The following is a 57671-nucleotide window of genomic DNA, read 5'->3' as shown; positions in this document are numbered from 1 at the left end:
GGTCGCCGGCGAGCAGGTCGACGTGCGGGGCGATGGCGCCCGACCAGTCCGCGACGCCCACGTTCGGATGGGCGTCGGCGAAGGCCTGCAGGTCGGCGTTCACGCCGGGGATCCAGTCGCGCGGCGCGTAGGCGTTGACCAGCACCAGGTCGCGGTCGGGCCCGACGACGGCAGCCATCCGGTCGAGCGACTCGCGGTTGACAGGACCGTTCGTGCCGAGGGCGACGACGACATGCGGTCGCAGCCGCCCGGCCTGGGCGAGGGACTCGAGCATGCCGGGTCCCGCCCAGATCGACCGCGACACCTCGGCGTCGACCTCGATCCCGGGGAGCCGCTCGAGCAGCCCGGGTGCCGAAGCGAGCATGACCGAGTCGCCTACCGCCGTGATCTGGTCGCCCGGCACGTGGATCGGCGGGGGAGGCGCGGCATCCGTCGTCAGCGCCGGAGGCGGAGAGGGAACCGGCTCGGCCGGCACGGGCGTCGGGGACGGCGACGCGCCGGCACTGCGCTCGGCCTCGTCGAGCGCGGCGCGCCCGTCGGCGACGACCGAGGCTCCGCTGGACTCCTCGGGGGCGGCGGCGAGGGCCGCGCCGGTGCCCGCCAGCACCAGCACGCCGGCCACGGCTGCGCCGACCGCGCGCAGGCGTGCCGGCGGGCTCCCCTTCATCCGCCGGAAGAAGGCGCGGGCCGCGGCGCGGAAGCCGAGACGGCGCACCGGCATCTCGAGGAAGCGATACGACAACGCGGATGCCGCGACCGTCGCCGCCAGGACGCACAGGCCGATCCACACCGGCACACCCGCGATCGGCGCGGTGCCCTGGGCGGCGGCGACGGCGAGCACGAGGAGCGGCCAATGCCAGAGGTAGATCGCGTACGAACGGTCGCCCACCCAGCGCAGCGGCGCGACGTCGATCCCGCGCCCGAACCATGATCCCGGCCAGACCCCCGCCACGATCGCCACCGCGGTGAGCAGGCTCGCCCCGAGCAGGGCACCGGGGAACGTCGCGACGTCGTCGGCGGGCCGGAGCGAGGCGAGTGCGACGATCCAGACGACCGCGAGCACCCCCGCGGCGCCGGTCACGTGGCGCGCCATCGGGGTGTCGACCCAGCGCGGCCGCGTGGCCTCGGGCCGGGGCGCCGACGGCGGCAGCACGATGTGCCAGCCCGGTGCGAGGTCTATTCCGCCCGGGACATGCACCATCGCCGGCACGTCGGCGGCCGCGGGGCGCGAGAGCAGCGGCGCGAGCAGGAACGCCAGCGCGACGCCGAGCAGCAGCCCGAAGGCGTGCGTGTCGGTGCCGAAGTAGGCGCGCGTGAGATCGTCGCCGCGCGAGATCAGTGTGCCCATCCACAGCGCCGAGACCGCGGCGAGCACCGCGGCCGCGGCGACCCGCAGCCACCGGCGCGGGAGGAAGAGGAACACCGGCAGCACGAGCGGCCACAGCACGTAGAACTGCTCTTCGACCGCGAGCGACCAGAAGTTGCGGAACAGCTCCGGCGTGGCCGCGGCGAAGTACCCGCCGCCACCCGCGATCGACAGCCAGTTGTAGCTGAAGGTCGCGACGCCGGCGATCTGCGCGCCGAGCCGCACCAGCACGTCGCCGCCCACGAGCCACGCGAGCGTCGAGCACACCGCCACGACCGCGACGAGGGCGGGCAGGAGCCGGCGTGCTCGCCGGATCCAGAACCGGCCGAGCCGGATCCGGCCCCGGTCGTCGTGCTCGCGCAGCAGGAGGCTCGTGATGAGGAACCCGCTGATGACGAAGAAGACGTCGACGCCGATGAATCCGCCGGGCAGCAGCGCCGGAGGGAACAGGTGGTAGACGACCACGAGCGCCACCGCGATCGCGCGCAGGCCGTCCAGCCCGTGGAGGCGGGCCGCGGGGCGGTTCGAGGGCGCAGTCGACGTCATGAGTTCACAGGTGGGGGGAGCTCGCAATTGTACGCGGCGGTGTCTGGGTATCACCGGGGACGCGCGCACCTCTATCGGGGAGAGGGTCCCGGCGCTACTGTAGGGCCAGCCTCGGCGGAGCCGGGGTGGACGGGGATGCTTCCTGCGCCGCGACGGCGCACGAAGGGGGACGACGTGTCGGCACGGTCGACGCGGGGCGCTGCGCCCGCGCATTGGGTCGGGACCCCGCACGCCCGCACGCGGGCGGGACTCTCGATCTACTCGATCCTGCTCATCATGCTCCTGTCGGTGAGCGTGCTCTCGAGCATCGTCGTCGGCATCATCGGATACGTCAACGGCACCGAGGCGCTGCGTGCGATCGCCTACGAGAAGCTCGTCGAGATCCGCGAGAATCGGAGCCGCGAGGTGGGGCAGCTCTTCGCTTCGATCGAGAACGCGGTCCGGCTGAGCGCGCTCAACGACACCAGCAAGGCCGCCGCGCGCGCCTTCGCCGACGGGTTCACGCAGCTGCAGGACGAGGAGCTCGACGCCGAGGCATCCGTCGCGCTCGACGAGTACTATCGCGACGTCTTCGCCGCACAGCTCGCGGACGCCACGGGCGAAGACGTCGACGGTGCGGCGTTCGCGCCGCGCGGCGCCGCCGAGCGCTACCTCCAGGTGCACTACGTGACGCCGTTCGAGACGTGGGAGGAGGCGATCCTCAGCGACGGCGCCGGCGACGGCAGCGCGTGGACCGAGGCTCACCGCCGCTACCACCCGTACTACCGCGCGATGACGAAGCTGCAGGACTTCGAAGACGTCCTGATGATCGACACCCAGGGCAACGTCGTCTACACCGCCTTCAAGGGCGTCGACCTCGGAACGAACCTCTTCGACGGCCCCTACCGCCTTTCGAACCTCGCCCAGGCGTACCGCGAGGCGATGGACCGCAACATCATCGGCGACGTCGTGATCGCCGACTTCGCCGCGTACGGTCCGAGCCTCGGCACCCCGGCGGGGTGGGCGGTGACCCCGATCTCCGACGGCGGCGAGGTGCTCGGCGCGCTCGCGGTCGAGCTGCCGATCGATCGCATCAACGGCGTCATGACCGTCGCCGGAGAGTGGCAGGTCAACGGCCTCGGAGAGACGGGCGAGACGTACCTCGTCGGCGAGGACGGCTACATGCGCTCGGTCTCGCGGATGCTGCAGGACGATCCGGCGTCGTACGCGAGCGCCGCGACGGCAGCGGGCCTCGCGCCGGCGGCCGCGGCGCTCAGCGTGCACAACGGCAACACCCTGCTGCACCAGGAGATCACGGGAGGCGCCGTGACCCGCGCGCTCGCCGGCGAGAGCGGCACGATCCTCGAGCGCGACTACCTGGGCCGCGAGGCCCTCACCGCGTACGCTCCCCTCGACATCGACGGGCTCGGCTGGGTCATCGTGGCGCAGGAGACCGCCGAAGAGGCGATGGTGCCGGTCGAGGACTTCACGCGCAACCTCATCCTCTCGACGGCCGGCATGATCATCTTCGTCTGCCTCCTCTCGCTCGTGCTCGCGCAGGTGTTCGTGCGGCCGCTGCGGCGCCTCAAGACCGCGGCGCAGCGCATCGCGGCCGGCGACGAAGGCGTGCAGGTCGACGCCGGCTCGAGCGACGAGCTCGCCGACGTCGCGAACGCGTTCAACGACATGAGCCGCAGCCTGCAGGTCAAGTCGCACCTCATCGCGCAGCAGGAGAAGGCGAACGAGGAGCTCATCCTCTCGTTCATGCCGCAGGACATGGCCAGCCGCTACCGGCACGGCGACGAGGCGATCACGCAGGACAGCGACGACGTCACCGTCGTGTACGCCGACATCGTCGGGTTCGAAGAGCTCGCGCTGGCGCTGTCGAGCGAGGAGGCGGTCGCGCGCCTCAACGATCTCATCCGCGCCTTCGACGAGGCTGCCGAACGGCACGGCGTCGAGCGGGTGCGGACGACGCGGCAGAGCTACCTCGCCAGCTGCGGGCTCGCGACGCCCCGCGTCGACAACGCCCGCCGGGCGGTGGAGTTCGCCCTCGAGCTCGACTCGATCCTGGAACGGTACTCCGCGCAGCAGGGCGTGTCGCTGACGCTGCGCGCCGGCCTCGACTCGGGCCGGGTCACGAGCGGCCTGATCGGGCGTGCCCGCGTCGTGTACGACATGTGGGGGGATGCCGTGAACCTGGCGTACCGCGTGCAGGGCGGCACCGACGAACCCGGCATCTACATCACGCAGCGCGTCGCCGACCGGCTGCCCGACTCGATCCCGGTGCAGCCTGCCGGAGAGATCGAGACGCAGAGCGGCGGGCAGCGCGTGTGGAAGGTCGATGCCCCCAGCATCGTCGTGAGCGAGGGGTGAGGCATCCGTGGCCGACATCGTCTCGCAGCCCTGGTTCTGGCCCGCCGTCATCGTCTCGGTGGGGCTGCCGCTCGCGCTCATCGGACTGACCGAGTTCCACAACGCCCTCGCCCGCCGCGGAAGCCGCGCCGCCCCGATCGTGCTGATGGTGCGCAACTACCTCGTCCCGGTCGCCGGCGTGCTCGTGCTGCTGAGCCAGCCCGGCGCGTGGGAGGGCACCGGCACGTGGCCGAAGGTCGTGTGGACGATCTTCGGGCTGCTGGTGATCGTGGTGACGATCAACGCCATCGACCATCTCGTCTTCCACCGTGCCGAGAAGGGGTCGTGGCGCGACAGGTTCCCGACGATCTTCAGCGACCTCATCCGGTTCGTCTTCATCGTGCTCGGCATCGCCGCGGTGTTCTGGTGGGTGTGGGACGCCGACGTCGCCGGCGTGTTCGCCGCGCTCGGGATCACCTCGATCGTGGTGGGCCTCGCCCTGCAGAACGCGGTGGGGTCGATCGTGTCGGGCCTGTTCCTCGTGTTCGAGTCGCCGTTCGAGCTGGGCGACTGGATCGAGACGGGCGGCACACGCGGGCAGATCGTGCAGGTGAACTGGCGGGCGGTGCACCTCGAGACCGGCAACGGCACGGTCGTGATGCCGACGGCCGAGCTCGCGGGCGGCTCGTTCGTGAACCTCTCGCGCAACCCCGAGCCGTATGCCGCCACGACCGAGGTCGCGTTCGGCAGCGACGACCCGCCCGGCCGCGTGCGGGAGCTCCTGGTGGCGGTCGCGCGCGACATCCCGCTGCTCGCGCCGGGACATGAGCCCACCGCGACGACGCTCACCGGAGGGCGCTATTCGATCGCGATCCCGCTGGAGACACCGGGCGATCGGGACGCCGCGCTCGACGTGTTCGCGACGCGGCTGTGGTACGCGGCCCGGCGCGCCGACCTGCACCTCGACGGCGACCTGAGCGACGACTGGCGCACGACCACGCGTCTGCAGGACGCGCTGCGGCAGATCGCCGCGACGCTGAGCCTCAAGGCGGGCGAGGCCGACGCGCTCGCCGCCCACGCGTGGCTCGAGCGGTACTGCGCGGGGGAGTCGCTGCTGCGCCCGGGCGCGGTCCCGGCGGCGACGCGATTCATCCTGTCGGGCACCGTGGAGCTGGGCATCCCGACCGACGACGCGGGGTTCGTGCAGGTCGCCACGCTCGGCAGGGACGATGCCGTCGGCCTCACGGCGCTCTCGCGCACGGCGACGATCTCCCGCGCGCTCGCGATGAGCGAGGTCGACGTCATCGCGCTGCCCGTCGAGGTGCTCGACGACATCGTGCGCGCGCACCCGGTCGTGGCGCGCGAGATCGTGCGCGAGAGCGAGAACCGCGTGCGCCGCGCCCGCGAGGCGCTGCAGGCCGTGGGCGAGCAGCTTCCGCACGGCCGCCGCGTGCTCGGCTGACGTGCGCACTCGAATAGGGTGGGGGCGTGCGGATCCGGCTCGACATCGCGTATGACGGCACGCACTTCCGGGGGTGGGCCTGCCAGCCGGGGCTGCGCACGGTGCAGGAGACCCTCGAATCGGCGCTCGCCCGCGTGCTCGGCCGTGAGCCGCGACTGGTCGTCGCCGGGCGCACCGATGCGGGTGTGCACGCCAGCGGGCAGGTGGCGCACGTCGACCTCGACGATGGGCAGCGCGAGCGCCTGCTTTCGCGTCGCGGGCGGGGCGGGGATGCCGTCGCCGACCGCGTGGCCGCTCTCGCCGCACGCCTGACCGGCGTCGTCGGCGCCTACTCCGATGTCGCGGTCACGCGAACGCGCGAGGCCCCCGAGGGGTTCGACGCGCGGTTCTCGGCGGTGTGGCGGCGCTACGAGTACCGCATCGCCGACCAGACGGCCGGGTACGACCCTCTCGAGCGCCATCGCACCACCACGGTCCGCGCGACGCTCGACGAGGGGGCGATGGATGCCGCGGCCCGCGCCCTCGTCGGACTGCACGACTTCGCCGCCTACTGCAAGCCGCGGGAGGAGGCGACCACGATCCGCACGCTGCTCGAGTTCGACTGGCGCCGTGACGGCGCCGGCGTGCTCGTGGCCAACGTCAAGGCCGACGCGTTCTGCCACAGCATGGTGCGGGCACTCGTGGGGGCGTGCGTCGCCGTCGGCGAGGGCCGGCTGGACGCCGACGACGTCGTCGACATCCGGGACGCGCGCGAGCGCGTCCCCGAGGTGAAGGTGCTGGCGGCACGCGGGCTCACGCTGACCGAGGTCGGCTACCCCGCGGACGACCTGCTGGCGCTGCGCGCCGAGCAGACCCGCGCACGGCGCGACCGCGTCTGACCGGGCCTGGCTAGACTGACCGGACGTGCCGGCAGGGGTCGATTCGGGGGTACTCATGCGCAGATTCGAACGGTTCGCGGGCATCGCCGTGCTCGGGGCGGTCGCGGTCGCCGCGCTCGCCGGGTGCGGCCCCGCCCCGTGGGAGATGGACGCCGGTGCCTCGGAGTCGGCGGCGCCGACCGCCTCGGTACCCACACCGGTCCCCAACGACCTGTCCAGCGGCGCGACCCAGCGCGAGTTGACGGCCGGGGCCGTGAGCGCCACCGTCGACTACTGGTCGACGCTCGCGATGGACCGGTGGACGGCCGAGGCGATCAAGCCCGTCAGCATCTCGATGACCACGACCGTCGTGCCCGACGACGGGCAGAAGGTGTATCTGCAGCGCGCGACGATGACGGCGGTGCCGTCGTCGCCGACGGGGACCCTCGCCGCGCTCGAGCCGCAGGTGGACGCGGCCACCGTGAGCCCGGGCTACCTCGTACTGAACCCCTACAGCTACTCGCAGACGTTCCACGTCGGGCCGGTGCCCGCCGAGGCGACGTCGGTCACGCTGCAGTTCACCTACGACTACCTCGTGCAGACCACGCCGACCTCGAGCGAGTACGCGAAGCAGACGGCGAGCGACACGCTCACTGTAGCTCTGACCGGCTGATCAGGCGTTCGACGGTGGTGGCGCCCACGCGCTCCCACCGGTCGCCGCCCTTCTCACTCGCGAAGCGCGCCGCCTCACGGCCCGTGTAGACCAGTGCGTCCAGGTCGTAGCCGAGCACCGAGGCCGGCGCCCAGCCGGCGCTGGCCGTCGGCCGGATCGGCAGGGCGCCGTCCACGTCGAGGCGCGTCACGCGTTCGAGGAGGGTGCGCAGCAGATCGCGGACGGCCGCGTCCTGTCGCGGCACCAGCACCACCACCGAACCGGCCCCCGGCGAGCCGACCTCGGACCCGGCCGGGAAGACCGCTCGCGCCTCCTGCTCGAGCCTCTCCGAGAGGTTCGCGAAGGCCGGGGCGCCGGCCGTCTGGCGGATGTCGAGGGCGTCGTCGAGTTGCAGGTAGACGATCGACCACGGCTCGCTGGTGCCCGCTGCCCGCAGCAGGCGGTCGGCGGCCGTGCGCTCGAACTGCTGCCAGGCGGTGGAGACGGTCGCCCTGCGGCCCAGGCCGCTGTCGTGCGCCGCGGTGCCGACCACCGCGAGCAGCGCGCACGCCACGTACACCAGCATCCCGGCCGACGAGACCAGTCGCACGAGCACGAAGTCGTCACCGCCGGACGGGGGGAAGAACAGACCCGAGACGAGGGTGGCCGTGCCGGTGACGAAGAACGCGATCGACACGATCGCCAGCGGCAGCACGAGCCGGTCGTTCCGTCGTGAGGCCGACCGCGCCCAGTCCACCACGAACAGGCCGGCGAAGACGGATGCCGCGAAGAAGACCCAGCGGTAGGTCACGGTGAACCACGCCATGTCGGGCGCGGTCGCCAGCGCGAGCGCCGACGCGGCGGCCAGGAGCGCACCCGCCCAGACGTGCGGACGCAGCCCCCACGCGGCGCGGAAGCCCGACCACAGGAACGCGGGAGCGCCCATCAGTGCGCCGAGCGACGCGCGCCGGACCGTCTCCATCTCGTTCACCCCGCCCGCGACCACGCCGAACGTCGCGAGCATCGCCAACGTGAACGCGAAGCTCCAGTACAGGGTCGGCAGCCCCGGCCTGACCAGGAACGCGATGCCGATGGCGAGCATCGTCGCGATCGTCGCGATGACGGCCTGTGCGATCCCCAGCTCGACGACCGAGCCGGCCAGGAGGTCAGTCATGGGCGTCCTCGATCCCGGAGCGCGTGCGTGCACCCTCCGCGTGGCCGTCGGCCACGGGGAACCTCACGGTGACGGTGGTGCCGACGCCGGCCTCGCTGTCGATCGACAGCGTGCCGCCGTGCGCCTTCACGATGTCGTTGCTGATGCCGAGGCCGAGGCCGGTGCCGCCGCTCTTCTCCTTCGCCGCAGCGGTGCGGTAGTACGGCGTGAGGATGAGGGGCAGGTCGTCGCCGTCGATCCCGATGCCGGTGTCGGCGACGGTGAGGACCACCGTGTCGCGCTCGAGCGTGCCGACGACGCTCACCCTGCCGTCCTGCGGCGTGTACTTGATCGCGTTGCTCACGATGTTGTCGACGACCTGACGCAGCCGGAAGCCGTCGGCGGTGATGGGCATCGTCCGGTCGGCGCTCAGCTCGATCGTGACGCCGCCGGCCGCCGCCGTGGAACGGAACGAGGCGACCGAATCGTGGGCGATCTGACGCAGGTCGATGTCGTCGACCTCGTCTCGTCCGGAGAAGCCTCGGCGCGAGGTCGACACCAGACCCTCGGTCATGGTGAGCATGCGCTCGCTCGCGCGGATGATCGTCTCGAAGCGCTCGCGGGTGCGGGGCGTCAGCTCGTCGAGCTCGAGCGCCAGCTCGGCGTTGCCGATCATGACCGTGAGCGGGTGCTTCAGCTCGTGCGACGCCATCGCCGTGAACCGCTCCCGCTCGCGCTGGGCGTAGGTCAGGGCCGTCACGTCGTGCACGAGGAGGAGGATGCTGGACTCCTCGTCGCCTCGCGCCGGGAGGCGCTTCGCGGTGACCGACAGCGCCCGCCACTCGCCTTCTGCCGTGAACAGCCACACCGAGGCATCCGTGAACGTCTCGCCGCGCGCGGCGCGCGTGAAGGGCCGTTCGCTCGAAGGCACCGGCATGCCGCGCAGTCCGGTGTACTCGACCGACCGCGCGGGCAGCGTCGGGTCGAGCGGGTCCAGCCCGTAGAGGCGGGAGTACGCATGGTTCACGGCGAGGAGCGCGCCCTCCTCCGAGAGGCGCGCGATGCCCGTGTCGATGCCGTTGAGGATCTCCATGGTCCGCCGTTCCTGATCGGAGCGGCGCGTGAAGGTGGCCGTGAGTCGGTTCGCCTGACGCCGCAGGAGTCGTCGCAGCGAGCGCGTCCGGCGCAGCGCGAGGTGCGCCGTGATGCCGATGAAGGTCAGCGACAGCAGCACGACGAACACGCGGAGGGCGGCGATGGTGCCCGACGTGAGGGCCGAGTCGATGAGCAGGATGAGCCCGATCATCACGAGCAGCGCGGCGAGGGCGGTGGCCCGGAAGTGCATGGCCACCCACATCACGGGGATGCCCCATAGGAACCCGATGCGCAGCTGGGTGTCGGTGGACATCAGGCCGATCGCGATCGCGTCGGCGAAGGGGATCGCCAGCACCGCCGCCGCGGGCAGGCCGGGCCACGGCAGGGCGAGGGTGGCGAGGGTCACCACGACGACCGCCAGCGTGCCGATGAGGAAGTTCCAGCGGCCGAAGATGTCGGGCTCCACCACCATCACGAGCACCGTGGTGATGAGCACACTGGCGGCGAGCACCAGCTGCGTGAGCCAGATCGACCGAGTGCGCGCGTCGGGGGACCCGACGGCGAACGTGGGTCGAACCGCCCCGGTAGCCATGGGGCGATTCTATTGACCTCACCACCGGGCGTTTCAGCCGCCGGGCCGGGATGGGCAGACGCTCTCTTGCGGATGCCTTGCGCAAACCTTGCTCCAGCCCTCGCAGTCTCTCGAAGGCGCGTTGCGGTCGGCGCGACAAGCTGGACCTGCTCCGGAGAACCCGGCACCTGAACGAAAGCGAAGAACGTGACAGATCTGGTCCTCACCCGCCGCCCGCGGACGATGCAGCGCAGCGAGGCGACCGCCCCGCTCGACGACATCGCAGCGGTCCCGGCGCAGGGCTACGCCGACGACTTCGAGGCCGTGCTCGACGACACCTCGGTGCACCGCTCGACCATCGGCTGCGTCATCCCGGCGTACAACGAGGAGGAGTCGATCGCCCAGGTGATCGAGTCGCTGCTCGGCCAGACACGCGTTCCCGACGCGATCCACGTGGTCGTCAACAACACGTCCGACCGCACCGTCAGCATCGCGTCCGGTTACGCCGGCCCGCACGAGATCGTCACCGAGCTCGGCGAGCAGTTCACCGAGGTGTTCGTCCACGACATCGGAAAGAACCCCGACAAGAAGGTCGGGGCCCTCAACTACGGCTACACGCTCGTCGAGGGCTACGACTACCTCCTCGGCGTCGACGGCGACACGGTCGCCGATGCCAAGGCCGTCGAGTACCTCGAGGGCGAGGCGACCTCCGACACCCGCATCGGCGGCATCTCGGCGATCTACTCGATCGACGACAAGCCGATCAAAGGCAGCATCGCGAAGTTCCTCATCACCGGCCAGCGCGCCCAGTTCGCCGCGTTCAACCTGCACAACCTGCTGCGCGGACGCAACATGGCGGTGCTGGGCGGCCAGTTCTCGATCTTCTCGACGCACGCGCTGCGCGAGGTCATGAAGGAGAACCACCAGTCGACGCCGTGGGTCAAGGACTCCGAGGTCGAGGACTCGCTGCTGTCGCTGCAGATCAAGAGCGCCGGCTACCTAACGAAGATCAGCCCGTTCGCCCGCGCCGACGTCGGCGGCATGACCACCCTTCGCGCGCTGGACGCCCAGCAGGTGAAGTGGACGTACGGCGCGATCGAGCTGATGTGGCCCGGACAGCGCGGCGACACCAAGGGCCAGCCGCTCCACCCGAACCTGCGGGTGCGCTGGCTCGAGAACTTCGGCATGCTCACCAACCTGTTCGTGCGGGTGGCGTTCATGGTGCTGCTGGCCGGCTCGCTTTCGATCGGGGCGTTCGTCTTCTCGCCGTGGTGGCTGCTGCCGCCGGTCGTCGCGATCCTGCTGAACACGCGCATGGCGCTCACGATGAAGAACCGCGACGTGCGCGACGTGCTGTTCGCCGTGACTCTCGTGCCCGCCGAGATGTACATGTGGCTGCGCCTCAGCTACTTCGCCCGGTCGTGGACGCGCTTCCTGTCGCGCAAGAAGGTCGACAACTGGGCGATGCAGGCCAAGGCCGAGCGCGGTGCCGGACTCGGCCACTGGACGCCGCTCGTCGTCGTCGTGGCCACCATCATCGCGATGGCGGTGATCTGGTCGATGCTCGGCCCGATGGTGCAGTCGACCATCCTGTGGATCGGCTGGCCGATCGTCGGAGCCGTCACCGTGCTCCAGACGCTGTCCATGTTCTTCAAGCTCATCCGTCGTCAGCACGGATACAAGGTCTGACGCGAACCCGAATCGCGTCAGAACTGGGGAGGAAGCGCCGCTGCGGGAAAGCACGGCGTGGGGGAGGAGGTGCAGGGGGCCCGCTCGGGGGAGGAGCGGGCGCCCTCACCGAAAGCCCGCGGCGGAGGCCGCCGCTCGTCTGGGGCGAGCGGATGCCTCCGCCGCGGCTTTCCGCGCGTCAGACGACTTCGGAGGTCAGCCTGTAGCCGACGCCGCGCACCGTCTCGATGTAGCGCGGATTGGCTGCGCTGTCGCCCAGCTTGCGGCGCAGATTCGTCATGTGCGCCTCGACCGCCCGCTTGTCGGCATCCCCGACGAAGTAGCTGGTGACGTAGGACTCGCCGCGGAGCACGAGCGTCAGATCCGCCTTGCTGCGCACGCGCCGCTTCGACTCCAGCAGGGTGGCGAGCAGATCGAACTCGGTGCGCGTGAGATCGAGCTCGTCGCCGCCGATCAGGACGATCCGGTTCTCGGGGTGAAGACGCAGGTCGCGATGCTCGAGCCACTCGCCGTCGACGCCGTCCGTGGCCGGGGCGGGGAGGGATGCCTCGTCCGCCGGCAGCACGACGGCCGGCGGCGGGGTCGGGCCCGCGGAGTCGGCGAGGTCGGGGGCCGGCGCGGTCGGGATGCTCGAGGTCGCGGGACGGACGGCGGGGAAGGACGGACCCACACTGCCCTGCGACGGGGCGGGTGGCGCGGTCGCCGGCGCCTCGCCGCCCGCGCGCGCTCGGCGCAGGAGCGCTTCGACGCGCGCTCGCAGCTCGCGCGGGCGGAACGGCTTCAGGAGATAGTCGTCGGCGCCCGCCCCGAGCCCCGCGATGACGTCGGCCTCGTCGCTCAGGCCGGTGAGCATGATGATGAACGTGTCGGACTGCGCGCGGATGCGCTTGGCCGCCTCGATGCCGTCGATCCCCGGCATGTTCACGTCGATCGTGGTCAGCAGCGGCTTGTAGGTCAGCACCGCCCGCACGCCGTCGATGCCGTTGCCGACCGAGACGGTCGAGAAACCGGACGATTCGAGCACTTCGGCCAGCACGTGCCGGATCTCGGCGTCGTCCTCGATGATGACGGCTGTCTTCAGCTCGTCGGAAGGGGTGCTCAAGCGTGCGTTCTCTTTCAGGACGGTGTGACCGGACCTGCGCCGAATACCGACCCCAGCTGCGGCCCCCGACGCATGCGCAAAGTACTCCCGATGCTACACAACAGACCGAATCCCTGGTCGGGCATCAATCCGGCCGCACGTCCCGCGTCAGCTCGACGGCCGCCTGCGGCCACCACGTCCCCGCCGCCGGGCCGCCGTTGCAGGTGCCGTCGCTCTCGCCCGGCGGCTTGATCCAGAGGTTCGTGTCGACGACGTCGTCGCCGATCGTGCCGCCCGGCTCGCCCACGAGCGCCTCGGGCGGGTTGCACCACTCGCCGTCCGAGCCGGCGCCGTTGCGTGACGTGTCGATCAGGGCGTGGAGCCCGTCCAGCCGCGCGGCGAGCTCATGAGCGTACGCGACCTCGTCCGAGGTCTCGTTGTAGTTCGAGACGTTGGTGGCGAAGCCCCGCACGTCGCCGCCTCCCGCCACGGCCGAGATCAGCTCGGCGACCTCGTCGACGGGCAGCCACCGCGAGTGCCCGGCGTCCAGGTAGATCCAGGTGCGCTCCCCGCTCAGCGCGTCGACGGCGGCGCGCAGCTGGCGCACGCGCTCGTCGACGTTGCCGCACTCCGGGGCGAGCGCGAGGCTGTCGGGTTCGAGCACGACGATCGGCGACACGTCGGCCGCCTGGCGCAGCGCGGCGCCGATCTCGGTCACCCACTCGGCATACGCCTCCTCGCCGAGGCCTCCCGCCGAGTGGCCGCCGCAGTCGCGGCCGGGAAGTCCGTACACCACGACCGCCACCCGCGCGGACTGCTCGCGCGCCTCGCGCGCCAGATGCGCCACGCGCTCCTCCACCTCGCCCGGCGGCGTGGCCTCGGGGGTCAGCCAATACGCTGTCGGCTGGTCGCTCAGATACTCCGCCGCCGACTGCGCGGGGGTTCCGGTGATGCCTCGGGCTGCGGCATCCGTCGCCCGCGACAGATCCGATGCCACGATCACCGTGCCCGGTCCCGGCGGATGGGGCGCCTGCGCGCCGGCGACGAGGACGACGACGACGACCACGGCGATCGCGGCGGCGACGATCGCCCCGATCGCCGCCCACACGGCGATCCTGCGACGGGAGGTGGCCACGAACGGACTCTAGCGGGGCGTGCGTGCGACCCGGGCCGGCACGTCGTGATGAGGATGCTGTGAGAGATCGGAGGATCCACCTGGCGTCCACCCGCGCGAAACCCGGCGGGCCTAGGCTGTCCTCGACATGAAGGTCATCTCGTACAACCTGCGCAAGCATCGCGCCGCGGGGGAGCTCATCCACCTGGTCGAACGTCACGGTGCGGATGTGCTCTGTCTGCAGGAAGCCGACACGACGGACATCCCCGCCGAGATCTCGGGGCTGCGGCTGGCGGACTCGACCCAGCGCAACCGTCTCGGCCTCGCGGTGTACTACCGCGAGAACACGTACCGGGCGGTGGACGTGCGGGCGCTCGCCCTGAAGAAGTCGCTCCACGATCGCGTGCTCAAACCCGCCGAGGAACGACTGCTGGGTGTCCGGCTGCACGACATCGACGAGAACATCGACGTCATCGTCGCCTCGTTCCATGCCGCACCGCTCACCGCGCTGAACTCGCTGCGGCGCCACCAGATCCGCACCGCGCTCGCCGAGCTGCAGCAGCTGGGTGAGGGGCTCCCCGCCCTCATGGTCGGCGACTACAACTACCCCGTGTTCAAGGAGCACCTCGGACAGCACGTGCGCGAGCAGGGGTACGAGCTCAACCTCAGCGACTCGCGCACCTACACGCGCTATCGCTTCTTCCGCGGCCACTACGACTTCGCGACCTCGGTCGGGTTCGAGATCGACCGGGTGCGCACGCTCCCGCAGGGGCGCAGCGACCACCTTCCGATCCTCGTCACGGCGCACCCCGCGGCGGGTGTGCGCCGCGAGGTCGAGGTCGCCGAGATCGACGTCGCCTGACCGTCGTCAGGCGACGATCGCCGGGTCGGGGTCGGCCCACTTCTCGACGCCCTGCACCACCCAGAAGGCGAAGAAGAGGCTGAGCGCCACCGCTTCGACGATGAGCACGATCGGGATGCCGGAGCCGTCGGCCTGCGGCAGCAGCACGACGTAGGCGACGAGAAGCACGGCCAGGCCGATCGCGATCGCGGTGTAGAGCACGCGGAACACCGTCGGCGGGGGCGCGCCGCGCCGAGGGAACGCGTTGCGGACGGCGACGGCGGCGAACAGGGCGAAGAAGACGGTCGTCGCGACGAAGTGCGCCTGCTGCAGGAAGGCGTCGCGCGCGAGGCTCCACGTCAGGCCGACGACCAGCAGGACCGCGACCGTCAGGGCGAGCGAGAAGCGCACCGCCGCCAGCGAGACCTGGCGCAGCGCGGCGAGCAGCAGGGCGACGGCGACCGCGAGCGCGCCGACGACGAGGTACGTGAGGACGCCGTTCGCGGCATCCGCCTCGTACGCGGGAGGGAAGCAGCGACCGGTGCATGTCACGTCGACGCCGGGGATGGAGCCGGCGGCGACCGTCGTCGGCACGAGTGCGATGAGCGGCGCGAACAGCGCGGCCGCGTCGAGCAGGGCCCGCTCGGCGCCGCGACCCGACAGCGCGAGAAGTGCGAGCGACACCGCGATGAGGGCGCCGACGAACGGATCGCGCGCGGACGTGTAGAAGTAGTCGCTCACCGACGTCAGCCAGCCGACGGATGCCGCCGCCACCCCGGCCGAGACGAAGATGACGACCACCGACCCGGCCACGCCGATCCGGAGGTAGCGGTAGGTGCGCTCGAGCGAGGTCGAGACCGCGGGCGACGACATGCCGCTCACGATAGCGGGGCACGGCGACGTCGCCGCGACCGCACGGCGCGGTGACGCGTCAGCGCGAGTCGCGGGAGCGCCGCACCGCCGCGACGACGGCGAGCGCCGCGCCGGCCAGCACGAGCGCGCCGCCGCCGATCCACAGGGCGACCGTCAGGCCCTGGTCGAGGCCGGTCACCGGCAGACCGTCCGCGCCGGTGATGGTCACCGCGGCGGTCCCGCCGGCGGACGACGGCGAGACGGCTGCGATGTTGTAGGTACCCGACGCGTTCGAGGGCACGCCGATGGTGACGGCCTCGAGTGAGCCGTCGGGCGCCGATGTCGCGGTGCCGCTCGCGGTGGTGATCGCCAGGCGCACCATGCCGATCCGGGCACCTGCTCCGTCCTCGCCGGTGACGGTGACCGAGATCTTCTCGTCGGGCGAGAAGGTCTCGGGGGCGCACTCGAACGTGAGGCTGCCACCGGGCTGCACGGTTGCCGCGCTCGTGGTGCACGACCCCGTCGGCGGGTAGATCGTCGATGCGCCCGCCGCGGAGGGCGCGGCGACCAGCGCTCCAAGCGCGAGCGTGGCACCCAGGAGGGCACGAGAGACGGGTCGCGCAGTGAGGAGGGGCATCGCGAGCAGTCTAGGCAGCCCCGCACACCGCGGCAATCGCGGCGGGTGCCGTGAGCGTGGGAGTCAGGGCGGCGTCGATGGTGGCGGCGACGGGAGCGACGGCGCGCGCGGTGACCGTCGCCGTCGCGGTCTCACCCGGTGCCAGGTCGACCGTGAAGCTCAGCACGCGCCGGCCCTCGTGCGTGCCGCCGCCGAATCCCGAGCCGTCCGACATGGTCGCGTCGATCAGGTCGAAGCCCTCGGGGAGGTAGACGTATCCGACGGTCCGGGTGACGCCCGCCGGCACGCCGAACCCGCTGCCCCCGGTGATGTACGGGGGCAGACTCTCCGCGTCGGCGGGTGCCGAGTTCTCGATCGTCACGTCCAGCACGGCGTCTCCGGTCGCCATCCCCGCAGCGTCGAGCGCGCAGTCGTCCCACGACAGCGCCGCGCTCGCACTCTGGTAGAAGTCCATCTTCGAGCCCGTGCCGTCGTTGACGTAGACACCGAAGCGGGCCACGTCGTCGTCCGAGACCGGGAGGCCGCCGGCGAGCGTCGTGCCGGCCAGCACCGACTGCTCCTCCTCGTGCGCGCTCCACAGCAGCAGGCGATTCTCGTCGCCGGCACGCGTGAGCCCTGCCACGAGGGCGGCCGGGTCGACGTCGCCGCTCGTGAGCTTCGCGAAGACGGATGCCGCGGCCATCGCGAAGAAGTCGTCCTGGTCGGCCGGGTTCGGGTAGCGGGTGTACACGCCGTTGAGCAGCAGCGGCACCGCGGTGTCGGCGCTGAGCACATCGCCGGTCGGCAGCGTGATCGGCCCGGTCGCCTCGAGCAGGTAGGAGAGGGCGACGGGGTCGATCGTGAGGACGCCGTCGACCTGCTGGCCGCCGTGCTGCCGCGCCCACATCTCGCGGGCGAGCGCCGCGCTCACCGCGAAGTCGGGGACCTGCGTGACGTTCTGGATCCACCGGCCCGGCCGGTCTCCGTAGATCGCCAGGACCTCGTCGTCCAGCGGCAGGACCGACTCGTCGTAGCGGGAGTAGTCGCTCGAGGACTCCTGCGCGGCCAGGCTCAGCGAGCCGCCGTCGGTGTGGATGAGCGCCATGGCGCCGGGGATCCCGCCCAGCGAACGCCACTCGGCGTTGTTCTGGAAGAGCACGAGGTAGTCGCGCGGGCCCCCGGCACCGAGCATCGAGGGGATGAGCTCGGTGGCGCGAGCGAGCGCGCCGGTCGCGGCGCCCGCCTCGCTGAGCAGGTCGTCGACCTCGTCGACGGCGTCTCGGACGGGGCCCACGAGGGCACGGCGATCGACGGCGGAGACGGGCGCCGCCGCCGCCCCGACGCCGTCCGCGGCGGTCTGTGCGGCGGCGCCGATCTGCTGCAGCGGCGCGAGATCGAGATGACCTCCCTGCGGGCGGAGCGCGTCGACCCGGAACGAGGCGGCGACCTCCGACAGCGGGCGCAGGGCGGTGCCGGCGACCCCGTCGAGGGATTCGGCGACCGTCGCGACCGCGGCGAGCTGGGGACCGACCCACGGCACCCCCTCGGCGAGGGTCCACAGGGTCGGAGGTGAGCGCGTGGGCCGCGCCGGTGTCGACCGCGAGCGCGGCGATCGCGTCGCCGGCCGCGGCGGGGTCGGCGAGGCTGTCGCGGACGGCGACGGCCGTCTGCTGCGCGTCGCGCAGATGGCCGTACGCCAGGGTGGCGCGGATGCCGACCCACGCGGCACCCAGGACGGCGAGGAGGAGGACGCCGGCGAGCACCCACGCGAACACGACACCGCCGACGCGCGCGGCGCGGGGCAGCGGCGACTCGGTCATCGATCCACCATACGGCGAGTGCTGCGGCATCCGCTGGAGCGGGTTCGCCCGACGCGGGCTACGGTCGTCCCATGCCGTGGTAGCTCCAGCCGGCGGCGCGCCAGGCCGCGGCATCCCACCCGTTGCGTCCGTCGACGGCGACGCGCCCCGAGGTGAGGGTGGACGCATGCTGGGGGGTGAGGTCGCGGCGGTACTCGTCCCACTCGGTGACGAGCACGATCGCGTCGGCGTCGTGGAGGGCCTCGTCGCGGTCGGCGACGTAGTTCAGCTGGGGGTGCCGGCGCCGCGCATTCTCGAGCGCGGCGGGGTCGGTGACCGTGACCCGTGCCCCGAGGCCGTGGAGGCGAACGGCCACGTCGAGCGCCGGCGAGTCACGGATGTCGTCGCTGTGCGGCTTGAACGCCGCGCCGAGCACGGTGACGCTCTTCCGGAACACCGATCCGCCGAGGGCATCGATGACGAGGTCGACCGCGCGCTCGCGGCGACGGAGGTTGATCGCGTCGACCTCGCGCAGGAAGGCGACGGATTCTCCGCGGCCCAGCTCCTCGGCGCGGGCGGAGAAGGCGCGGATGTCCTTGGGGAGACAACCCCCGCCGAACCCGATCCCGGCACCGAGGAAGCGGCGGCCGATGCGCACATCGTGGCCGATGGCGTCGGCCAGCTGCGTGACGTCTGCCCCCGTGACCTCGGCGATCTCGGCCATCGCGTTGATGAACGAGATCTTCGTGGCGAGGAACGCGTTGGCCGCGACCTTGACGAGCTCGGCGGTGGCGCGGTCCGTGACGATGAACGGCGTCTCTTTCGCGATCGCGGGATGGTAGACCTCGCGCAGGACGCCGGCGGCCCGCTCGCCGTCGACGCCGGAGCCGACACCCACCACGAGCCGGTCCGGATCGATCGTGTCTTTGACGGCCCACCCCTCACGCAGGAACTCGGGATTCCACACGAGGACGGCGCCGGTCGCCTCGACGCGAGGTGCGAGCTCTGCCGCGGTCCCGACCGGCACCGTCGACTTGCCCGCGACGACGTCGCCCGGCGCGAGGAACGGCAGCAGCCCATCGACCGCCGCGTTCACGTAAGTGAGGTCGGCGGCGTCGCCGTCCTTCTGCTGAGGGGTCCCCACGCCGATGAAGTGCACCTTCGCGCCGGATGCCGCCGCCATGTCGGTCGTGAACTCCAGGCGGCCCGATCGCACCCCCGCAGTGAGCAGCTCCTGGAGGTCGGGCTCGAAGAACGGCGCCTCCCCCCTCGAGAGTGCATCGACCTTCTCCTGATCGACGTCGATCCCCACGACGTCGTGACCGATCGAGGCCATCGCCGCCGCATGCACTGCTCCGAGATACCCGCAGCCGATGACAGACAGACGCATGGTTCTCCGATCCGGTGGGCGAGACGCGACACGACACTTCCTATCAGAGACGGATGTCGCGCATATTGCGGCCGGCGACGATCGCATCGGTTCGTCCTCTGCGTCCCCGCACCGCCGTCCGGGTCGAGGCGGTACTGTGCTGGAAGGACCGACGGCGCGCCTGGGTGGCACGAGTCGGCCGCCCGTCGGAGTCAGGGCCGCGCACCTGGCGCCCCTGCGCAGGATTCGATACGAACCACGACGGAGACCGGATGTTCGCACAACCTACGCCGCCCGTGACCGTCTCCGTCGTGATTCCGACGACCGGCCGTCCGGAACTGTCCCGCGCGGTCCGCAGCGCACGGGACCAGCGAGGCGAGGTCGAGGTCGAGGTGGTCGTCGTCAACGACAGCCCCGACGACTCTGCGACGGCGGGCGTCGATGCCGACGTCGTGGTGTGGACGGGAGGTCGCCGAGGCGGCGGCCATGCCCGCAACCGAGGAGTGGAGGCCGCTGGTGGCCGGTACGTCGCCTTCCTGGACGACGATGACGAGTGGACGCCGACGAAGCTCGACCATCAGCTCCAGGTGGTCGAGGCCGCTCCCCGGCCCCACCGGACCGTCGTCAGCGGAAGACACGTCCATGTGGCGCCGGGTGCCGTCGAGGGATCGGAGCCGGGGCCGACCACCCTCATCGCCCCGTCGGAGTCGGTGGGGGAGTACCTCTTCCGGCGGCGCCGGCCCTCCATCGGCCGGTCCGCGATGTACACGTCGACCCTGCTGTGCCACCAGGATCTCGCCCGCGCCGTGCGCTGGCGGGAAGACCTCCGTCGCCATCAGGACTGGGACTGGCTGATCCGTCTGGGCAAGGAGGACGGCGTCGCCTTCGTTCACTGCCCCTCCGTGGTCGCACGGATCCAGACCGGCACGTCGAATTCGATCTCCGCGGGGAGCGACTGGCAGAGCTCGCTCGCGTGGGCCGACGAGACCCTCGATGACGACGCCGTCTACGTCGACTTCGTGGTGGGTCAGACCCTGCGCTACGCCCTCACTGCGCGTTCGCGGCGGGGAGTGTCGGCAGTCCTCGGTCGCGTCGCGCAGCGCCGACGGGTCCCGTCGCTCGGGCCGAGCGTCCTGGGGCTCGCCGGGATCGTGCCCCGACGCCGGCTGGAGAGTCTCATGACCCGCGACGTCACGTCGGCGAGCGGCGCATGAGGGAGCACGAGCGGAGGCGTCGATGATCGCTCTCGCCGTCGTCGGTGCCGCCGCGCTCGCGTTCCTCGTCGTCTGGCACTTCAAGGGCGGCGCGGTGGCCACCGTCCTCGCGGTGCTCGCAGCCTGCGCGCTCACCACGACGGACCTGCTGTCGCTGGGTGACGGCGGTGTGCTGACGGCGACGGCCACCCCCGCGATCACCGTCGTCAGCTACCACCTGGCGCTGATCGGGGGACTTCTCGCACTCCCTCGGCTCACCCTGCGCAACATCTCGCCGTGGTTCTGGCTGTTCCTCCTCTCGCTGCTGGTGCTCATGCTGGCGAGAGGATTGACGTCCCCTCACGTGGTGAGCGGATTCCTGCAGTGGGCCACGGCCGTCCTGGCCTGGGGAGTAGGCGGCGCGGTCGCCGTCTCGTCGATACGCGCCGGCGCGCCACGAGAGCGACTGATCGCCGTCGCGATCGGGATCATCGTCGCGTGGCATGCTTCGGCCGTCGCGCTCCAGCTGCTCGGTCTGCGTGCCGTGAGCAGCGTCGATGCCGGGGAGGTCGACATCACGCGGGCCAGCGGCATCGCGGGGCATTCGGGCAACCTCGGAAAGGTCATGTTCGTCCTGATCATGATCCTGCTGCCCATCACGCGTTCGGCGGACCGGGTCGCGAGGCGCTGGGCGATCGCTTCCATCACCGTCGGCGTGGCGATCACCGGGCTCAGCTTCAGCCGCGCGAACACGGCGGCGGTCGTGGTCCTCGTGCTGCTCTGGCTGCTGCTCGGTCCCGGCATCAGCCTGGCCAAGCGATTCCTGATACCGATCGCCGGACTGGTGGTCGCCCTCCCCGTCATCGATGTGCTCATCCTCCGCAACGAGTACGACCCGGACGGGGGCTCGCGCCCGCTGCTGATGGCCACCGCGTGGCGCCAGATCTCCGAGTCGCTGTGGCTCGGAGTCGGGCCGAACAACTATCTGAACATCGTCGGGCGCCACGATCCGCTGGCGGCGGGCGGGCTTCCTGTGCATTCCGCGTTCGTCCTCGCGCTCGCCGAGCTGGGCCTGGTGTCAGCCATCCTGCTGTGCATTCCGCTCGTCGCGGCAGTCGTCGCGAGCGTGCGCCGGCTGGGGCGACGGAATCCAGCTCGTCTGTATGCGGTCGCACTCGTCGCCGCCGTGCCGGGAGTCGTCGTCATCGCGTCGACGGGATGGGGGTTGCTGCGCGAGCAGTACCTCGTCCTGCTGTTCTTCGCGATCGGGTATCTCCTGGCCGCCCAGCGAGCGGCGACGGAAGCGGCGGCCACCGTCGACCACCCACCACGCGAGGAGAAGGATGCGCTCCCACCGGACGAACCTGCGAGTACTCGAAGCCGTCAACCCGCCCGACGGCACCACGCGCTACATCGACCAGGTCATCGCCTTCGCTGACGAGGACGTGCAGTTCTCGTATATCTCACCGCGCAAGCTGCTCTCCCGCGACTACGACGTCGTGCACTTCCACTGGCCCGAGATGGTGCTTCGCCACCGCTGGCGCCTGATCGAATCGGCGAAGTGCGCGGCCTTCGACGTGTGGATCCGCGCCCTCAAACGCAGGCGCACGGCGATCATCCGCACGCTGCACAATCCGCGCCCGCACGAGGACACTCGCCCCGTCGTGGCGCGATCGCTGCGGCGACTCGATGCCGCCACGGATCTGTTCGTCGCGATCAACTCCACCGATGAGGCTCCTGAAGCGAGTGCGTACATCCCGCACGGCCACTATCGAGACCGGTTCGCGGACCACGCGAAGGACGCGTCGACGCGAGGCCGGATCCTGTACGCCGGCCTGATCCGGCCCTACAAAGGGGTCGAGCAGCTGATCGCGGCGTTCACGGATCACGACGATGACGAGCTGACACTGCGCATCGTCGGCAAGCCGACCCCGGAATTGCGGGAGGCCATCGTGCACGCCGGCGAGACCGATCCGAGGATCACGTCCCGCCTGGACTTCGTCCCCGACGACGAGTTCGTCACCGAGATCACCCGGGCTGAGCTCGTGTGCCTCCCGTACCGCGACCTGCACAACTCGGGAATCCTGCTGGTCGCGCTCTCGCTGGATCGCCCCGTGCTGGTGCCCGACACGCCCTCGACGCGGGCGCTTGCGGACGAAGTGGGGCCGGGATGGGTGACGACCTTCACCGGCGAGATCGATGCCGACGATCTCGCTCGCGCGATCTCGGTCGCGCGCACGGGCGACCGCTCCTCGCGGCCCGCGCTCGCCGACCGCGACTGGCAACTGGTGGGGGAGCGGTACTCACGCGCCTTCAGAGAGGCGCGGGTCCGCGCTCAGCGCTGACGGCGTCGGCGCCGCGCGTCGTCACGCCGCGTCCGTCACGGAGCCGTTCGAGTTCCTCGCCGACGCGCGCCAGCGACGAGCGGGCGCCGCTGACGGACCGCCGGAGGTCCCGTGCCATCTCCTGCTCCGCCGGGGGATGGATCCGGGGGAGGTCGGTGGCGGGGACGCCTTCGAGGAGGCCGGCAGACGTCAGTCCGACGGCCTCGAAATGGCGTCGGATCTTGCCGCGCGACGACTCCACCCAGCCGAGCGGGATGGCTCCCTCCGTCGCGCCGATGATGAGGCCGTGCAGCCGATCGCCGATGACGAAGAGGCTGCGTCGATACACCTCGCGCACGGCGCGCTCCTGCTCGTCGTGGGCCGACGCCGCCGGCCAGTCGATCACGTCCCCTCCGAGTTCGGCGGCGACCGCCGCGGCGCGGGCCGCATCCTGACGGACCTGGATCACGACGACCGGCCGCAGCCCGTGGTCGGCGCACAGCGTGCGCGCCCAGTCGAACCACGCCTGCGTGGGGTCGGATCGGTCGCCCCGGAGGACGAACGCCGCCAACCGTCGCTCGGACGACGACCAGGACCCGACCGGCGTCCCTTCGGCGAACGCCCAATCCGGCACGACCGGGCGCGACACCGTGGATCGAGGCGACTCGGTGTCGCGCCACCGCACGTCGTCGAGATGCCGTCCGGCCCAGCGGACGGGCGAGCGCATCAGCCTGCCGCCGGAAGGTGGGACCGAGACGCCGATCCACACCGTCGCGCCCCTGCGCAGCCGGACGACGAGCGCCGCGGCCACGAGCGCGAGAAGCAGTCCCACGCGCGAGGGATGGACACGGAACTCCCCGGCATTGAGCACGAGGATCGTCCGTCTGCGCAGCGCGGTCCGGAGCAGCCGCGGATACCAGCGCGCGAAGCGCGGCGTCAGCGTGTCTTCCGGGGCCGGATCGAGCCCACGGAGGAAGTCGGGGGTGCTGCGGTTGATCCACAGATCGACCGGCCCCACCCGACGCAGTGCCGCGAGGTAGGGGCGCCGCAGGAGCGAGTCTCCGACGTTCGTGCGTTCGCCGGTGATCCACGCGAAGACCGGCGTCCCCTCGCCCGCGGGCGGTGTCGCCCGGCGGTTCATCGGCTGTGCCACAGGTCGTCGGGGAAGGCGTCCAGCAGGGTGGAGTGATTCCACCCGCTGATGGGCGGTGCTCCCGGAGTGTCGAGACCCTCCTCCCAGCTCTCCGCGGCACGGGGCGCTTCCCGGCCCGTGCCCTCGTAGTAGTCGATGTACTTGAAGGGCTTCTCTTTGGCGGAGGCGACGAGCACAGCCGGCACCCCGTACGCCTCTGCGATGGCGATCGCATGCAAGGAGCTGGCGACGACGCGCTCGGCCGATGCCAGGAGCCTGACGCGTTCGATGGGATCACCGCGGGGATCGATCGCGCCCGACGGCCACGTCCTCAGGTCGTTGTAGTTGGGCATCAGCACGGTGCCGGACGTACGGCGGCGGATGCCGAGCTCCGCGTCCGTCCACAGGTGGGGAATCAGCAGCGCGGGGTCGCCGAAGACATCGGGAACCTCGTTTCCGAACGACCGCAGCACGGCGGCAGTGCGAGGTCCGCGCACCGCGCGGACATCGACGACCGGGAACTGTGCGATGTCGACGGTCTTTCCGTTGATCCCGGCTCCCCAGACCACGTCCCCGGTCGCCGCCAGACGCATGATCGATCCCACGGCGAGCAGCCGCGGAGTGCGTCCCCGTGCTCTGCCGAGCGCGCGCCGCTCGTGGATGCGGCGGACGATCATCGGGCCGAGCAGGTCGCCGAAGTTGTCGAAACCCTTTCTCGCAGGGATCCAGCGGGACACGGGTCCGCGCCCCAGGCGTCCCCAGCGTTTCGGGTTCCAGTGCACGATCTCAGGCACGGCTCTCTCCTCGTCTCTTGAACAGTTGCAAGGCTTGGATGCGCACGGCTCGTCGATTCCCCGGGTCGGCGATCAGATAGCAGGCCGCGAGACTGCTCGCCATGCCGAGCGCGCCGAGGGGCACCGCGAAGGCCCAGAAGGCCGCGTCCACGGAGGCCCACGGCGTCGACTGCAGGATCGCGATCGCCACGACCGCCGGAAGGACGGCGATGACGCACTTCAGCACCTGCCACACATAGCTCCACACGCGAAGCCGGATGCAGCGGTGAAGGGCGTACAGGCGGATCGGCCATGTGATCACGCGTGCGAAGCGCGAGAAGGCGACTCCGAGCACCCCGAACGGAGCGAACGCGAACACCAGTGCGATCGAGATCACGTTCTGGATGAGAGCGAGCCACAGTGCGGCGTCGGCGTGGTTGGTGCCGACCAGAGCCGAACGGTCGAACATCGCGACCGCGGCGAAGGCCCAGCCGCCGGCCATGATCCAGATGAGGGGAATCGCCGCGTCCCATCCGGGCCCGAAGAGGAACGGCACGATCTGGGGAGCCAGCACGGCCACCAGGCCGAACACGGGGAAGCTGAGGGCGGCCGTCGCGAACGTCAGCTGCCGGAAGATGCGGTTCACTCGCTGAAGGTCGTCCTGTGTCCGCGAGAACGTCGTCAGGGAGACGCGTGTGATCACGGAGCTGACGAGTTCCTGGATCATGAGCCCCAGCCGTTGCGCCAGCGAGTAGATGCCCAGCTCCGACACCGAGAACAGCGCCCCGACGACGAGCTTGTCCACCTGGGACTGCAGGGCATCGAGCAGCTCGATGCCGAGGAGACTCGTCCCCGTCTTCCACAGCGACCTCAGCGAAGCCGTGGAGAAGGCGAACGTCGGACGCCACGTGGTCGAAGACCACAGCACGATCACCGCCATCGCACTTTCCGCGAGGGCCTGGGCGACCAGCGACCACACGCCGAACCCGGTCAGGGCCATCGGCAGCGCGATTCCGGCGCCGATCAGCGTCGACAGCATCGTCCGCACCGAGAGCGTACGGAATGCGAACTCGCGTGCCAGCAGGGCGGCGGGCACGCGTGAGAGGGCCGCGAGTGGAATGGTCGCGCCGAGCACGACCAGCACCGACTGCAGCTCCGGCTGGCCGAAGAGCTGTGCGAGCAGCGGCGACGACAGGACGAGCAGTCCGTACACGACGGCAGCGAGTCCGAGCGAGGTCCAGAACGCGGTCGTCGCGTCCTTCGGCTCGAGCACCCGTTTCTGGATGAGCGCCTTCGAGAAGCCCGAGTTCACGAAGACCTGCAGGATCGCGATGACCGATGTCGCCAGCGCGACCAGGCCGAAGTCGGCGGGTGTGAGCAGGCGGGCGAGGACGGCGAACAGGAGGAGCGAGACGATCTTCGTCGACCACTGCTCGACGAGCACCCACCCTGCCGAACCCAGGAACTTCCGCCCGAGCCCGTCGTCCGTCGGCACGCCTGTCACCTCCAGACGACGTGTTCCGGCACGTGCGCGATCCCGAACGCGAGGTCGTTCACCCCGTAGCTCAGAACGAAGCCGGAGTGCGTGCGCGCGAGGCCCGCGAAGTACGTGGCCGACAAGAGGCCCGGATTGTGCCGCTTGCGCTGCGGCAGCGCGGCACGCCAGGAGTGGAGAAGGCCCCGGCGGCTGAGTCTGTCCAGACGCCCTGTCCGGAGATCGAACTCCGCGAGCCGCCCGAAGTACACCTTTCGCGGCAGACCCGGGATCGGGCGCTGCTGGTTGGCGGCGACGAGCGCCGTCGTCCCTCCCACGATCACGGGCTGCGATCCGATGTGCAGCCGCGGGAACCGGTGAGGAAGCTCCGCCTCCTCGATGCGCGGCGTGAACACCAGCTCCTCGTCCTCCCCGAGGGTTCCGGCCGCAAGTTCGAGCACCTTCGCGGGCGCCAGCGAGTAGAGCACGCCCACCGAGCCATCCGGGGAGGTGAAGAATCCCCAGTTCTTCTCGACCGGTCGCCGAGCCGCGAGCACGCAGCGCTGAGCCGGTCCCGGTGCCGGCGCCACCCGCTGAAGGTAGATGTCGTTCTCGCCGACATGGACGTTCCCGGTGTTGTAGGTGACGTAGAGCGCGTCGCCGAGTTCGACGAGCTTCGGGTCCGCGGTCTTCACGCCGTGGCCGGCATCCTCACTCGTCATGTCGAGCAGAGCGGCCTCACGTCCGTCGACGTACTCGGCCACATACGCCCGGAACGGGCGCTCGCCGGGAAAGCTCTCGGCACGGAACGCGATGAAGGTCGAGCCGCCGAAGACGGCCAGACTCGCATTGAACACGTTGGTCAGCTCGTGCTCGCGCGCCGTCGTCTCGAGCGCGTCGATGTCGCTTCGCCGAGCGAATCGTTCGAGAGTGATGATGTCCATGTCGCGCTCCCGGGATGTCGATGGCTGTGCGGTCGAGGGGTGAGACCCGTCGGGCGGACCGGATGGTGCGACCCTCGCGTGCCTCGGAGGTGGGGGATCATCAGCGGGCGGAGTCGCCGGGCACCATCACCGCCTTGACGGTCTTGAGCAGGATCGCCATGTCACTGAGGAACGACCAGTTCTCGACGTAGTAGAGATCCAGTCGCACCGCATCGTCCCAATCGAGCGCTGACCGCCCGCTGACCTGCCACAGGCCGGTCATGCCGGGCTTGGCCAGCAGACGACGCCGGGCGGCGTCGGTGTAGAGGCTCACCTCGGCACTGATCTGCGGGCGAGGACCCACGATGCTCATCGAGCCGCCGAGCACGTTGAACAGCTGGGGCAGTTCGTCGAGGGAGTACCTGCGGATGAATCGGCCGACGCGGGTGATCCGGGGGTCGTCGGCGACTTTGAAGAGCGGAGTGTCGCTGGTTCCCTGAGCTGCCAGCAGGGTTGCGAGTTCGGCATCGGCGCCCTGCCGCATCGAGCGGAACTTCAGCATGCGGAACGGACGGCCCCGCAGGCCGATCCGCTCGTGCGCGAACAGGATCGGGCCCGGGCTGGTGGTGCGAACCGCGATGGCGACCGCGAGCAGCAGTGGTGAGAGGACCACGAGAAGTCCGAGGCTCGACGAGATGTCGAAAGCCCGCTTGCCCACCCGCTGGCCGACGGTGAATCGCGGAGTCTCGACGTGGATGAGCGGAAGTCCGGACACCGGGCGCGTATGGATGCGCGGCCCGGCGATGTCGACGATGTTCGGGGCGAGGACGAGGTGCTGCACGCCGGGCTCCATCGCCCAGGAGATCCGCTTGACCCTGGCAGGGGGAAGGTCGTCCGTGCTGGTGATGGCGACGGTGTCCGCGCCGGTCGCGGCCAGGGCGGATTCGACCGCGTCGACGTTCCCGACGACGGGGATCGTCGTGCCGGCGACGACCTGCCCGGCCACTCCCGCAGGAATGCAGGCGGCGACCACCGCGTAGCCGGCGCTGGGCGCGCGGCGCAGCTCGCGGGCGATCTGTGCGACGGACTCCTCCGAGCCGACCAGAAGCACCCGTGCGGAGTATTCGCCGACGGCGCGGTACGCGATGAGCCACTGGCGCCAGAGCCAGCGCTCGGCGAGCAGCATCGTGATGCCGAGGGGCAAGGCGATGAGGAGGTAGCCGCGAGCGACGTCGACCCGGAGCAGGAATGCGAGGATCGCGATCGCGCCGAAGAGGCCGAGGCTCGCCCGGGCGATGCGGACGTACTCGGCATTCCCCGATCCGATCACCCGGTGGTCCCTCGAGTCGACGAGCGTGAGCGCCCACATCCACGCGATCACCAGCCCCGCCGAGAAGGCCCAGTACGAGACCTCGCTCAGCCGGGAGTCCTCGCGGATCGCCACCTGGGCGTTGCCGAACCCGAACCAGAGCAGCTGCGTGCCGTAGACGGCCCAGACCAGGATGAACAGATCGCTCGCCCACAGGCGGCGGGCGTAGAGGCGCCGCCAGGACGCGCGCGCCCCGGCGTGCGCGGGACGGTTCGCCGCGGGGACGGTCTCGCCGGAGGGCGAGCCGGGTTGCGACGTCGGTGTCGCGTCGAGCTGGGAGTTCGACGTCACAATGGTCCTTTTCTGGCCGCTCCGCTTCGGTCGGAAATTCAAGCTACCAACCGAATGTTGCGAGGGCGTGTCAGGATTCGTCATATTGTCGCGGAACGAGCTCTTGCGAGTTCGAGCGCGGGCTCATTCAACCACAGAGACCGCGGTGCAATTATGGCGCGGCCGACCATCTCAAACCAGTCGCGGCCCCACGCGCACGCCGGACGTATTTCCGTCGGGCGCGCGGAGCGGGCGGAGTAGATATCGCCGAGCCGGGGCGGTGCCCGAGGCGCTGAAGGGCGGCCTCTCGGCGCGGGGCGTCGACCGTCGTTGCAATTACGGTCGTGAATTCATGCGGTCGAGGATTCCGCGCTCGACAGGGCGCGCGGGCGTCAGCTCGGCGAGTCGCTGCGATTCTGCGAACGTCGCGCGGCACCCGCCTGCCGCAGGGAATCGTCGATCGAGAGCCCGCCGCTCGCGTCGCCGCCCACGGCGGTGCCGCCTGCAGCGGGAGCCGAGCCTGACGATGCGGCAAGGCCTTCTCCGCCCGTCTCCGCGCGCGGGCCGGGAACCGGCGCAGCGGCGCTCGAGCGCGATCCGAACCCCCAACGGCGCGGCTGGGGAGCGGACTCCTCGTACCGATAGCCGTACCCGTAGCCGTATGCGTACGAATCCGGCCCACGCGTCGGCACCATGGTCATGGCCAGGCCCGCGACGTGCGCGCCGACGGTGTCGAGCGCGTCGAGCGCGCCGGCGAGCTGCTGCCGGTTGGTCCGGCCCGCCGCCACGATCACGATCGCACCGCTGGTCGCCTTCGCCAAGATCGCGGCATCCGTCACCGGCAGCAGCGGGGGAGCGTCGCACAGCACGATGTCGAAGTCGCGCTCGAAGACGTCGAGCAGGGCGTGCATCCGGTCCGAGCCGAGCAGCTCGCTCGGATTCGGCGGAACCTTGCCGGCGGGGAGGACGTACAGCTGGCGGTTGCCCCACGGCAGCATGACGTCGGCAAGTGCTGCGCGACCGATGAGCACGTCGGTGAGACCCGCTCCGCCCTCGATCCCGAGGTATTCCGCGACCTTGGGCTTGCGCAGATCGGTGTCGAGCAGCGCGACGCGCTTGCCCGCATCGGCGAGTGCGATCGCGAGGTTGATGGTGGTCGTCGACTTGCCCTCGGTGGGCACGCTCGACGTGACGACGAAGGACGCCTTCTGCCCCATGTCGAGGAACTGCAGGTTCGTGCGCATCGCCCGGAAGGACTCGGCGCGCGGGCTGAGTGGATCGGCGTGGACGATCAGGGGGCGCTCTTTGGCCTTGGGGTCGAACGCGATCATGCCGATGATTGGCCGATCGGTGAGCTCCTCGAGGTCGCGCGGAGCACGGATCCGAGTGTCGAGCACCACCCGGAGGACCACCACGCAGATGCCGACGGCGAAGCCGATGAGCCCGCCGATCGCCACGTCCAGCAGCAGGTTGGGACTGGACGGTTCGAGCGGTGGCAGGGCATCGCGCACACGCGAGAGACGCACGGGGCTGGACTGGCTCCCGTCAGGAGCTTCCACCGCCTCGATCTGCTCGACGGCATCCGTCAGTGACGCAGCCAGCGCATTCGCGATGTCGGCGGCCTCGATCGGGTCGGTGTCGGTGACGGTGATCGTGATCAGCGTCGTGTTGACCGCGGCGGATGCCGACACCTTGGACGCGAGCGAGCCCGCCGTGGTGCCGAGATCCAGCTCGGCGATGACGGGGTTCATGACGAGCGGGGTCGACACGAGGGCGGCGTAGGTCTGGACGCGGGATTGGGTGAAGTTCGACCCCTGCTGGAGTTCCCCGATCGTCGAGCCTGTCTGGGTCGACACGAAGACCGTGCTGGAGGCTTCGTACTTCGGCGTCCTCGTGACGCTCCAGGCGGCGCCCGCGCCCACTCCGACGAGCGTGGCGACGAGGATGATCACCCAGTTCTTGCGCAGGATCCGGATGTAGTCGGTGAGCTCCATGTCGCCTTTCGCAAGTGCCGGTCTGGTGCGTGCATTCTTCCACAGTGGCTGGCGGGTGCTCCGGGCGACGCTACGACAGCGCCGCCCGCACCGTCGCCGCGACCGCCGTCGCCGCAGGCTCGAGCTGCTGCGCTGACAGGAGGTAGGTCTCCCACGGCTGCCGGTAGGGGTCGATCACGTCGTCGTCTGCCGGGTCATCCGGTGGGGGCACGAGGCCCCGATACGACGCGAGGACGGATGCCGCGGCTCGCACCTTTCCGGAGGGCGACGGCGCGGAAGCCGTGGCGGCGCGCAGCTCTTCGGCGGGGGCCGCCATCGCCAGGCGAGCGAACTCGCGGATGGTGAACGTGGATCGCAGGCGCGTGGGCGCGAGCTCGGCGATCGTCCGCCGGTGCGTGCGCGTCATGGCGAGGATGAGGTCGGGCTGGATCAGGTGCTGTTCGGTGAGGAATCGCGAGCGATGGGCGGCGGTGTCGGCTGCCGGAACACCGAGGGCGTGGGCGATGTGGGCCGCCTCGGGGGTCATCTCCGCAGCCGGCAGCCCGCGGGTGCCGGCACTCGCGACGACGGGGTCGAGGTCTGCCAGCCGCGCGCGGAGGAGCTGTTCCGCCAGCGGCGAGCGGCAGATGTTGCCGGTGCAGACCGTGAGGATCTCGAACAAGGCGGATGCCTCCCGTGGCCGGGTAACGTAGGCGCGTGTCCGACCAGACTAGCGACGCCGGCACCCCGGTGGATCTGTGGAGTCTTCAACCTCCGCAGCAGCCGGACGTGAGCGATCCGGCCCGTGGGTCTGTGGATGCGGAACCGTCGCCGCAAGGCGCTCGGCGCGGATCCCGTCTCGCGCGCACCGACTGGCGCCTGGGTGGCCGGACCGTGCTGCGATGGCGAGAGCAGCTTCTCGCAGTCGCCCTCCTGTCGCTCGGGGCGTCGGTGCTCCTGGCCTCCCTCGTGGTCACGGTGTGGGACTCGCCGTGGGCGGCGCCCGCGGCCACGGCCGTCATCGGGATCGGGATGCTGGCGCCCACCGTGTGGGCGTTCACCCGGTCGCGGCCGGTCGGGCTGCTGCGCTTCCGCGCCCTCGACCTGCTCTACGGCGTCATGCTCGGCGTGTTCCTGCGCATGCTGCAGGGCTGGATCGCGAGTGCCGGCGGCACTCCTGCGGCCTTCCCGTCGTTCGTGCGTCTCGATGGTGGGCTGACCCCGTCGACCCTGATCGTCGAGGCCGTGGCGCCGGTCGTCGCCGCGCCGGTGATCGAGGAGTTCTTCTTCCGGGCCGTCGTGCTCGTCTCGCTCTACACGGCGCTGCGCCGGCCGTTCGGCAAGTTCGCCGCCGGACTCGTTTCGGCTCTCGCGTCGACGGCGTTGTTCGTGCTGCTGCACGGCATCTGGGCGGGTCCCGACGCCGGCGCGATCGTCGCCCTCTCGGCGCTGGGCATCGCCTGCGCGCTCCTGGTGCTCCTCACCGGGAGGATCTGGGCCGCCGTCCTCGCGCACGCGGTGTACAACGGCGCGTTCGTCGCGCTCGCCGTGCTCGGCACCGTGCTCGGCTGACGTCTCGCGCTTTTTCGAATGGTGTCCCCCGAAAGGGGGACGCTGTGAAACAATTGTGTCCCCCAAAAGGGGGACGGCGGTGAAACAATTGTGTCCCCCAAATGGGGGACACAATTCACGGCGAGCATACTCGGGACCTGAATTGCGTCCCCCGAATGGGGGACACAATCGTGATGCGAATCACCAGTATCCGATAATCGTCCCCCGAATGGGGGACAAATGCGACAGCTTGTTACTTTCTGGAAACTCCAAGGCCTCGCGGCGCACTTCCCGCAGGAGTAACGTGACACGGGTCGGCATTCCTCCGCCGATATCCATCAGCCGATGACGCGAACAATTTATCGGGAGTTGTACGCCATGTTCAAAAAGGCATTTGCCGCGGTCGCTGTCGCAGGCCTCCTCGTGCTCGGGGGCGCAGCTGCGGCCTCCGCTGATTACCCCGTCGACGCTCCGGTCACCGTGAGCGACACGACGCCTGTCGTCGGGCAACCGGTCACCATCACGTTCGGTGAGCTCGGTGACCTCGAGTCCGTCTTCTTCTCCGTCTCACCGAGCACCGGCGCCACCCTCGCGTCGATCGTGCTGGCGAGCGCGGGGACATCCGTCGAGAAGCCGGTCGTCGACGGCTCGGCCACGGCCACCTTCACCGCGCAGACCTCCGGCACGTATGTCGTCAGCATCTCGGACGGCGAGACCGTCATCGGCTCGGTGACGCTCGACGTCGCCCCGGCGGGCTCGGGGGCGGGCGGCAGCTCGGGTGACCTGCCGGCCACCGGTGGCGCCGTGCCCGGAGCCTTCGTCTGGCTCGGCGTCGGCGCGGTAGGCCTCGGCGCCATCGCCGTCGCGGCCGCCGTCGCCCGTCGACGCGCGGCCGGCACCCGCTGACCGCCGACTCGACGAAGACCCCGGGCGAGAGCCCGGGGTCTTCGTCGCCTCCGCGCGGTGGCCGTGCAGACCGGCCGCAGCGCTCGTCCCGCCCGCGGGAGGCGGACGGCGCGCCCGCCCCGGCGTGGCCTCGACCGTGGGCGGCATCCGCCGCGGCGCTCGCCGGCCTCACTGCTGCCGTCGCAGTCGTTCTGCTGCTGCCGCCGCTCCGCACGGCGGCCGTCCGCTGGCCCCTCCCGCTCCTCGCGCTGCTGGACCTCGTGCTGCTGTCGGCGCCGCTCATCGGCGCGGTCCTCATTGCGGCGTGGGTCTCGCGTGCCCGCGTCGCCGCTGCGACCGGTCTCGGCGGCGTCACGGGGGTCCCGCTCGTGGCCGGCATCGGCGTGGGCCTGGCGGCACGGGCGGTCGTGGAGGTGCTGATCCCGACCCGGGGCGGCATCGGGGGATTCGGCACCGACAGCGCCGCCGGGGCGGCCGCGGTCGTGATCGCGCTCGCCGGCGCGGTGCTGGTGAGTCCCCTCGTCGAGGAACTGTTCTTCCGGGGACTTCTGCAGCGCGCGGTCGGCGATGTGCTCGCCGCGGCGGGGCCGGTCGCCGCCGGCGTGACCGCCGTGACCGTCTCGACCGCGGCCTTCACCGGTTTGCACGTCGTCGCCGCGGGAGGCGCTGCGCCGGCGGGCCTGCTCGCCGGGACCGTCCTGGTCGGGGCGGGCTGCGGCATCCTGACCCTCCTCACCGGGCGTCTCGCGGCCGCGATCACCGCGCACGTCGTGTACAACGCCGTCGGAGTCGCGCTGCTGTGGTGGTGATCGATCGCGACGATCGCGCATTTGGATGAGGCATCCGGATGCCGTAGACTCGACATTTGGTGTGCGGCTCTGCTGACCTGCCACCACGAACGTGAGCCCTCCACTGGCGTGTTCCGTTTCGTCTCGCTTCGCTCGCTCAACGAACGAAGCCGCGCGGAACCACCCCGGAGTGGGATTCACGAACCTCTCCGTTCGATCAAGAAAGCAGCACTACTGTGACGCGCACTTACACCCCCAAGGCTGGCGAAGCCCAGCGCGAGTGGCTGGTCATCGACGCGACCGACGTCGTCCTCGGCCGTCTCGCCTCGCACGCCGCCGCGCTCCTGCGTGGCAAGCACAAGGCCACCTTCGCCCCCCACATCGACATGGGCGACTTCGTCATCATCATCAACGCCGAGAAGGTGGCCCTCACCGGCCAGAAGCTCGAGCAGAAGAAGGCGTACCGCCACTCGGGCTACCCGGGCGGCCTGAAGTCGGTCACCTACTCGGAGCTCCTCGAGAAGAACCCCGTCCGCGCGGTCGAGAAGGCCGTCCGCGGCATGCTCCCGAAGAACACGCTGGGCCGCGACCAGCTGTCGAAGCTCAAGGTCTACCGCGGTGCCGAGCACCCGCACGCGGCCCAGAAGCCCAAGACGTACGTTTTCGACCAGGTCGCCCAGTAAGCGCCGCACAGACAAGGACACACTCGTGGCGAACATCGAAGAACCCACCAACTACTCGACCGAGACCCCGGTCGACGAGACGGCCGCCGTTGCCGCCGAGCGCCCCGTGCTCTCGGTCTCGGGTGCCGCCGTCGGTCGTCGCAAGCAGGCCATCGCCCGCGTGCGCGTCGTCCCCGGCTCCGGCACCATCACGGTCAACGGTCGTGCGTTCGAGGACTACTTCCCGAACAAGCTCCACCAGCAGCTCATCACCGACCCCTTCACGGTGCTCAACCTCACCGGCGCCTACGACGTCATCGTGCGCATCTCGGGTGGCGGCCCCTCGGGCCAGGCCGGTGCGCTGCGCCTGGGCATCGCCCGCGCGCTCAACGAGATCGACGCCGAGAACAACCGCCCGACCCTCAAGAAGGCCGGCTTCCTCTCGCGCGACGCCCGCGTGATCGAGCGCAAGAAGGCCGGTCTCAAGAAGGCCCGCAAGGCGCCTCAGTACTCGAAGCGCTGATCGGCTCACCTTCCGTATGCCGCTCTTTGGCACGGACGGGGTGAGGGGGCTGGCCAACGGCCCCCTCACCGCCGATCTCGCACTCTCCCTGGCCCAGGCGACCGCCGTCGTCCTGGGCCAGGGTCGTACGGCCGAGGCGCGCCGCGCCGCCGGCAAACGACTCACCGCCGTCGTCGCCCGTGATCCGCGCGTGTCGGGCGAGTTCCTCTCGGCGGCCGTCGAGGCAGGCCTCGCGTCGTCGGGCGTCGACGTCTACGACGCCGGCGTGCTGCCGACGCCCGCCGCCGCGTTCCTCATCGCGGACATGGATGCCGACTTCGGCGTCATGGTCTCGGCATCCCACAATCCCGCGCCTGACAACGGCATCAAGATCTTCGCCCGCGGCGGCGTGAAGCTGCCCGACATCGTCGAGCAGCGCATCGAGAGCGCCATGTCGGGCCCGAAGCTGCTGCCGACGGGCGCCGAGGTCGGACGCATCCGCCGGTTCGCCGACGCGGAGGACCGCTACGTCGTGCACCTGCTCGGCTCGCTGCCGCACCGCCTCGACGGCCTGCATGTGGTGCTCGACTGCGCGCACGGCGCGGCATCCGGGGTCTCTCCCGAGACGTTCCGCGATGCGGGAGCGCGCGTCACCGTGATCGGCGCCGACCCGGACGGGCTCAACATCAACGACGGCGTGGGATCGACGCACCTCGACGTGCTCGCGAAGGCCGTCGTCGCCCACGGCGCGGACGTCGGCATCGCCCACGACGGCGACGCCGACCGGTGCCTGGCGATCGACGCCGACGGCAACGTCGTCGACGGCGACCAGATCATGGCGATCCTCGCCCTGTCGATGAAGGAGCGCGGCCGGCTGGCCGACGACACGCTCGTCACCACCGTCATGAGCAACCTCGGACTGCACCGCGCGATGGACCAGCACGGCATCCGCGTCGAGACGACCGCCGTCGGCGACCGCTACGTGCTCGAGCGCATGACCGAGGGCGGCTTCTCGCTCGGCGGCGAGCAGTCGGGTCACGTCATCATGAGCCGCTACGCCACGACCGGCGACGGCCTGCTCACCGGCCTGCACCTCGCCGCCGAGATGACGCGCACCGGCAAGACGCTCGCCGAGCTCGCCTCGGTGATGACGGTCTACCCGCAGGTGCTCATCAACGTGCGCGGCGTGGACCGCTCGCGCGTCGGCGACGAGATCGTGCAGGACGCCGTCGCGCGGCACACCGCGGAGCTCGGGATGTCGGGCCGCGTACTCCTGCGTCCGTCGGGCACCGAGGAGATGGTGCGCGTCATGGTCGAGGCCGGCAGCGAGGACGACGCCCGCCGCCATGCCGAGGCTCTCGCCGACGTCGTGCGGGAGCGCCTGGCGCTGTAAGCCAAGCCGCTCGTGAGCGCCCGCTCGGGGCGCTCACCGCGCGGACGCAGCCGGGCCCGGCGCGCGCAGGCGCAGGCCCGCCCACACCACGACACCCGCGTAGAGGACGAAGGCGATCGCCACCAGCCCGACGAAGATCGCCGTCATCGGGCGGGCCCACAGCAGGTCGTCGCGCCGGATGATCAACGAGAGGGCGATCGCGGCGAGGCTCAGCGACTGAGCCTGAAACAGGAGGCGGAACGCCGTCCATCGCCGGTCCCACAGCAGTGCGACGTTCACCACCCCGGTCAGGCTCAGCACCGCACCCGTCACCTGCGCTGTGAGCGGTGTCAGCTGCCATGCCCAGTTGTCGACCGCGATCGCCGGCGCGACGAAAACCGCCGTGCCGAACAGGAGCGCGCTGACCCCCACGACAGCGAGCAGCCATCGCAGCGCGCGCGGCAGGAGCACATCCACGCAGTCGGGCACCCGCGGATCCTCGCGACGCTGCGCGATCGCCAGGGATGTCACGATGAAGGGCGTCGTCGCGTAGAGCACCAGCCAGGCCCAGAACGAGAGGTTCGCAGAGAAGCGATCGAGGTGCGCCAGCGTCGCCCACAGCAGCGCACCCGCGAACACGGCGACCGCCGGGAACCCGTGCTTCACGCGATGCCAGCGCCGTGCGGCCGCCACGCCCACGAAGAACCAGATCCCGCCGACGTACGCAGACGCGAGCAGGTACGCCGTCATCGGCGGATCGATCGGCCACGCGAACAGCTCGCCGGTGCGCGTGGGGAAGACGAACAGCAGGAAGACCGCCGCGAGCAGGAACGGCACGATCGCGATCGCCACCCATCGGGTGACGCGGAAGATGCGGTCGGAACCGATCGGAGGCTGCGATGCGACGGATGCCGCAGCATCCGTCTCATTCCGCCCGGACATCGTCCAGCACCGCCTCGACCGGAAGCTCCAAGCCTTCGGCGACGGCGCGGTCGATCTCGTCGCCGCGACCGGCGTCGCGCAGGCCCTGCAGCGGTACCGTGTAGAACTCGAACGCGCCCGGATTGAGGATGCCCTTGAGGCGGCGCAGGCGCAGGGCCGCGCCGAGCAGGCGCCCCGCGGTGGCGGCGTCGCCCTGCGCAGCCCGCACCCCGACGAAGGCTTCGAGCCCGTAGGCGATGCCCTCATCGTGACCGAGTGCGAGCGACGTGTCGAGCCCCTCGGCGAAGTCGTGGATGCCGCCCGCCAGATCGCCGGCGAGCACTTTCGACCAACCCCGGTGGTTCTGGGCGATGACGATTCCGAGCCGCTCGCCCTGCGCAGCGGCGAGGGCGTAGCTGTCTTCGAACCGCGCGCGCGCTCGTTCGATGCTGCCGGCCGCGAGGTCGATTCGACCGAGCATGACGAGGGCCATCGCCTGGCCCCACGCGTCGTCGTGAGCGCGGAAGTCGGCCAGGCTGTTCTCGAGTGCGTGCACCGCGGCCGGCAGATCGGGGCCGTCCACTCGCGCCAGGTGAGCGAGGCCGATCGAGACGCCCGCAAGCGCCGCGCCGGAGCCGTCGCCCGTCGCGTGGAAGAGATCGGACGACGAGACCAGGCCGGGGACCGGGTCGTAGTCCGGATCCTGCCAGAACCGGACCGCGTTGGCGTAATAGAGGGCGATCGCACGGGCATGCGAGCCGACGCGGATCCCGGCGCGATCCGCCTGCTCGAGAAGCTCGGTCATCCAGGCCTGCACGAGGCCGAGATATCCGCCGATCCAGAGGTACAGATAGAGCGACCACGCGTACTCCGCCGCCGCATCGAGGTCGCCGCGGTCCAGGAGCGCGCGCATGACGCTCGCGAGGTTCTCGGACTCGAGCTCGAGCCGACCGAGCCATTCCAGCTGCATCGGGCCCCGCAGGCCGTCCGCCGCCTCGTGCGCGAGCGCGCGATAGGTTCCGATCCACGCGGCGACCGGGCGGTCGCGCTCGTCCGGCTCGAGCAGCGTCGCCGAATACCGGCGGACGAGCGCCAGCAGCCGGAACGCCGGGGTGGCACCCGGGTGTCCGCGGCTCACCAGACTCGCGTCCACGAGCGCCTCGAGCGCGGCATACGGGTCCTCGACGCCGGCCTCGAGCAGAACGCGCTCGGCCGAAGCGACCGAGAACGTACCCGAGAACACCGAAAGCGCTGCGAGGGCGCGGCGGGTCTGTGGATCCAGCAGATCCGCACTCCACTCGATCGTTCGGCCGAGCGCCCGCTGCCGTTCGGGCAGGTCGCGGGCGCCGTTCGCCAGCAGCGTCAGGGCGGAGTCGAGCCGCGTCAGGATCTGGTCGGGTGTGAGGGTGCGTACGCGCGCCGCGGCGAGCTCGATCGCGAGAGGCATGCCATCGAGCGCCCGGCAGATCGCGGCGACCGCCGCCACGTTCGCCGGTGTGAGCCGGAACGCGGGCTCGACGGCGACCGCCCGCTCGATGAACAGCACGACCGACGATGCCCGGGTCGCCTCATCGGTACCCGCGTCGGGTACCGGCACCTCGAGCGGCTCCAGTTGATAGCGGCGCTCCGCGCGCACACGCAGGGCGGTCCTGCTCGTGACGAGCAGCTGCAGCCGCGGGGCCTCGCTCACGAGCCGCACCAGCAGCGGCGCGGCGGCGAGCACGTGCTCCATGTTGTCGACGACGAGCAGCACGTCCCGGCCGGCCACCGCGTCGACGACCTTGTCTTCGAGCGGACGGTCACCGGGATCGCGCACATCGAGCGCCCGCGCGATCACGGTGATGACGCGGTCGGCGTGCGTGATCGACTCGAGAGCCGCGAAGGCGACCTCACGACCGGCGGCCGCAGCATCCATCGCGATCTCGATCGCCAGACGCGACTTGCCCACGCCGCCCGGCCCGACGAGCGAGAGGATGCGAACGTCGGGCCGCGCGAGCAGCGCCCCGACGTCGGCCCGTTCGCGCTCGCGGCCGATGAGCGCCGTGTACGGAGCGGGTATGCCGGGGGCCTCTCGCGCCGGAACATGCGCCGCTGCGCGCGCTCGTGGCGTCGAAGCGCTCGGCGAGCAGCGTCGCGACGTCGCCGAGCACCAGGGCGGCGAGCTCGTCGGGCGTGTGGAACGACTTGTACGATGTGCGGTCGTCGTCGCGGATCGCGGCGAGCAGCTCGTCGAGCCGCGGCTCGCGGCCGGGCGCCGGCTCCTTGATGTAGATGAGTGACGGGATGCTGCCCGACAGGCGGTACTCGTCCTCGAGGCCCGAGATCTCTTCGCCGGGCGCGACCCACCCGTACCGCTCCCAGTACAGGCCGATGAAGATGTCGCTCTGTGCGAGGTAGGAGCGGTAGAGCTCGCGTGGCGGATGCGGTCGCGCGCCGAGCTCGAACATCACCGGTGCCAGCTGCAGGCGTTCCAGAGTCTCGCGGACTGCGCGCCGCTCGGCCTCGAGCTCTTTGAGGGTCGAGCTGACGAACACCCGGATCCGCTGGTCGGGCGTGCGAATGACTCGCTGCACGCCGTCCATACAGCGATCTTCGCGCCCCGCGGGCGCGGCGTAAAGAGGCGGGCCGCGGGTCAGCGAGCCACGTCGTCGACCGTGAGCCCCAGCATCCGCAGCTCTTCCTGCGACTTGCCGGCGAGCTTGCGGCCGAGCAGCGGGCGCTTGTCGGGGTGCACCTTGAGGCCCTTGGGCTCCTTGGCGAGCGGCTCCTCCCAGCCTCGGTAGAGCGCGAGCACCCGGAACGTGAAGCCGAAGAGGAACGCGACCCCGACGCTGAGCCAATACGGCACCCCCACTTCGTCGAGCACGATCCAGACGAGGCCGGTGCCGACGGCGGTGGCGACGAACCACTCGCCGCGCACGAACTGCTTGGGTGTGACGCCGCTGGTGAGGTCGATGAGGAAGCGGCCCGCAGTGGGGGCGATCACGGCGATCGCCAGGGCGCCGAGGATGGGGTAGCCCGCCTCGATCGCCTTCTGCGCGCCGATGATGGCGTACCAGGGCAGCGAGAACGACGTCATGAACTGGAAGAGGCCCTCGCGGAACAGCTGTCCGCTCGCGTAGGCCAGGAAGTACCCGACGATCCCGGCGGCGACGCAGAACGTGATGTACGCGGGGTTCATGAACGCGGAGGGCGGATTGCCCAGGATCACGTCGCGGGTCACGCCGCCGGCGATGCCGCCGATGATCGCCATGAGGACGATGCCGACGAACGTGTAGTTGCGATAGTGATCGGGCCGCCGCGCGAGCAGCGCACCGTTGAGGGCGTTCGTCGTCGCCGCGATGAGATCGACGAAGGTGCCCTGTCCGAACAGCGACCACGTGCCGAACGTGAGATCCAACGGGTGCATCGGCTTCTCCTGCCTGGCGTGCCACGAGCGGCGCGCCGAGGCACACGCTAGCGGCAGCCCTCCGGTGCGGTCATCGTGCGATTCGCGGGAAACCGAGGGACTTGCGGAGCGCCGGGACGGCGGGCGCGTGGCTCGAGCGCCGCGTCATAGGCTGGGCGCATGTCCACCGCTGCGAGCCCCGGGAGCGGGCGGGCGCGGGTCAGCGACGTCGCCGCCGCGGCGGGAGTCTCTCCGACCACGGTCTCGCACGCGCTCAGCGGCGCACGCGCGGTCAACGCCCAAACCCGCGAGCGCATCCTGCGCGTCGCGCGCGAGCTGGGGTACGTGCCCGACCGCGTGGCGAGCGGACTGCGCCGGCGCCGGACCGGCGTCGTCGGGATGATCGGCGACAACCTCGCCGCGACCCCGTTCGCGGGGCGCATCATCGAGGGTGCCCGCCGCGCCGGACTCGACCGAGACGTGCTGCTGATGGTGGGCGAGAGCGGGGCCGACGACGACGCCGAGCGCGACCTCGTCGCGCGCTTCCTCGCTCAGCGCGTCGACGGGCTGCTCATCGCGCGCATGTACCACCAGCGGGTCGTCCGCCCCGACGTCCCCGACCACACACCCGTCGTGCTCGTCGACGCCGCTCCCGCACCCGGGTGGGACGTCGACGCCGTCGTGCCGGACGAAGCGCAGATCGCGACGCTCGCGTGCGAGCGCCTCCTGCGCGAGGGGCACCGGGACATCGCCTACGTCGGCACGACCGACGAGTCGCGCGCGGCTCGCGGGCGTCTCATCGGGGTGCGCGCGGTGCTCGGCGATGCCGGCATCGCGCTCGGGGAGGGCAGGCTGGCCGTCTGCCCATCGGATGCCGCGGGCGGGCGTGACGCCGGCGGGTGGCTCCTCGATCAGCCCCTCCCGCCGACGGCCGTCATCTGCTTCAACGATCAGATCGCGATGGGGGTGATGCAGGCGGCGGCACGACGCGGCATGCCCGTCCCCGGCCGCCTCTCCATCGTGGGGATCGATGACCTGCACCCGGTGGCGGACGCGTTGGATCCGGGCCTCACGACGATCGCGCTGCCGCACTCCGAGATGGGGCGCTGGGGGATGGATCGCCTGCTCGATCGCATCGACGGGACGGCCCCCGCGATGAGCGACGGCATGCACCTGGTACGAGGCTGGCTCGTCGAGCGCGGGTCGGTCGCGGCTCCCGCGCGCTGACCGGGGGCCTCACCGCTGCTCGGACTCGCGTTCGATCGGTGCCACGCGCAGCGGTGTCAGGCTCGCGTCGGTCAGCGCGACGACCGAGCGCGCGGCCTCGAACTGCAGCCCGCGCCGGCCGGAAGTGCCGAACGTCGCCATCGTCAGCGAGGCCTCGCCGCCCTGCGTGAAGACTTCGATCGATGACGCGTCCACGACGATGTCGAGCTGGATCCGGCCGTCGTCCGGTTCCACCGGCGCGGTGCGCACCTCGCGATACTCCGCAGGCATCTCCCGGGCGACCGCGTCGGCGTCTCGGGCGGCGAACATCGCCCCGGCGCCGAAGTCGTAGCCGACCGTGGCGAAGCTCCCGTCGCCGGTGAGCACCTTCACCCGCAGCTCGCCGCCGTCGCTGGAGGCCGTCACCCGCAGGCGGTAAGCGCCCGACGCCGGCACGTCGACGTCCACCGTCCGCTCCGGGTCGAGTCGCGCGTCGTCGATCCGCTGCGGCGCGCCTTCGAGCTCGCGCAGCTCCGCCGCCGGGGTGGAGTGCAGCGCCTCCCGGCCGCCCTCGGCGCGCAGGGTGACCGTGCGGACGAGCGTGTCGGATCCGCCGTGCCACTGCGGCCCCGGGAGGCGGCCCGCATACGCCCAGTTGTTCATCCAGGCGATGCTGTAGCGCGAGGCCAGCTGCTCGTCCCGGTCCAGCCGGGGGTCGGCCCACGTGACGGCGGCGTAGTAGTCCGGTCCGTGGTCGAGCCACTGATGGCCGGCGCCGTTCGCGGTGAAGCGATCGCCGTCCCAGTCGCCCACCCAGTAGGCGGTGCCGGTCGTCCTGCCCTCGGCTGCGCCGTTCGCCCCCGCGACGAGCACCCATCGCACGTGCGCAGGGTCGCCGTCCACCGACATCGGGAACAGGTCGGGGCACTCCAGCACTCCGAGGCCCGTCGTGGCGAAGTCCGATGCGTACGTCCAGTCGCGCAGGTCGGGAGAGGTGTAGAAGCCGATGCGCTCGTGCTCCGCGAGCGCCATGACCCAGTGCCCGGCGGCGTCGTCCCAGAAGACCCGGGGGTCGCGCCAGTCGGCGGCGCCGGGATTGTCCATCACCGGATTCGCGTCGTACGACTCGAAGCGGTAGCCGCCGTCGCGCGAGAAGAAGAGCGACTGCCGTTGGACGCCGTCGACCTGTTGCGTCACCAGGGCGATCACGGCGCCGGCCCCGAACCCCGCGGTCCCCGCCTCGTCGACGACCGCGGTCCCCGTCCAGATGTCGCCGAGTCCGTTCGCGTACTTGTCGATCGCGACGCCCTCGTCCTTCCAGTGGACGAGGTCCGTCGACGTCGCGTGGTACCAGGCGGTGCCGTTCCCCTCGGGGTGGTCGGCGTTGTAGAGGTAGTAGTAGTGCCACACGCCGTCGAGGAGGAACGGCTTCTGGGGATCGTTCATCCAGTTCTTCTCCGGCGTGAGGTGCACCGACGGCCGGTGGGGCGACCAGTCGGCGGGTCGCGGGGGACCGTCCGCCGCCGGTGCGGTCGCGGTGGGGCGCTCGCCCGCGTCGTTCGAAGACACGCCGACGGCGATCACGGCACCGAGAGCGAGGGCGACCAGGGCGAGCACGGCGGCGGCCAGCACGGCGGCGCGCCGATGTCGGACCCGGGATGGGGTGACGGGAGCGGGCATGGCGGTTCCTTCCGGTGTCGGTCCGGCGCCTCGATGACGACGGGGACGGATGCCTCGGCACGAGGCCGTGCCGAGGCATCCGTCGTGTGCCGCGTGGTCAGCGCAGTGGCTTCTCGTTTCCGCCGGGGTTGACGTTGATGTTCGCCGGGATGTCGGCGTAGCCGCCGAGCCCGCCGTTCCCGTAGGAGTAGTCGACCGCCGACGAGGCGCCGTCGATGTCGATCTTCACCGTCGGGGCGAGGGTGCCGCCGCGACGGAAGTCTCCCTCGGTGCCGATCGTGTCGATGAAGGACTGCACGAGCCCTCCGGGCATGACGTAGTGCGAGTACGCCTGGAAGTGCCCGATCGGCTGGTTGTAGTCGGGCGCGAACGGCTGGCCGCCGGCGAAGTTCAGGTTCGTCGGGTTGCCCAGTGCGAGACCGGAGCCGGCGTTCATCGGCTGGTAGTCGCTGCGGATGCCGTCGCCGACGAAGCCGTAGACCCCCTCCGGTCCGTCGATGCCCGCCGCGAACGTGCCGCGGTGGCTGATGGTGAAGAGGTAGTACTTGCCGTCCTTCATGTAGATCTGCGGACGCTCGGTCTGGTCGGTGACGCAGTTGGCCGACAGGATGGGCGGCAGGAACTCCCACTCGGTGAGCTCCTTGTTCTTCGCCTTCGCGAGACCGACGTTGCCGATCTGGAACGTCGCGCCCGACGCGTTGACCTCATCGACGGTCTCGGCGAAGGGGTCGCCCTCGCGGTAGCCGAGGTCGTCCGCGTCGCACGTCGCGGACTCGCGGGGCATGGCCGAGTTGCCTTCGAAGACCATGAACGTCTCACCCGGGTGGGCCGGGTCCTCGAACGTGAACGGGTCGCGGAAGTTGAAGAACTCGTTCTGCGCGCCGGTCTGGTAGTACGTGCCGTCGGCCTGGAGCAGGTCGATGACCTCGTCGAATCCGGTCAGCTTCACGCCGTTCTTGTTGGCGTGCACCTTGCCGACGCTCAGCGCGATGCGCGGGTCGTACGGCTTGAGGTTGTTGCCGGCGGCGTCGCGGTAGAACGCGACGTCGGTGAAGAACAGCTTGATCTCGCCGCCCTTGGAGATCCGGGCGGACCCCGACCACTGGGTCTGGTGGCTGTAGGACTGGTCCTCGAAGATGCGGCCGGTCACGCCTTCGTCGAAGACGAGCCCGCCGTACGTCCAGCCGCCGTTCTCGGGACGCTCGTCGGCGGGCACGCCCGCCGGGCGGTAGAAGTAGCCGATCTTCGCGAACACGTGCCGCTCGTCGAAGACCAGGCTGCGGTCGGCCACGAGCGAGAAGATGATCTCCTGGCCGTTGACGCTGTACTGGTCGGCGTTCTCATCGGTCAGCGGCCACGAGTCCCAGACCCAGACCTGCTCGTTGCTCATGTCGGGGAAGTCCTGAGGGACGGCCGGCATCGTGAGCTCGGCCGGCATCGAGTTCTGCTTCGAGCCGGCAGTCGGATCCGACAGGCGCTTGAGCTGCCGCGCGTCCGCGCGGGTCCACTTGGCGGTGAAGTCGGCTTCGGGGGCGTACGCCTCCTGGGTGTGGACCGTCGGTTCCGGTCCGTCCTGGAGGTCGGGCAGTGCGGTCGCGGTGGCGGGACTCGCGACGGCCGCGGCCGGCAGGCCGACCAGTGCGGTCACCGCGACGGCCACCGCCGTGACGCCGCCGGTGAGGACGCGCCGGACGCGCTTCGGGGGAGTTCTCATTTCAGGGGGCTCCTTCGTCGAACAACGATGCAAATCGATTTGCATCGTTTCCATGGTGACAGGTCCGACGCGAGACCGCATGTCGGACATTCGGGGGACACGGCGCCTCCCGGATCTGCCACTTGACGCCGGGTGGCGCGGCGGTTCATAATCGACTCCGAGCGATAAATCGATTTATCACAAGGAAGTGTCGACATGGCGAGGGCGCGCATCTCTGACGTGGCGGCGGCCGCCGGCGTCTCGGTGACGACTGTCTCCCTCGTCATGAACGGCGTCGAGGCGCGGATCTCGGAGCAGACCCGCAGCCGCGTCCGCGAGGCGGCGCGCGCCGTCGGCTACGCGCCGAGCTCGGTGGCCCGCGGGCTGCGCACGCAGCAGACGCGCACGGTGGGACTCATCTCCGATCAGATCGCCACCACGCCGTTCGCCGGGCGGATGCTGGCGGGCGCGCAGGACGCGGCTCGGGAGCAGGGCCATCTCGTCTACCTCGTCGACACCGGCGGCGACGCGGCCATCGAGAGCGAGGCCATCAGCGCCCTCACCGCGCAGCAGGTCGACGCGATGATCTACGCGTGCATGTGGCACCGCGTCGTGGACGCCCCGGCCGGCCTGCCCGCCAAGACGGTCTTCCTCGACTGCCGCCCCGCCGGCGGCGGCTTCCGCAGCGTCGTCCCCGACGATCGCGCCGGAGGCGTGGCGGCGGTCCGCGAACTCGTCGCCGCGGGTCACCGTCGTATCGCGTACATCGACACCGACGAAGACGGCCCCATCGCGTCGGGCCTCCGCCACGCGGGCTACCGCGAAGCGCTCGCCGAGGCCGGCATCCCCGTCGACCCGGCGCTGCACGTGACCGGCGAGACCTCGGCACGAGGCGGTCGCGCCGGTGCCGATGCGCTCCTTCAGCTCCCCGAGGATCGCCGGCCGACCGCGATCTTCTGCTTCAACGACCGCATGGCGGCCGGCGTCTACATCGCCGCGCATCGCCGCGGCCTCGACATCCCGCGCGATCTGTCCGTCGTCGGCTACGACGACCAGCAGCTCATCGCCGCGGAACAGGATCCCCCCTTGACCACCATCGCGCTGCCCCACTACGACATGGGCCGCTGGGCGATGGAGGTCGCGCTCGGCGTCCGCGCGGAAGGGGATGAGGACGCCACGCATCTGATGGAGTGTCCCGTCATCCGACGTGACTCCGTGGGCCCGCCGCCGGCGCAAGTCGCCAAACCGAACCGGCGACGGGCTTCACACACCGAGCGGCCGCCACAGGCGGCCCCCGATCGATGACCCACGCGGGCGTGGGTCACCAAGAAAAGGAAACCACAACAATGCGCAGAAGGAACCCGATCCTCGCATCGGCCGGCCTTGTCGCGGCCGTCGCCCTCACCGGCTGCGGCCAGGCAGGGCAAGGCGACTCGACGACCTCGGACGGTCGCACCCAGCTCACCATGTGGACCCATTCGGCCGGCAATCCGGCCGAGCTCGAGGTCTACGAGCGGATCATCTCGGACTTCAACGACTCGCAGGACGACTACGAGGTCGTCCACGAGTCCTTCCCGCAGGGCGCCTACAACGACGCGATCGTCGCCGCCGCAGCCTCCGGCGACCTGCCCTGCCTCCTCGATCTCGACGGACCGATCATGCCCAACTGGGCCTGGGCCGGGTATCTGCAGCCGCTCGAGCTTCCGACCGCGATCACCGACGCGCTCCTGCCCACCGCGGTCGGATCGTGGGACGGCGAGATCTACTCGGCCGGATACTGGGATGCCGCGCTCGGCATCTTCGCCCGCGAGTCCGTCCTCGAGGCGAACGGGATCCGCATCCCCACCGTCGACGAGCCGTGGACGGCCGACGAGTTCGGCGAGCTGCTGGCGACCCTCAAGGACGCCGGCTACGACACGCCCATCGACATCGGCGCCGAGGACACCGGCGAGTGGTGGCCGTACGCGTACTCGCCCTTCCTGCAGAGCTTCGGCGGCGACCTCATCGACCGGTCCTCGATGCTCTCCGCCGACGGCGCGCTGAACGGACCGGACGCCGTCGCCTGGGGGGAGTGGTTCGCCGGGCTCTTCGCCGACGGCTACGCGAGCAACAGCGGCACGATCGGCAACCAGGAGTTCGTGGACGACGAGGTGGCGCTCAGCTACACGGGTGTCTGGAACGCCGTCGCCGCTCTCGAAGCCGTCGGAGACGACCTTCTGATCCTGCCCCCGCCGGACCTCGGCAACGGCCCCAAGATCGGCGGCGGGTCGTGGCAGTGGGCGATCTCGTCCGAGTGCAACGACGCCGACGGCGCGCGCGAATACCTCGAGTTCAGCTTCCAGGACGAGTACATCACCGAGTTCGCCGACAAGCAGGTCGTGATTCCGGCGACGGATGCCGCGGCCCAGGCATCCGAGTACTTCGGCGACGACGGTGCCCTGCGCCCCTTCGTCGAGTTCTCGCAGGAGTACGCGGTGCTGCGTCCCGAGACACCCGCCTACGCGGTCATCTCCAGCACCTTCGAGTCCGCCGCGAAAGACATCATGAGCGGCGCCGACGTGCAGCAGACGCTCGATCGCGCGGTCGCCGAGATCGACGCGAACATCCAGTCGAACGACGGCTACGGCTTCCAGTGATCGACCGCCCCGGCGAGGGCGGCGCCCTCGCCGGGGCACTCTTCAGAGAGATCTGCCATGACTGTCACTCCTCCGACGGTCGCCGCCGAGCAGCCTCGGCGCGCCTACCGTCGCTTCCGCTCCATCAAGGGTCGTGAGACGTGGGCGGGGCTCGGGATGATCGCCCCCGCCGGCATCCTCCTCGTCCTCTTCCTCATCATTCCGGTGATCCTCGCCTTCGCGCTGTCGTTCACCAACGCACGGCTCATCTCGCCGAATCCGCCGCGGTTCGTGGGCATGGACAACTTCATCCGTGCGTTCACCGCCGACCCGGTCTTCCTCCAGTCGGCGTGGAACACCGCGGTCTTCGCGCTCGTGGTCGTGCCGGTTCAGGCCGGGCTGGGGCTGCTCCTGGCCGTCCTGGTCAATCGGCGCATGCGCGGTGTGACCGCGTTCCGCGTGATCTTCTTCATCCCGGTCGTGACCTCGATCGTCGTGGTGTCGATCCTGTGGAAGTTCATGTACCAGAAGGACGGCCTCATCAACTCGATGATCGACACGCTGACGTTCGGCGCGTGGTCGGGCGTGGATTGGCTGAACAATCCTGACACCGCGCTCGGCGCCATCATCGTGCTGTCGATCTGGCAGGCCGTCGGCTTCCACATGATCATCTGGCTGGCGGGACTCCAGACGATCCCCGAGGAGCTCTACGAGGCGGCCAAGATGGACGGCGCGAGCCCGTGGCGCCAGTTCACCAACGTCACGTGGCCGGGGCTGCGTCCCACCATGGTGTTCGTCCTCGTGACCATCACGATCGCCGCGCTGGGCCTGTTCGTCCAGATCGACGTCATGACGCAGGGCGGGCCGACGGGCTCGACATCCACGATCGTCTTCCACGCGGTGCGCAAGGGGTACGAGCAGCAGGAGATCGGCTACGCCGCCGCGATCTCGCTGATCTTCTTCGTCGCGGTCCTCATCATCGCGCTCATCCAGCGCCGCGTCACGCGAGAGAAGAGCTGATATGTCCGCCACGCGCACCCTCACCACACCGGCGAGCCCGTCGCGGCGCATCCCACGCGCGCCGCAGCCGGTCCGCAGCGAGAAGGCTCAGCGCCGTCGGGGGCGGGTGTTCCTCGTCCTCGCGCTGTCACTGTTCGGGATCGTCTTCCTGTTCCCGCTGGTGTTCATGTTCGTCTCGAGCCTCAAGCCCGACGCGCAGATCCTCCAGGACATGGACTCGCCGATGGCCTTCCTGCCGGTCGGCGACATCAGCCTCGACAACTACTTCGGCGTCTTCGACCGCGTGCCGGTGGCGCAGTTCCTGTTCAACTCGGTGCTCGTCACGGTCCTCACGGTCGGTCTCGGACTGATCGTGAATTCGATGGCCGGGTTCGCCCTGTCACGGCTGGAATGGAAGGGCCGGATCGTGGTGCTCGCCGTCGTGATCGCGACCCTGATCGTGCCCTTCGAGACGATCGCCGTGCCGATGGTCTACTGGGTCGCGCAGCTGCCCACCCTCGTGATCGAGGGAGGTGTCCTCAAGTACGACTTCGGGTGGCTGAACACGTACGAGGTCCAGATCGTGCCGTTCATCGCGAACGCCTTCTCGATCTTCCTGTTCACGCAGTACTTCTCGACGATCCCGAAGTCGCTCGACGAGGCCGCCCGCATCGACGGCGCGAGCTGGTTCACGATCTATCGCCGCATCCTGGTCCCGCTGTCGGGTCCGGCGTTCGCGACGGTCGCGATCCTGACCTTCCTGCCGGCGTGGAACCAGTATCTGTGGCCGCTGATGGTGGTGCAGAAGGAGGAGCTGCGACCGGTCATGGTCGGGATGCAGTACTTCTTCCAGCTCAACACCGCGTGGGGCGAGGTGATGGCGTACACGTCGCTCATCACGATCCCGGTGCTCATCGTCTTCCTGGTCTTCCAGCGGGCGTTCGTGAGCAGCATCGCGGCGAGCGGGGTGAAGGGATGACGGCCCCGGTTCCGGCTCCCGGCGATGCGCATGCGCCGCGCGGAGCCCTCGAGCGTGCGGCGCCGGCCGGGCCCCGCGTCGTCGTGGTCGGCGAGGCGCTCGTCGACATCGTGCACCGCGCGACCGGGGCTGTCGACGAGACCCCCGGCGGCAGCCCGGCGAACACGGCACTCGCGCTCGGGCGTCTCGGCCGCCGGCCGACGCTGATCACCCGGCTCGCCGACGACGACAGGGGCCGCAGAGTACGGCAGTGGCTGCAGGCGTCGGACGTCGAGGTCGTCGCCGCCGGTGCGGCGCGCACCGCGACCGCGACCGCGCACCTGGACGCGACGGGGGCGGCTTCGTACGAGTTCGACCTCGACTGGGACCTCGGGCCCGAGGCATCCTCGCTCACGGACCGCGTCGCGCGGACCGCGGACCTCGTCCACGTCGGCTCGGTGGCGGGCGTGCTCGCGCCCGGTGCGGCGCAGGTGGCGGCGCTCGTCCGGGCCGCGCGCGCGAACGCCGTCATCACGTACGACCCGAACATCCGGCCGTCGCTCTCCGCCGACGAGTCGCGGGTACGCGCGCAGGTCGAGACCCTCGTGGGCCTCGCCGACATCGTGAAGGCGAGCGACGACGACCTCCGCTGGCTGTACCCCGGGCGCGAGGTCGCCGACTCCGCCCGGCAGTGGCTGACGCACGGCCCGCTGCTCGTCGTCGTCACCTTCGGCTCCGGCGGGGCCCTCGGTGTGACCGCCGGCGGCGAGGTCTTCGTCCCGGCCGTCGCGACCGACGTCGCCGACACCGTGGGCGCCGGCGACACGTTCATGGGCGCCCTCATCGACGGATTCCTCGAACGGAATACACCCGGCGCCCCGGTACGGGCGCGGGGGAGCGGCATCCCCCTCGCCGACGTCGAGGCGCTGCTCGGCCGGGGTGCCCTCGCCGCGGCCGTCACCGTGTCGCGGCCGGGCGCCGATCCGCCCCGTCGCGATGAGCTCCTCGCCCTGGGCGCCGCCTGACGGCACCGACTGACCGCACGTCCGACCACACCGTCTGCCCGCACCGACCTCGCGGCCCCTGGCCGCACCATCTGCACGTCGCGCGATCCAGCGATCCGCGCGCACGACCTCGAAGGAATGCTGTGTTCGATCTTCCCGGCTCATGGGTATGGGACTTCTGGTTCGCCGACGACGGCGACCGCTACCACCTGTTCTTCCTCTACGCCTCGCGCGCGCTGCGCGATCCCGACGCCCGCCACCATCGCGCATCCATCGGCCACGCCGTGTCGACCGACCTCGTCCACTGGACACAGGTCGAGGACGCGCTGGTGCGCAGCGACGCCCCTGCCTTCGATGACCTCGCCACCTGGACCGGGTCGGTGGTGCGGCATCCGGACGGCACCTGGTTCATGTTCTACACGGGCGCGTCGCTCGCACCGTCGGGCAAGAACGTCCAGCGCATCGGCTACGCGACGTCGTCCGATCTGCACGTGTGGACGAAGGCCGGAGGCCCGGTGCTGGAGGCCCGGGGTCCGTGGTACGAACAGCTCTCGAGCGGCGCCTGGCACGATGAGGCGTTCCGCGATCCGTGGGTCTTCCCCGATCCCGCCGGCGACGGCTGGCACATGCTGATCACCGCCCGCGCGCCGCAGGGCCCGGTCGAGGGCCGCGGCGTCGTGGGGCACGCCTGGTCGCCCGACCTGCGCACGTGGACGCTGCGCGAGCCGCTGACGGCGCCCAGCCCGGCGGGGTTCGGCCAGCTCGAGGTGCTGCAGGCCGAGGTCGTGGACGGGCGGCCCGTGCTCATCTTCTCGTGTCTCGGCGAACATGCGACCGCAGCTCGGCGCGAGGCCGGCGCGGGGACCTGGGCCGTGCCCGCGGACGGCCTGCTCGGGCCGTTCGACATCGAGGCGGCGTACCCGCTGACCGACGAGAGCCTCTACGTGGGGCGGCTGCTGCGCCGCCGCTCCGACGGTCAGTGGCTGCTGTTCGCCTTCCGCAACGTCGGTGACGACGGCGCCTTCGCCGGCGGCGTCACCGACCCGATGCCGGTGGTGTGGGAGGGGGATCGGCTCGTCCGCCAGGACTCCACCCGCGTGCCGGCTGCCTGACCCGCCGGAGCCGGGGCTCAGCGGACGGCCCCGGCTTCGGTCCCCACGGGATCCACGTGTCCGCCCGAGAAAGGATGACGATGGTGTCAGCTTCACGACGCGGACCGGTGCGGATCGCTGCCGCAGTGCTCGCGGTGACCGGTGCGGCGGTGGCGGGTGGTCTCGCCGGCGGCTCGCGAGAGGACTCGGCCGCGGCCTCCGAGCCCGCCGACTCCTACCGCGCGCAATACCACTTCACCGTGCCGGACCACTGGAAGAACGACCCGCAGCGGCCGGTCTTCATCGACGGCCGGTTCCACTACTACTACCTGTACAACGGCGACTACGACGCGGACCCCGCCGCCAACTTCGGGACGGCCTGGCGGCTGGCCACGTCCTCCGACGGGGTCGTCTTCGCCGACCAGGGCGTCGCCGCGCCGAAGGGGACCAACGCGAACTACGACCTGTGGTCGGGGTCGGCGGTGGTCGACCACGCCGACACCGCCGGATTCGGGGCGGGCGCCGTCGTGATGCTCGTGACGCAGATGGACCACCCCACTCCCGCCCAGCGGCTCGACGCCTCCGGGCCGCAGGCGCAGTTCCTCTGGTACTCGACCGACGGCGGGCGCAACTTCCGCCCGCACGGCGAGGATCCGGTGATCCCCAACGGCGGTCGTGCGGACTTCCGCGACCCCAAGGTGGTGTGGGACGCCGAGCGCGGGCGCTGGGTGGCGCTGATCGCCGAGCGCGACCGCGTGAGCTTCTACACCTCGCCCGACCTCACGTCGTGGTCGCGCACCTGGGAGTACGTGAACCCGGGCATCGGCACGATCGAGTGCCCGGACCTGTTCCCGATCCGCGCCGACGACGGCACCCTCAAGTGGGTCTTCGGCGTGAGCGCCAACGGCTACGCCACCGACGAGCCGGCCACCTTCGCCTACTGGACGGGCTCGTTCGACGGCACGTCCTTCGCGTTCGATCACGCCGCGCCGCAGTGGCTCGACCACGGATTCGACTGGTACGGCGCGGTGACATGGGAGAACCCGGACGCGCCCCTGGACAGCCGATACGCCGTCGCCTGGATGAACAACTGGGACTACGCGCACTCGACGCCCACCTGGACCGCCGACGGATTCAACGGCACCGACTCGATCACGCGCGAGATCCGCCTGAAGCGATTCGGCTCGTCGTTCAGCCTGGTGTCTCAGCCGGTGGCGGCGCTCGCCGACATCGCGACCGAGCGGACCGAGCTCGGCGACGTCACCGTGGACGGCTTCCTTCCGCTGGACTACCGCGGCGACGCCTACCAGCTGGAGGCCGACGTGACGTGGGAGACCGCGACCAACGTCGGGCTGCAGCTGCGGCGTTCGTCCGACGGCTCGCGGCACGCCGATGTCGGCGTGACCGAGACGTACGCGTACCTGAACCGCGGCCAGACCGGGTACCCGGCCGGAACCTGGAAGACCGAGAGCCGCACGCCGTTCGACGGGGCCGCGGACACCGTGCACCTGCGGATCCTCGTCGATCGCACCACGATCGAGGTGTTCGTCGACGACGGCCGCTACGTGCAGTCCAGCCAGGTCTTCGCGCCCCGGGGCGATGACGGAATCGCTCTCTACACCGCGGGCGGGCACGCGACCTTCCGGGATCTCACGATCACCGAGTTCGCCAGCGTCGCGCAGCGCCCCGCAAGACTTCTCGCCGACTTCGAGGGGGCGACGTGGGGAGAGGGCTGGACCGCCACCGGCGCCTTCGCGGCGGCCGGCCCGAGCGCGGCGAACCTCGTCGGGCAGGTGGGCGCGCAGGTCGCGGACACCTTCGCCGGCGGCGATCCCGCCACCGGCACCGTCACATCGCCGGGCTTCACGATCGACCGCGACTTCCTGCACTTCCTGCTCGCCGGGGGCGACCACGCGCTGGGGGTTGAGCCGGCCACCTCGGTGCAGCTGCTGGTGGACGGACAGCCCGTGCGCACCGCCACGGGGGACGACTCCCCGCGGCTGCGACCCGTGAAGTGGGACGTGCGCGAGTTCGCCGGCCGGACCGCGCAGTTCCAGATCCTGGACGACGCGACGGGAGAGTGGGGTCACGTGATGGTGGATCACGTCGTGCTCAGCGACTGACGGGATCGCAGGCCCTCGCCCCCGGGCAGTTTGAGATGTGAGACTTGCAGTCTCTAGAGTTGGCCCTGTGCCCGGCGCTGGGAAGTCGGGCGCGACGATCCGCGCGCCTCGTGGCGACAACGGCGGTCTGGTCGGTGCCGGGGCTGGGGACCCCGGCACCGCGACCTCCCGGTGTCGACCAGGCGGGTGACCGGCGGTGGCGGGATAATCGGGGCATGCCCCCTTCCGTCCCCCGTTCGCGGCGACCTGCGGGGCAGACCCGCGCACTGATGCTGCAGGCGGCGGTCGAGAAGGTCCAGACCGAGGGGCTGCTCGTCGACTACGCCAACATCGAGCTCGAGGACCTGATCCGCGTTTCCGGAGTGCCGAGATCGACGGTGTTCCGGATCTGGCCCGATCGCGTCGCCTTCATCGCCGACCTCGTGAGGGCCCTGTTCGAAGCGGACCCCGGCTTCGACACCGGGTTCGACGAAGAGACGCGCGACCTGCTGCAGCGGGCCGTCGTCGAGAACGCCGACCCGATGCGCACGTTCGAGGGCCGGCGTGCCGGGCTTCGCGAAGCGCTCCGCGTGACCGTCGCCCACAACATCGTCACCGTCGAGCACACCGTCGCATGGCGGGCGTACCGGACGATGTCGGCCGCTCTCGCAAGCGGTGACGCGGTGCCAGGCGGCTCCGAGATCCGCGCCCTGCTGTCGGAGATCGAGGGCCGGTACCTCGACCGCATGGCGGAGCTCTACCGCGCCCTCAACGACGCGTTCGGCCTGAGGATGCGCCAGGGGCTCTCCGAGCGCGACCTGGCGGTGGCGGTCATGGCCGTGATCGAGGGCATGAGCGATCACAGTCGCATCAATCCTGCGATGGCAGGCGCCCCGCGCGTGGTCTCGCTGGGCCCGGAGCCGCCCGGCGAGTGGCACCTCGCCGGGATAGCGGTGTACGGCGTCTACACCGCGTTCACCGAGCAGGCACGCGACTGACCCGGGTCCGTTACCAGCCCAGCTCCTCGATGTATCGCAGCAGCACGCCCTCGCGCAGCGCCCACGGCGACACCTCGAGCTCGTCGACGTCGAGCGCCCGCATCGCCTCGTGCAGCACGACGGCTCCCGCGACGATCTGGAACGTGCGGTCGGGGGTGATGCCGGGCAGCTCCTGCCGGGCCGAGGCCGGGATCCGCGCCAGGCGGGGGATCCACGAGCTGAGCGCGGCGCGGGGCAGCAGCATCCGTTCGATGCCCGACCATCCCGGCACCGGGTAGCCGACGAGCTTCGCGAGCGAGCGGATGGCCTTCGACGACCCGACCACGTGATCCGGGCGCGCCAGCGTCCCGAACGACTCGGCCACCGGCGCGAGCGTCGCCCGCGCGTGCGCGCGGAGGTGCTCGACGGCGTCCTGGCCGGGCGGGTCGTCGGGCAGGAACCGGATCGTCATCCGGCCGGCGCCGAGAGGGACGGATGCCGCGGCCTCCGGCAGCTCGTCGGCTCCGGCCGCGATCTCGAGCGAGCCGCCGCCGATGTCGAACAGCAGGATCTGCCCGGCGGCCCATCCGAACCACCGGCGCACGGCGAGGAAGGTGTACCGCGCCTCGGTCTCGCCGCCGAGCACCTGCAGGGGCTGGCCGAGGGCATCCTCGATGAGCGCGATGACCTCCGGGCCGTTCGCCGCCTCCCGCACGGCCGAGGTCGCCGTCGCGAGCAGCTCGTCGACTCTCTCGGCGTCCGCGATGCGGCGCGCCTCGGTGACGGCGTCGACGAGCGCGGCGACGCCGGCCTCGGTGATCGCGCCGTCGGCGTCGAGGTAGCGCATGAGGCGCAGCACCGTGCGCTTGCTCGTGGTCGCGAGCGGCCGTCCTCCCGGCCGGACATCGGCGACCAGCAGGTGGACGGTGTTCGAGCCGATGTCGAGGACTCCGAGGCGCACGGTGCAAGGGTAGCGGCCGATCCGCCGCCGTCCAGGATGAGCGCAAGATGAGAAGCGGATGCCGCCCCTACCGGGCGACGGGCGTCCGGTCTAGCCTCGGCGCGAGGGCGCCGATCCGGCACCCGTTCCCTGCAGGCGGTCGCCGACGACGGCGGCCGCGCACACGGCGGCCGACGATGGCCGTCGAACGTCAAGGAGAGAACATGAACAGATCCCGCACCTCGGCGCGCCGCGCCGTGGGACTGGGCGCCGCCGGGGCCACCGCCCTCGCGCTCGCGCTCGCGCCCATGACGGCGGCCGCCGCCGCTCCCGGCGTGTCGTGCGACAACCGGAACAACAACACCGTCGCGAAGCTCCTGGCGTGCGTGTCGGCCGACGGTGCGATGGAGCACCTCGAGGCGTTCCAGCAGATCGCCGATGCCAACGGCGGCAACCGCGCCGCCGACACCGCGGGCTACGAGGCGAGCGTCGACTACGTCGTCGAGACGCTCGAAGCCGCCGGCTGGAAGGTGTCGATCGACGAGTTCGACTACTTCCTGCCCATCCCGACCGTGCATCAGCACACCCCGACCGATGTCGCACACCCGGCGGGGTACTTCCGCGAGGGTTCCGGCGTCGGGACCGTGACCGGCAACGTCATCCCGGTCGACCTGGCACTGGAGAACCCGGCTGCGAGCACGAGCGGCTGCGAGGTCGCCGACTTCGCGGGCCTGGACTTCTCGGGCCCGGCCGACATCGCGCTCATCCAGCGCGGCTTCTGCGAGTTCGGCGTGAAGGCCCGCCACGCGCAGGATGCCGGCGCCGAGGCGGTCGTCATCACGAACCAGGGCAATGCGCCCGATCGCATGGACCCGATGACGAACGTGACGCTGATCGGGGCGAACCCGACGGCGCTCGACATCCCCGTGGTGTCCACCTCGTTCCCCGCCGGCGTGCAGCTGGCGCAGCCGGGGTCGACCGCGACCGTCAGCATGTTCCTCGAGAACCACCCGCAGAAGAACGTGATCGCCGAGTTGCCGGGCGTCAACCCCGACAACGTGGTCATGGCCGGTGCGCACCTCGACTCGGTCCCGGCCGGACCCGGCATCAACGACAACGGCTCGGGCTCGGCCGCTCTCCTCGACATCGCCGAGAGCATGCGCAAGGTGAAGCCGCAGAACACCGTGCGCTTCGCCTGGTGGGGTGCCGAAGAGGTCGGACTCGTGGGGTCGGCCGCCTACGTGGAGGGACTCAGCGACGCGGAGCGCGAGCGCATCGCGCTGTACCTGAACTTCGACATGGTCGCGTCGCCGAACTACATCTTCATGGTCTACGACGGTGACGAGTCGACGTGGGAGGCCCCCGTGGTCGTCCCCGAGGGCTCCATCGAGATCGAGGATCTGTTCGAGAGCTACTTCACGAGCGTGGGAGTGCCCTACGACGACGCCGAGTTCAGCGGGCGCAGCGACTACGAGGCGTTCATCCTCG

At 70.8% G+C, this 57671-nt stretch carries 48 protein-coding genes (2 of these 48 running past the window's edge); 25 read left to right on the top strand and 23 right to left on the bottom strand.

The window, feature by feature from the left end:
• Positions 1–1912, bottom strand: partial view of an acyltransferase family protein gene (locus tag IM778_RS13645; protein WP_194409392.1) — the 5' portion only. The gene continues 143 nt to the left of window position 1, outside the view; the window shows 1912 of its 2055 coding nt (coding positions 1–1912); the start codon lies at positions 1910–1912; its stop codon lies beyond the left edge, outside the window.
• Positions 1913–2086: 174 nt separating this feature from the next.
• Between IM778_RS13645 and IM778_RS13640 the strand changes: the two genes are divergently transcribed.
• From IM778_RS13640 to IM778_RS13625, 4 genes are read left to right on the top strand one after another with little or no spacing between them, the layout of a single operon-like run.
• Complete coding sequence (locus IM778_RS13640) at positions 2087–4267, top strand: adenylate/guanylate cyclase domain-containing protein (protein WP_194409391.1); 2181 nt, start codon at positions 2087–2089, stop codon at positions 4265–4267.
• Between the two features lie 7 nt (positions 4268–4274).
• Positions 4275–5708: a mechanosensitive ion channel domain-containing protein gene (locus IM778_RS13635; RefSeq protein ID WP_194409390.1), complete on the top strand. Its 1434-nt coding sequence runs from the start codon at positions 4275–4277 to the stop codon at positions 5706–5708.
• A 26-nt stretch (positions 5709–5734) separates the two neighbouring features.
• Positions 5735–6586 carry a tRNA pseudouridine(38-40) synthase TruA gene (gene truA / locus IM778_RS13630; RefSeq protein WP_194409389.1) on the top strand — a complete coding sequence of 284 codons (852 nt, stop codon included), beginning with the start codon at positions 5735–5737 and terminating at the stop codon, positions 6584–6586.
• Positions 6587–6641: 55 nt separating this feature from the next.
• Entirely contained in the window at positions 6642–7238 is a 597-nt protein-coding gene (locus tag IM778_RS13625; RefSeq protein ID WP_194409388.1) for a hypothetical protein, read from the top strand.
• Here IM778_RS13625 and IM778_RS13620 read toward each other — a convergent pair.
• Positions 7216–8391: a GGDEF domain-containing protein gene (locus IM778_RS13620; RefSeq protein ID WP_194409387.1), complete on the bottom strand. Its 1176-nt coding sequence runs from the start codon at positions 8389–8391 to the stop codon at positions 7216–7218. The genes IM778_RS13625 and IM778_RS13620 overlap by 23 nt on opposite strands.
• The gene (locus tag IM778_RS13615; RefSeq protein ID WP_194409386.1) at positions 8384–10057 is read right to left on the bottom strand and encodes a sensor histidine kinase; all 1674 of its coding nucleotides are present in this window, start codon (positions 10055–10057) and stop codon (positions 8384–8386) included. Before IM778_RS13615 ends, IM778_RS13620 begins: the two co-directional genes overlap by 8 nt.
• A gap of 222 nt (positions 10058–10279) precedes the next feature.
• Here IM778_RS13615 and IM778_RS13610 point away from each other — a divergent pair, with 222 nt between their 5' ends.
• Entirely contained in the window at positions 10280–11725 is a 1446-nt protein-coding gene (locus tag IM778_RS13610) for a glycosyltransferase family 2 protein (protein WP_194411892.1), read from the top strand.
• A gap of 178 nt (positions 11726–11903) precedes the next feature.
• On the opposite strand, the gene IM778_RS13605 is transcribed toward IM778_RS13610, so the two are convergent.
• Both IM778_RS13605 and IM778_RS13600 read right to left on the bottom strand, forming a co-directional pair.
• Entirely contained in the window at positions 11904–12827 is a 924-nt protein-coding gene (locus IM778_RS13605) for a response regulator transcription factor (RefSeq protein WP_194409385.1), read from the bottom strand.
• Positions 12828–12951: 124 nt separating this feature from the next.
• Complete coding sequence (locus IM778_RS13600; RefSeq protein WP_194409384.1) at positions 12952–13941, bottom strand: glycoside hydrolase family 6 protein; 990 nt, start codon at positions 13939–13941, stop codon at positions 12952–12954.
• A gap of 127 nt (positions 13942–14068) precedes the next feature.
• Here IM778_RS13600 and IM778_RS13595 point away from each other — a divergent pair, with 127 nt between their 5' ends.
• Positions 14069–14782: an endonuclease/exonuclease/phosphatase family protein gene (locus IM778_RS13595; RefSeq protein WP_194409383.1), complete on the top strand. Its 714-nt coding sequence runs from the start codon at positions 14069–14071 to the stop codon at positions 14780–14782.
• A gap of 6 nt (positions 14783–14788) precedes the next feature.
• On the opposite strand, the gene IM778_RS13590 is transcribed toward IM778_RS13595, so the two are convergent.
• The 4 genes from IM778_RS13590 to IM778_RS13575 all read right to left on the bottom strand — a co-directional run bounded on the left by IM778_RS13590 (position 14789) and on the right by IM778_RS13575 (position 19418).
• Positions 14789–15634: a hypothetical protein gene (locus tag IM778_RS13590; RefSeq protein ID WP_194409382.1), complete on the bottom strand. Its 846-nt coding sequence runs from the start codon at positions 15632–15634 to the stop codon at positions 14789–14791.
• A 58-nt stretch (positions 15635–15692) separates the two neighbouring features.
• The gene (locus IM778_RS13585; protein ID WP_194409381.1) at positions 15693–16250 is read right to left on the bottom strand and encodes a cell wall protein; all 558 of its coding nucleotides are present in this window, start codon (positions 16248–16250) and stop codon (positions 15693–15695) included.
• A gap of 10 nt (positions 16251–16260) precedes the next feature.
• Entirely contained in the window at positions 16261–17769 is a 1509-nt protein-coding gene (locus tag IM778_RS13580) for a DUF4012 domain-containing protein (RefSeq protein WP_194409380.1), read from the bottom strand.
• 338 nt (positions 17770–18107) lie between these two features.
• Complete coding sequence (locus tag IM778_RS13575; RefSeq protein WP_194409379.1) at positions 18108–19418, bottom strand: UDP-glucose dehydrogenase family protein; 1311 nt, start codon at positions 19416–19418, stop codon at positions 18108–18110.
• Between the two features lie 275 nt (positions 19419–19693).
• On the opposite strand from IM778_RS13575, the gene IM778_RS13570 reads away from it, so the two are divergent.
• From IM778_RS13570 to IM778_RS13560, 3 genes are read left to right on the top strand one after another with little or no spacing between them, the layout of a single operon-like run.
• Entirely contained in the window at positions 19694–20611 is a 918-nt protein-coding gene (locus IM778_RS13570; protein WP_194409378.1) for a glycosyltransferase, read from the top strand.
• Positions 20612–20633: 22 nt separating this feature from the next.
• Positions 20634–22028: an O-antigen ligase family protein gene (locus tag IM778_RS13565; protein WP_194409377.1), complete on the top strand. Its 1395-nt coding sequence runs from the start codon at positions 20634–20636 to the stop codon at positions 22026–22028.
• Entirely contained in the window at positions 21934–22935 is a 1002-nt protein-coding gene (locus IM778_RS13560) for a glycosyltransferase (protein WP_194409376.1), read from the top strand. The genes IM778_RS13565 and IM778_RS13560 overlap by 95 nt, the downstream gene beginning before the upstream one ends.
• On the opposite strand, the gene IM778_RS13555 is transcribed toward IM778_RS13560, so the two are convergent.
• The 7 genes from IM778_RS13555 to IM778_RS13525 form a co-directional block, all read right to left on the bottom strand.
• Entirely contained in the window at positions 22904–24067 is a 1164-nt protein-coding gene (locus IM778_RS13555; protein ID WP_194409375.1) for a polysaccharide pyruvyl transferase family protein, read from the bottom strand. The genes IM778_RS13560 and IM778_RS13555 overlap by 32 nt on opposite strands.
• Positions 24052–24840: a polysaccharide pyruvyl transferase family protein gene (locus IM778_RS13550; RefSeq protein WP_194409374.1), complete on the bottom strand. Its 789-nt coding sequence runs from the start codon at positions 24838–24840 to the stop codon at positions 24052–24054. Before IM778_RS13550 ends, IM778_RS13555 begins: the two co-directional genes overlap by 16 nt.
• Positions 24833–26314, bottom strand: coding sequence for a lipopolysaccharide biosynthesis protein (locus IM778_RS13545; protein ID WP_194409373.1), 1482 nt, complete (start codon positions 26312–26314; stop codon positions 24833–24835). Before IM778_RS13545 ends, IM778_RS13550 begins: the two co-directional genes overlap by 8 nt.
• Positions 26315–26319: 5 nt before the next feature.
• Positions 26320–27237 carry a hypothetical protein gene (locus tag IM778_RS13540; protein WP_194409372.1) on the bottom strand — a complete coding sequence of 306 codons (918 nt, stop codon included), beginning with the start codon at positions 27235–27237 and terminating at the stop codon, positions 26320–26322.
• A gap of 100 nt (positions 27238–27337) precedes the next feature.
• Positions 27338–28876, bottom strand: coding sequence for a sugar transferase (locus IM778_RS13535; RefSeq protein ID WP_228484559.1), 1539 nt, complete (start codon positions 28874–28876; stop codon positions 27338–27340).
• A gap of 371 nt (positions 28877–29247) precedes the next feature.
• Positions 29248–30849 (bottom strand): tyrosine-protein kinase domain-containing protein, encoded by a 1602-nt coding sequence (locus IM778_RS13530; RefSeq protein ID WP_194409370.1) that lies wholly within the window; start codon positions 30847–30849, stop codon positions 29248–29250.
• Positions 30850–30919: 70 nt separating this feature from the next.
• Positions 30920–31510, bottom strand: coding sequence for an arsenate reductase/protein-tyrosine-phosphatase family protein (locus tag IM778_RS13525; RefSeq protein WP_194409369.1), 591 nt, complete (start codon positions 31508–31510; stop codon positions 30920–30922).
• A 35-nt stretch (positions 31511–31545) separates the two neighbouring features.
• On the opposite strand from IM778_RS13525, the gene IM778_RS13520 reads away from it, so the two are divergent.
• The 6 genes from IM778_RS13520 (at position 31546) to glmM (ending at position 36630) form a co-directional block, all read left to right on the top strand.
• Positions 31546–32400: a CPBP family intramembrane glutamic endopeptidase gene (locus IM778_RS13520; protein WP_228484558.1), complete on the top strand. Its 855-nt coding sequence runs from the start codon at positions 31546–31548 to the stop codon at positions 32398–32400.
• Between the two features lie 459 nt (positions 32401–32859).
• Positions 32860–33285 (top strand): LPXTG cell wall anchor domain-containing protein, encoded by a 426-nt coding sequence (locus IM778_RS13515; RefSeq protein WP_194409368.1) that lies wholly within the window; start codon positions 32860–32862, stop codon positions 33283–33285.
• Between the two features lie 260 nt (positions 33286–33545).
• On the top strand, positions 33546–34094 hold the full coding sequence (locus IM778_RS13510; protein ID WP_194409367.1) for a CPBP family intramembrane glutamic endopeptidase: 549 nt from the start codon (positions 33546–33548) through the stop codon (positions 34092–34094).
• Positions 34095–34309: 215 nt separating this feature from the next.
• Positions 34310–34756, top strand: a complete 447-nt coding sequence (gene rplM / locus IM778_RS13505; protein ID WP_194409366.1) for a 50S ribosomal protein L13 — start codon at positions 34310–34312, stop codon at positions 34754–34756.
• Positions 34757–34781: 25 nt separating this feature from the next.
• Positions 34782–35258, top strand: coding sequence for a 30S ribosomal protein S9 (gene rpsI, locus IM778_RS13500; RefSeq protein ID WP_194409365.1), 477 nt, complete (start codon positions 34782–34784; stop codon positions 35256–35258).
• 16 nt (positions 35259–35274) lie between these two features.
• Positions 35275–36630 (top strand): phosphoglucosamine mutase, encoded by a 1356-nt coding sequence (gene glmM, locus IM778_RS13495; RefSeq protein ID WP_194409364.1) that lies wholly within the window; start codon positions 35275–35277, stop codon positions 36628–36630.
• Positions 36631–36663: 33 nt separating this feature from the next.
• On the opposite strand, the gene IM778_RS13490 is transcribed toward glmM, so the two are convergent.
• From IM778_RS13490 to IM778_RS13475, 4 genes are read right to left on the bottom strand one after another with little or no spacing between them, the layout of a single operon-like run.
• The gene (locus IM778_RS13490; RefSeq protein WP_194409363.1) at positions 36664–37551 is read right to left on the bottom strand and encodes a hypothetical protein; all 888 of its coding nucleotides are present in this window, start codon (positions 37549–37551) and stop codon (positions 36664–36666) included.
• On the bottom strand, positions 37535–39478 hold the full coding sequence (locus tag IM778_RS13485; protein ID WP_194409362.1) for an ATP-binding protein: 1944 nt from the start codon (positions 39476–39478) through the stop codon (positions 37535–37537). The genes IM778_RS13490 and IM778_RS13485 overlap by 17 nt, the downstream gene beginning before the upstream one ends.
• Positions 39420–40112, bottom strand: a complete 693-nt coding sequence (locus IM778_RS13480) for a DUF4062 domain-containing protein (protein WP_194409361.1) — start codon at positions 40110–40112, stop codon at positions 39420–39422. Before IM778_RS13480 ends, IM778_RS13485 begins: the two co-directional genes overlap by 59 nt.
• A gap of 50 nt (positions 40113–40162) precedes the next feature.
• Complete coding sequence (locus IM778_RS13475; RefSeq protein WP_194409360.1) at positions 40163–40939, bottom strand: TRIC cation channel family protein; 777 nt, start codon at positions 40937–40939, stop codon at positions 40163–40165.
• A 159-nt stretch (positions 40940–41098) separates the two neighbouring features.
• Between IM778_RS13475 and IM778_RS13470 the strand changes: the two genes are divergently transcribed.
• On the top strand, positions 41099–42145 hold the full coding sequence (locus tag IM778_RS13470) for a LacI family DNA-binding transcriptional regulator (RefSeq protein WP_194409359.1): 1047 nt from the start codon (positions 41099–41101) through the stop codon (positions 42143–42145).
• Positions 42146–42154: 9 nt separating this feature from the next.
• On the opposite strand, the gene IM778_RS13465 is transcribed toward IM778_RS13470, so the two are convergent.
• Both IM778_RS13465 and IM778_RS13460 read right to left on the bottom strand, forming a co-directional pair.
• Positions 42155–43804 carry a glycoside hydrolase family 32 protein gene (locus tag IM778_RS13465; RefSeq protein WP_194409358.1) on the bottom strand — a complete coding sequence of 550 codons (1650 nt, stop codon included), beginning with the start codon at positions 43802–43804 and terminating at the stop codon, positions 42155–42157.
• Positions 43805–43901: 97 nt separating this feature from the next.
• The gene (locus IM778_RS13460; protein WP_194409357.1) at positions 43902–45518 is read right to left on the bottom strand and encodes a glycoside hydrolase family 68 protein; all 1617 of its coding nucleotides are present in this window, start codon (positions 45516–45518) and stop codon (positions 43902–43904) included.
• Between the two features lie 195 nt (positions 45519–45713).
• On the opposite strand from IM778_RS13460, the gene IM778_RS13455 reads away from it, so the two are divergent.
• The 8 genes from IM778_RS13455 to IM778_RS13420 all read left to right on the top strand — a co-directional run bounded on the left by IM778_RS13455 (position 45714) and on the right by IM778_RS13420 (position 55264).
• The gene (locus IM778_RS13455; protein ID WP_194409356.1) at positions 45714–46802 is read left to right on the top strand and encodes a LacI family DNA-binding transcriptional regulator; all 1089 of its coding nucleotides are present in this window, start codon (positions 45714–45716) and stop codon (positions 46800–46802) included.
• 41 nt (positions 46803–46843) lie between these two features.
• The gene (locus IM778_RS13450) at positions 46844–48133 is read left to right on the top strand and encodes a sugar ABC transporter substrate-binding protein (protein WP_194409355.1); all 1290 of its coding nucleotides are present in this window, start codon (positions 46844–46846) and stop codon (positions 48131–48133) included.
• A gap of 57 nt (positions 48134–48190) precedes the next feature.
• Positions 48191–49132, top strand: coding sequence for a carbohydrate ABC transporter permease (locus IM778_RS13445; RefSeq protein WP_228484557.1), 942 nt, complete (start codon positions 48191–48193; stop codon positions 49130–49132).
• 1 nt (position 49133) lies between these two features.
• Positions 49134–50090, top strand: a complete 957-nt coding sequence (locus IM778_RS13440; RefSeq protein ID WP_194409354.1) for a carbohydrate ABC transporter permease — start codon at positions 49134–49136, stop codon at positions 50088–50090.
• Positions 50087–51094 carry a PfkB family carbohydrate kinase gene (locus IM778_RS13435; protein ID WP_194409353.1) on the top strand — a complete coding sequence of 336 codons (1008 nt, stop codon included), beginning with the start codon at positions 50087–50089 and terminating at the stop codon, positions 51092–51094. Before IM778_RS13440 ends, IM778_RS13435 begins: the two co-directional genes overlap by 4 nt.
• Before the next feature lie 122 nt (positions 51095–51216).
• A complete protein-coding gene (locus IM778_RS13430) occupies positions 51217–52185 on the top strand; it encodes a family 43 glycosylhydrolase (protein ID WP_194409352.1) in 969 nt (322 codons plus the stop codon).
• An 80-nt stretch (positions 52186–52265) separates the two neighbouring features.
• Positions 52266–54287 carry a glycoside hydrolase family 32 protein gene (locus IM778_RS13425; RefSeq protein ID WP_194409351.1) on the top strand — a complete coding sequence of 674 codons (2022 nt, stop codon included), beginning with the start codon at positions 52266–52268 and terminating at the stop codon, positions 54285–54287.
• A gap of 215 nt (positions 54288–54502) precedes the next feature.
• Positions 54503–55264, top strand: a complete 762-nt coding sequence (locus tag IM778_RS13420) for a hypothetical protein (protein WP_228484556.1) — start codon at positions 54503–54505, stop codon at positions 55262–55264.
• Positions 55265–55274: 10 nt separating this feature from the next.
• Here the strand turns inward: IM778_RS13420 and IM778_RS13415 are convergent, their stop codons facing one another.
• Complete coding sequence (locus tag IM778_RS13415; RefSeq protein WP_194409350.1) at positions 55275–56204, bottom strand: Ppx/GppA phosphatase family protein; 930 nt, start codon at positions 56202–56204, stop codon at positions 55275–55277.
• 203 nt (positions 56205–56407) lie between these two features.
• Here IM778_RS13415 and IM778_RS13410 point away from each other — a divergent pair, with 203 nt between their 5' ends.
• Positions 56408–57671 carry the 5' portion of a M20/M25/M40 family metallo-hydrolase gene (locus IM778_RS13410; RefSeq protein WP_194409349.1) on the top strand. The gene runs 341 nt beyond the window's last position, so only the first 1264 of its 1605 coding nucleotides appear in the window; its start codon is at positions 56408–56410; its stop codon lies off the right edge, out of view.

Source organism: Microbacterium cremeum (genome assembly GCF_015277855.1).
Classification (GTDB): Bacteria; Actinomycetota; Actinomycetes; order Actinomycetales; family Microbacteriaceae; genus Microbacterium; species Microbacterium cremeum.
The sequence above is the reverse complement of the archived record's forward strand: the minus strand, read 5'-3'. Positions and strand labels throughout refer to the sequence as shown.

Excerpts from the sequence above, each read along its gene's own strand:
- IM778_RS13480 (WP_194409361.1), bottom strand. The coding sequence starts at position 40,112 with ATGGACGGCGTGCAGCGAGTCATTCGCACGCCCGACCAGCGGATCCGG.
- IM778_RS13530 (WP_194409370.1), bottom strand. The coding sequence starts at position 30,849 with ATGGAGCTCACCGACTACATCCGGATCCTGCGCAAGAACTGGGTGATC.
- IM778_RS13475 (WP_194409360.1), bottom strand. The coding sequence starts at position 40,939 with ATGCACCCGTTGGATCTCACGTTCGGCACGTGGTCGCTGTTCGGACAG.
- IM778_RS13585 (WP_194409381.1), bottom strand. The coding sequence starts at position 16,250 with ATGCCCCTCCTCACTGCGCGACCCGTCTCTCGTGCCCTCCTGGGTGCC.
- IM778_RS13615 (WP_194409386.1), bottom strand. The coding sequence starts at position 10,057 with ATGGCTACCGGGGCGGTTCGACCCACGTTCGCCGTCGGGTCCCCCGAC.
- IM778_RS13435 (WP_194409353.1), top strand. The coding sequence starts at position 50,087 with ATGACGGCCCCGGTTCCGGCTCCCGGCGATGCGCATGCGCCGCGCGGA.
- IM778_RS13445 (WP_228484557.1), top strand. The coding sequence starts at position 48,191 with ATGACTGTCACTCCTCCGACGGTCGCCGCCGAGCAGCCTCGGCGCGCC.
- IM778_RS13455 (WP_194409356.1), top strand. The coding sequence starts at position 45,714 with ATGGCGAGGGCGCGCATCTCTGACGTGGCGGCGGCCGCCGGCGTCTCG.
- IM778_RS13620 (WP_194409387.1), bottom strand. The coding sequence starts at position 8,391 with ATGACTGACCTCCTGGCCGGCTCGGTCGTCGAGCTGGGGATCGCACAG.
- IM778_RS13540 (WP_194409372.1), bottom strand. The coding sequence starts at position 27,237 with ATGGACATCATCACTCTCGAACGATTCGCTCGGCGAAGCGACATCGAC.
- IM778_RS13420 (WP_228484556.1), top strand. The coding sequence starts at position 54,503 with ATGCCCCCTTCCGTCCCCCGTTCGCGGCGACCTGCGGGGCAGACCCGC.
- IM778_RS13610 (WP_194411892.1), top strand. The coding sequence starts at position 10,280 with ATGCAGCGCAGCGAGGCGACCGCCCCGCTCGACGACATCGCAGCGGTC.
- IM778_RS13625 (WP_194409388.1), top strand. The coding sequence starts at position 6,642 with ATGCGCAGATTCGAACGGTTCGCGGGCATCGCCGTGCTCGGGGCGGTC.
- IM778_RS13470 (WP_194409359.1), top strand. The coding sequence starts at position 41,099 with ATGTCCACCGCTGCGAGCCCCGGGAGCGGGCGGGCGCGGGTCAGCGAC.
- IM778_RS13460 (WP_194409357.1), bottom strand. The coding sequence starts at position 45,518 with ATGAGAACTCCCCCGAAGCGCGTCCGGCGCGTCCTCACCGGCGGCGTC.
- IM778_RS13450 (WP_194409355.1), top strand. The coding sequence starts at position 46,844 with ATGCGCAGAAGGAACCCGATCCTCGCATCGGCCGGCCTTGTCGCGGCC.
- IM778_RS13440 (WP_194409354.1), top strand. The coding sequence starts at position 49,134 with ATGTCCGCCACGCGCACCCTCACCACACCGGCGAGCCCGTCGCGGCGC.
- IM778_RS13560 (WP_194409376.1), top strand. The coding sequence starts at position 21,934 with ATGCGCTCCCACCGGACGAACCTGCGAGTACTCGAAGCCGTCAACCCG.
- IM778_RS13595 (WP_194409383.1), top strand. The coding sequence starts at position 14,069 with ATGAAGGTCATCTCGTACAACCTGCGCAAGCATCGCGCCGCGGGGGAG.
- IM778_RS13565 (WP_194409377.1), top strand. The coding sequence starts at position 20,634 with ATGATCGCTCTCGCCGTCGTCGGTGCCGCCGCGCTCGCGTTCCTCGTC.
- IM778_RS13465 (WP_194409358.1), bottom strand. The coding sequence starts at position 43,804 with ATGCCCGCTCCCGTCACCCCATCCCGGGTCCGACATCGGCGCGCCGCC.
- IM778_RS13425 (WP_194409351.1), top strand. The coding sequence starts at position 52,266 with ATGGTGTCAGCTTCACGACGCGGACCGGTGCGGATCGCTGCCGCAGTG.
- IM778_RS13590 (WP_194409382.1), bottom strand. The coding sequence starts at position 15,634 with ATGTCGTCGCCCGCGGTCTCGACCTCGCTCGAGCGCACCTACCGCTAC.
- IM778_RS13575 (WP_194409379.1), bottom strand. The coding sequence starts at position 19,418 with ATGCGTCTGTCTGTCATCGGCTGCGGGTATCTCGGAGCAGTGCATGCG.
- glmM (WP_194409364.1), top strand. The coding sequence starts at position 35,275 with ATGCCGCTCTTTGGCACGGACGGGGTGAGGGGGCTGGCCAACGGCCCC.
- IM778_RS13490 (WP_194409363.1), bottom strand. The coding sequence starts at position 37,551 with ATGTCCGGGCGGAATGAGACGGATGCTGCGGCATCCGTCGCATCGCAG.